Here is a 57,671-nt window from a genome sequence, read left to right on the forward strand (position 1 = left end):
GTCAACCACTATTTTCAAAATTTTTTTCAAGCGCTTAGCTTGGCTAATTTGACCTGCTGATTCGTTTTGGTTTCTTACGAAGCCTTCCCGTTTCAACGAGGTCGCATTATAGAGATTTCGATCACACTGGCAAGCCCTTTTTGAAGTTTTTCTTACTTTTTTGATTGTTCGAGCGTTTTTTGTTCAAAACATGCCATTTTCACTAGTATTCCTCTTAATTAAGGGCTTAATGTGCCTATATAAAGGAGGATTTATGAGTTCAATACGCAGTTATAAAGGTATATCACCTCAGATCGGGAGAGACGTCTATATAGATACAAGTTCGGTACTGGTTGGTGATATCAAAATCGGTGACGACTCTAGCGTGTGGCCTTTGGTTGCAGCTCGAGGAGATGTAAACCACATTCATATTGGAGATAGAACGAATATCCAAGACGGCAGCGTTTTGCACGTCACCCATAAGAATGCAGAAAACCCTGAGGGTTATCCTCTATTAATAGGTAATGATGTCACTATCGGACATAAAGTAATACTGCATGGCTGCACAATTGAAGATCGTGTACTTGTTGGCATGGGAGCTATCGTGTTGGATGGCGTGATTATCAAACAAGAAGTCATGATTGGTGCTGGTAGCTTAGTGCCGCCTAATAAGATACTTGAAAGTGGTTACCTATATGTAGGAAGCCCAGTAAAACAAGCACGCCCATTAAATGATAAAGAGCGTGCCTTTTTACAGAAGTCCGCTGACAACTATGTTCAGAATAAAAACGACTATCTAGACTCTGTACTTCCAGTCTAAAGCGCTTTGATCTGAATCCGATTAGAGGAGTCATACTCCTCTTCTTCTATTAACTCTTCCGCTAGCTCTTCAATATCGAAACGTAACTCAGAAAAGATAACTAAAGCTTGATCGCCCTCTTTTATCTCTTTACCTACCAATCGTGATAATTCTTCAATAGACATGACACATTCAATCAATGCGCCCGACTGTTGTGCAGGGAAGGTGATTGTTTGATTCTCTTCATTCCAATCTTGGATATCTGGAAATAGAATTGATTGATTCATTTTTTTATAAATACCTCATTACATCTCTAGGTTTTTACGTAATTCTCTTAAAATCTGTTTTGTTCCCGGACGAAGACCACGCCAAAGCATAAAGCTTTCTGCTGCCTGCCCCACTAGCATACCCAAACCATCATAAGCAGCATGAACACCATTATCTAATGCCCATTGATTGAATACCGTCGTTCCAGATCCATAAACCATGTCATAAACGGCGCTAGTAGAATTGAAAATCACCTCAGACACTTCAGGAAGCTGCCCGCTTAGACCAGATGAGGTAGAGTTAATAATGACATCAAAGCCTTCATTAACATCACTTAGACCCATCCCCTTGATGTTGCCATGCGACGAAAACATCTCAGCCAGAAGTTCAGCCTTGGAGCTGGTTCGATTAGCGACCACCAGCTGTTGTGGCTTTTGGTCGAGAAGAGGTTGAATCACTCCTCTCGCAGCACCACCAGCGCCAAGAAGAAGAACACGTGCTCCTTTTAGCGTGACTTGATGTTGAAGCAGGTCTTGAACTAAGCCCTCACCATCGGTGTTATCACCAATGATCTCTCCATCATCTAACTTCTTAAGGGTATTTACGGCACCAGCTAGTTCAGCTCTCTCAGTTAGGCGATTGGCTAACTGATAGGCATCTTCTTTAAAAGGCGCTGTGACATTGCACCCTCGACCACCTTCGCTGAAAAAGGTTTTGGCAGCAGTGATAAATTGACCGTGCTCTGGCTGTAATGCTGTATAGGTAAGTTGTTGGCTGGTTTGGCGAGCAAATAATGTGTGAATGAATGGCGATTTGCTTTGCCCAATAGGATTACCGAAAACGGCATAACGATCTACTTGCTGTGTCATATCCTTACCTAACAGAAATAATAAAAAGGGTCATCTATATAGATGACCCTATCACTATCCCTATAAGGAAGGAAGAACTACCAAACTCGAGGTTTGAGGTAGTCACTATAAAGCAGAGCTTCTGGTGAGCCCGCTTGCGGTTCATAGCGATATTCCCAACGAGCCAACGGCGGCATCGACATCAATATAGACTCTGTGCGCCCACCGCTTTGCAGGCCAAATAAGGTACCACGGTCGTAAACTAGGTTGAATTCAACATAGCGGCCACGACGGTATAGTTGGAAGTCACGCTCACGTTCGCCATAAGGTGTATCTTTGCGACGCTCGACAATAGGTAAGTACGCCGCAGCAAAACCTTCACCGACAGCCTGCATATAAGCAAAGCTCTTATCGAAACCCCACTCATTTAAGTCATCAAAGAACAGACCACCAACACCACGTGTTTCGTCTCGGTGAGGAAGATAGAAGTACTTATCACACCACTCTTTGTGTTCTTGATAAACATCATCACCAAACGGCGCACAAAGATCTTTAGCAGTTTGATGCCAAGATTGGCAATCTTCATCGACAGGATAAAATGGCGTTAAGTCAAAACCACCACCAAACCACCAAATCGGGTCTTCCCCTTCTTTTTCCGCAATGAAGAATCGAACGTTCGCGTGTGAGGTTGGGATATATGGGTTTTTAGGGTGGATAACTAATGAAACCCCCATCGCCTCAAACTTACGTCCGGCTAACTCAGGACGGTGAGCGGTTGCAGAGGCAGGCATTGCTTTACCAGCGACGTGAGAGAAGTTAACTCCACCCTGTTCAAATAAAGCACCATTGGTCATCACGCGAGTACGACCACCGCCACCTAGACGATCGCCAGGTTCTCGCTCCCATGCATCTTCTTCAAACAACGCTACACCATCAGCTTGCTCAAGCTGCTGGCAAATCGAATCTTGTAGGCTCAGTAAAAACTGCTTTACTGCTTCTTTATCAATTGCTGACATCTTACTTCCTTTGCAGGGTTTAACCCTGTCTTAATATTTTCGACGTTTTTGCATCTCTAATTTCGCTTGGCTTCTCACGGCCACCCGTTTGGCCTTCTAGAATCGCGACTAAGTGTTGACCCAGTTGCTGTTGAACTTCTTCAGTCGTCATACAAGGCGGCTCGCCAGTCAGGTTGGCACTGGTAGAGGTTAACGGCTTGCCGAACTCATTACACATTCTTTGAACCAAAGGGTGATCCGTCACTCGTACCGCGATGGAATCAAACTGGCCGCTGACCCAGTCAGTAACTTTGCTGCTGGTTGGCATAATCCAAGTGACCGGACCTGGCCATGTCGCTTTCACTGTTACCAACTGTTCTTCCGTCAACTGGCTTTCATCAATATAAGGAAGCAGCTGCTCGTAACTTGCAGCAATCAAGATCAAGCCCTTTTCAACTGGACGCTGTTTTAACTCGAGTAATTTCTTGATGGCATGTGGATTATCAGGATCACAACCAACCCCAAAAACGCCTTCGGTCGGGTAAGCAATGACTTCACCTTGTTGTAATGCCTGCAATGTATGTTGAAAGTTATCCACGGGTTGCCTCATTAAGTCAGTTATCGAACTCGCTAAGTGTACAAATTATCATTCACTGTGACTAAAGCTATTTGTTTATAAAATGTATCAATTAACAACTTAGACTGACGCAAACGTTTTCCTTAAGTAATTTTACCCGTATAATGCGCGCAAAATATCTAATCACTAATTAAATCGTACCTGAAGGAGTTTGAGATGACTGTCGGTATTATCATGGGTTCTAAATCTGATTGGCCAACAATGAAGCTAGCTGCAGAAATGTTGGATCAGTTTGGCGTGGCGTACGAAACAAAAGTGGTTTCTGCTCACCGCACACCTCAGTTGCTTGCAGACTACGCAACCAGTGCGAAAGAGCGCGGTATTAAAGTAATTATTGCTGGTGCTGGCGGTGCAGCGCACCTTCCGGGCATGGCTGCTGCTTTCACAAGCGTACCAGTTCTGGGTGTTCCAGTTCAGTCTAAAGCACTGAAAGGCATGGACTCTCTGCTTTCTATCGTGCAGATGCCAAAAGGTATCGCGGTAGGTACTTTGGCTATCGGTGAAGCTGGCGCTGCCAATGCAGGCATCCTAGCGGCTCAAATCATTGGTACACACAATGAAGAAGTAATGGCAAAAGTAGAAGCATTCCGTTCTGAGCAAACAGAAACGGTTTTGGCTAATCCAAACCCTGCAGAGGACTAATTTCCATGCATGTTCTTGTGTTAGGCGCGGGCCAACTTGCTCGCATGATGTCCCTAGCTGGGGCACCGCTGAATATTGAAATTTCTGCTTTTGATGTTGGCAGCAAAAATATTGTTCACCCATTAACGCAAGCGATTCTAGGTAACGGCTTAGAAAATGCGATTGAGCGTGCGGACGTCATTACTGCTGAATTCGAACATATTCCTCACGATGTACTTGAGGTGTGTGAGCGCAGCGGTAAGTTCTTACCGACAACAGAAGCAATCAAAGCTGGCGGTGACCGTCGTCTTGAAAAAGCCCTGTTAGACGAAGCGAACGTGAAGAATGCTAAGTACTACGTGGTTAACTCTCGCGAAGACTTTGACGCTGCAATTGCTTACGTTGGCTTACCAATGGTGTTGAAGAGCACACTTGGCGGCTACGACGGCAAGGGCCAATGGCGCTTAAAGACATTAGACAATGTTGACGCGACTTGGGCAGAAATGGCTGAGTGCATTACCGCGACCGACAACCAAGCGATTGTGGCTGAAGAGTTTGTTCCGTTTGACCGCGAAGTATCACTGGTTGGTGCTCGTGATACCAATGGCGAGGTTCAAGTGTATCCACTGGCTGAGAATGTTCACACCGACGGCGTGTTGAGCTTATCGACAGCGATTGATGACATTGAACTGCAAGAGCAAGCTAAAGCCATGTTCACTGCCATTGCTGAGCGTTTAGATTACGTTGGCGTGCTAGCACTTGAGTTCTTTGATGTTCAAGGTTCACTGCTTGTTAATGAGATTGCACCACGTGTTCATAACTCGGGCCACTGGACGCAACAAGGCGCAGAGACTTGTCAGTTTGAAAACCACCTACGTGCAGTGTGTGGCATGCCACTAGGTAGCACTAAACTGATTCGTCCAACCGCAATGATCAACATTCTTGGCGAAGATACTCTTCCTGAGGCTATTCTTGCTCAAGGTGGTTGTCATGTTCATTGGTATGGCAAAGAAAAGCGTGCAGGTCGCAAGATGGGTCACATTAACGTGAGCGCTGACTACAACGCAGAATTACAAAGAGCTTTGTGCTCATTGGCTGAGATTCTTGATAAGCAAGCCTACCCTGCTGTGCATGAGTTTGCTGAGCAGATGAAGTAAGCCTACATTGGCTTATTGATATAAAAAGTTTATTGGATACAAAAACGGCGCTCAGTGAGCGCCGTTTTTTTGTTTCTGGTCATTCACTTACTGTGATTAACATGACTACTGAGATTGAATGTGATGACACTTGCGATCAGCACATTGCTTCTTAGTGCCACTGGCTGTTTTCTTCTCAAGTAACAACGGGAACTGGCACTCTTCACAACGACCTATAACTGGTGGCTGATTAACGGCGAACTTACACTTAGGGTAGTTATCACACGCATAGAAGGTTTTGCCATAGCGAGATTTACGCTCAACCAAGTGGCCTCGACCACACTCAGGGCAGGCAACAAGTGGCTGCTCTTCAGGTTGTTCTTTCGGTTGGTCCAAAGATTCGATGTGATTACACTCTGGATAACTGCTACAGCCAATGAACATCCCAAAGCGACCTTGCCTTAATACCAATTCGTTTTGGCATTTAGGACACGGAACGCCCAGCTCTTTCACCACATGACCATCATTTTGATGAAGAGGCTTGATGTAATCACAGCTCGGATACTGCTTACAGCCTAAAAATGGGCCGTGCTTACCATGGCGAAGCTGAAGCTCCCCACCACACTGTGGACATGGTTCATGCTCTAACGCATGTTCATGTGCTGAAAAAAGCTGATTATCAATCTTACTACTCATGATAAGCCTGTATTAATGCAAGATACCTTGCTCTTTGGTGTACAACAGCTCTTCCATTTGCGTGTAAGCACTTTCATTACCCGGTACATTGAACAGTACCATTAAGATAATCCACTTCAGATCATCCAACTCAAATTCATTGGTCTCTAACCCCATGACACGATCAATCACCATTTCACGAATCTCTGTCGTGAGGACGTTGATCTGCTCAAGGAACAACAAGAAACCACGACACTCCATATTAATACGTGATATCTCTTTACTTGTGTAAACACGCATCGAGGTATTAGAGCACATAGTAATCGCCGCTTGGTTATCGGTATCTTGCAGTGCAGCAAGGTCTTCTAACCAATGGAGAGCCTTATAAATATCATCTTGGTGAAACCCCGCTCGAAGAAGTTCATCTTCAAGTTCGTCTTGATCCACCTGCAATTCAGAATCGCTATGGATGTAGGTTTCAAACAAGTACATCAGTATGTCCATCATCATAGCTTAGCCTCTCCCCTTTCGAATATAGCCACCGGAAACTGCAACAACATGCCCTGAGAGCTCAAGCTCTAAAAGCTGCATCATGACTTCATGCACAGGTATATGGGTTCTCTGTGCCAAAATATCAACGGGTGTCGCCTCTAATCCTACGTTAGCTAACAGCTGTGGAAATGGCAATTGTTCATTTTCACCCTCATTCGGCGTAGGTTCGAATAAGCTCGGCTGCTGATCTATAGACCAGTTTAACAGACTCTTTATTTCAATCAGAACATCTTGAGCATTTTGTACTAAACATGCTCCAGCTTTAATTAAGCTATTACCTCCGCGACTGGTTGGGCTATGAATTGAACCGGGCAGCGCAAACACCTCTCGGCCTTGCTCCATGGCATAGCGAGCCGTAATCAAAGAACCACTCTTTTCAGCTGCTTCCACCACCAAGGTTCCTAACGACAAGCCACTTATAATACGGTTACGACGGGGGAAATGTTCAGGTCGTGGTTTGGCGCTTGGACGAAACTCTGAAATCAGCGCTCCGTTCTCACAGATCCTCTCAGCTAGATTTCGGTGGCGGGCAGGATAAATGGAGTCCAAGCCAGACCCCAACACTGCAAAAGTTTCCCCTCTTTTATCTAGAGCACCATCATGAGCATAGCCATCGATACCTAAAGCTAAGCCACTGGTGACAATTAAACCGTTTTGGACAAACTCTTTGGCGAAGGACTTGGCGGTCTGCAGTCCTTCAATACTGGCATTGCGGCTGCCGACCATCGCGATTTGAGGCTCGATCAGTTTTTCAACGTGACCTTTAACGAAAAGAACACTGGGCGCAGAGGCAATCTCATTAAGCAGTTTGGGATAACGTGGGCAATTAGGGGTAATGATGTGATGGTTAGGCTGTTTTGCTTGCCATGATAAGCAAGCCTCCACTTCTCTTGGGGCTTGCTCTCTTAGATAAGAAATTTGTTTGCCTGATAAACCCATCACTTGCAGCTGCTGGCTTGAGTAGCCAACAATGTTCGAAGGGGAATCGATACTCAGCAGGCGAGAAAGGCGTTTGCCACCCAATTGAGGAACAAAACTTAGAGTTAGCCAAGCACTCAGTTGTTGCTCATTCACTCGGTGCCCTTAACCTCTTCTGTCAAAGCAAGATCCAAAGGCGATACTGCCAGAATGCCCTTGCTAACAGGCTTAGAGCTCTGAGTGATCAACGCGAGGCTAAAATACTCATAAGGACGAATGACCATCAAGCTACCGAGCGAGGTACTTGGTAGCTGCACTTTATTACTCGCCGCAGACTCTTTATAGCTGTATTCACCCTGCTTACCAAACACCACAGCACCGCTTTCACTGAGGGTAAACATAGAACCTTGGCGAAGGTTATCCTGTGAACCTTTGTTGATCACCACTACCTGATTCTTCGCGCTGTACTGGCTGCCATCTAATGAGCCCAAGATATTAGCAAACTGACCTGCCGCACTAGGTGCAGGATAAAACGTGGTAGAGAGCTTCACCTGATCAACACCAAGTTCTGGTAGCACAAGGTCATTAAGCAGCACCTCTTGCAGCTGAGTGTCTATCTGCAAGCTGCTGAACTCAGCATCCACCTCTTTTAAGCGCGCAGTGGCGACCAGTCGCAAAGAGGTAATACTCGCTTGGGGTTGCTGCCGTTGGTAGGTTTCAACTGCGCGGTAGATACCCCACTTTTGATGTTGTTGGTTACCTGAGATAAACAACCGGTCTGCACCCGATAAGAAACGTTTACCATCACTGGTTCCTAATACTCGTTGTGCCGATTCGATATCTTGCTGCTCTACCAAGCGATCAGACTGTAAATAAGGTAGAACCAGTCCCTCGTTGACGGTAGGTACTGCTTTCTTCTCAGAAACACGAATCTTAGGGCTGAGTTTGATAACAGGCTTGAGGCTCAAGACAGGTTCACCATTAATCCAAACCAACGACAGTTTGTCTCCGGGATAAATAAGGTGAGGATTTTCTATCTCAGGGTTTACCTGCCATAACCTTGGCCACAACCACGGGCTATCAAGATACATCGCAGATATATCCCATAAGGTATCGCCCTTTACCACCACATACGCCTCAGGTGCGCCCTGCTTAATGGTTAAAGGTTGAGCGCTATTTTCAGCCGTAGCGGCGAACGAAAGCGAGGCACAAACAAGAGAAAAAATGGGAGAAAAATGACGCATGACCTAGGTTCCTTGGTCTGAATATATGACATCTGATTTGAGAATTACCTTCAGGATGCTGTCATTTGACCTCTAAAATGTCTAGAATTGAGCCAACAAGGTTTAAGCTGTTTCGGCACAGTTCAATATTTCGAGTGTATATGTCTGTATTACAAGTATTAACATTACCAGATGATCGTCTACGTACCGTGGCGAAACCGGTAAAAGAAGTTACCCCAGAGATTCAAAAGTTCGTTGATGACATGATTGAAACCATGTACGACGAAGAAGGTATCGGCCTTGCGGCAACGCAAGTAGATTTCCACCAACGCATCGTTGTTATCGATATTTCAGAAACACGTGATGAGCCAATGGTGCTTATCAACCCTGAAATTACTGAGAAGCGCGGCGAAGATGGAATCGAAGAAGGCTGCCTATCTGTACCAGGCGCTCGAGCTCTAGTACCTCGCGCTGCAGAAGTAACGGTTAAAGCACTAGACCGTGACGGCAACGAATTCACATTCGACGCTGACGACCTTCTGGCTATCTGTGTTCAGCACGAACTTGACCACCTAGAAGGCAAGTTGTTTGTTGATTACCTATCGCCACTAAAGCGTAAACGTATCCAAGATAAGCTAGCGAAGATTAAACGTTTCAACGAGAAACAAGGTTAATAACCGCTGCTATTACTAAATTAGAAGGAAGCCTACCTTGAGTCAGTCTTTAAGAATTGTCTTTGCAGGTACTCCGGATTTCGCCGCCCGTCACTTGGCGGCGTTGTTGTCTTCGGAGCATGAAGTTGTTGCTGTTTACACACAGCCAGATCGCCCAGCAGGCCGCGGTAAAAAACTCACTGCGAGCCCAGTAAAAAACATCGCACTTGAAAACAATATTCCGGTTTACCAACCAGAAAACTTCAAGTCAGATGAGGCTAAGCAAGAGCTAGCTGAATTGAACGCTGACATCATGGTTGTTGTCGCTTACGGCTTATTGCTTCCGCAAGTTGTATTAGATACACCTCGCTTAGGTTGTATCAACGTACATGGCTCTATCCTACCGCGCTGGCGTGGTGCTGCTCCGATTCAACGCTCTATTTGGGCAGGTGATAAAGAGACAGGCGTGACGATCATGCAGATGGATATCGGCCTAGATACTGGCGACATGCTAAGTATCGCGACGCTGCCTATCGAAGCGACAGATACTAGCGCATCAATGTACGAGAAATTAGCGGGCCTTGGCCCTGATGCGCTTGTTGAATGTCTAGCGGACATCGCTTCTGGCAAAGCAGTTGCAGAAAAGCAAGACGATGAGCTTGCGAACTACGCGAAGAAGCTAAGCAAAGAAGAATCGCGTATCAACTGGAGTGATGAAGCTGCGCATATTGAGCGCTGCGTTCGTGCCTTCAACCCATGGCCAATGAGTCACTTTGAAGCTGCTGAGAACAGCATTAAAGTATGGCAAAGCCGTGTGGCAGAGCAAACTTCTGATAAGCCTGCAGGTACCATTCTGCAAGCGGATAAAACTGGTATCTATGTTGCGACAGGGCAAGGCGTACTTGTTCTTGAACAACTGCAAGTTCCAGGTAAAAAAGCCATGTCAGTTCAGGATATCTTGAACTCACGTGCAAGCTGGTTTGAAGTTGGTACACAACTTTCTTAATCCGCTTTTAAAGCTGCTAATTACGCAGCTTAGAAAACCTTTACGAGGGCAGAGATGCCCTCATGTATTCAAATAAATATTCGGTACCCCTCATGAATGTTCGCGCTGCTGCTGCAAATGTCCTATTCCAAGTTGTCGATAAAGGCCACTCTCTGTCACACGCTCTCCCTGCGGCTCAAAAAACGATCCGTCCACGAGACCATGCTCTACTGCAAGAGATTTGCTACGGCGCACTTCGTTACCTGCCTCGTTTAGAGTCAATCGCTAACGAACTGATGGAAAACCCGCTTAAAGGTAAAAAGCGTGTATTCCACCACCTAATCTTGGTGGGCATTTACCAACTAAGCTTCATGCGTATCCCTTCGCATGCCGCGGTTGCTGAAACGGTTGAGGGCACTAAAACACTGCGTGGTCCAAGCCTGAGTGGTTTGATCAACGCTGTGCTACGTAGCTACCTACGTGACCAAGAAGAACTGGACGAGAAAGCCGTTAGTCACAATGCAGGCAAATACGGCCACCCAAGCTGGATTCTAAAAATGCTTCAAGAGAGCTACCCAGATCAATGGGAGCAACTGGTTGAAGCAAACAACAGTAAGGCACCAATGTGGCTGCGCGTTAACCGCCAACACCACACTCGTGACGAGTATGTTGAACTGCTTAAAAACGAAAACATTGAATACACATTGCACCCTGAAGCTGCTGATGCCATAAAATTAGCTGCACCTTGTGATGTTACTTTGCTTCCTGGCTTCGACAGAGGTTGGGTATCAGTGCAAGACGCTGCCGCTCAGCTTTCGGTTGATTACCTAACACCAAAAGATGGTGAGCTGATCTTAGATTGTTGTGCTGCACCAGGTGGTAAAACGGCACACATTCTTGAGCACACTCAAGATACTGAAGTGGTTGCGATTGACTGCGACATCAAACGTCTAGACCGCGTTTACGATAACCTTGAGCGCCTGCAACTGCGTGCCGACGTAATTTGTGGTGATGCTCGCTACCCTGAAGAGTGGTGGATGGGTGATAAGTTCGACCGTATTCTGCTTGATGCACCTTGTTCAGCGACTGGCGTCATTCGCCGTCACCCTGACATCAAGTGGCTACGTCGTGCGTCTGACATTGATGCGCTGGCTGAACTGCAAAGCGAGATTATGGATGCAATGTGGCGTCAGCTGAAAGAAGGCGGCACCATGGTTTATGCGACTTGTTCTATCACGCCGCAAGAAAACGTGCTGCAAGTGAAAGCATTCCTAGCACGCACTGAGAACGCTACGTTGGTTGGGTCTGATATCGAAAATCCGGGTCGTCAAATACTACCTGGAGAAGAAGATATGGATGGCTTCTACTACGCAGTTCTAGTAAAACAGGCATAATAACTAACAGCGGCTAAGAATTTATTTCTTAGCCGCTGTTTCTTTCTAGTGCATTATCAAAATAAAGTTAGATAACTAGAATTACCACGGTAAAGAAAAGAGAAAGGCTATGAAGATCATTATCCTGGGTGCTGGACAAGTTGGCGGTACCCTTGCTGAAAACCTAGTTGGTGAAAACAACGACATCACCATTGTCGACCGTAATGCTGACCGACTTCGTGAACTTCAGGATAAGTACGACCTTAGGGTTGTAAACGGTTATGCCAGCCACCCAAACACACTACGTGAAGCGGGTGCGCAAGATGCCGACATGTTGGTTGCCGTAACCAACATGGATGAAACCAACATGGCTGCGTGTCAGGTTGCTTTCTCTCTTTTCAATACGCCGAACCGAATTGCTCGTATTCGCTCTCCTCAATACCTAGAAGAGAAAGAAGCGTTATTCAAATCAGGTGCCATCCCAGTCGATCACCTGATCGCACCCGAAGAGCTAGTGACCAGCTACATCGAGCGCCTGATTCAATACCCAGGCGCACTGCAGGTTGTGAGCTTTGCTGAACAGAAGGTTAGCCTAGTAGCAGTAAAAGCCTACTACGGTGGTCCACTGGTTGGTAACGCATTGTCTGCTTTGCGTGAGCACATGCCGCACATTGATACCCGTGTTGCCGCTATTTTCCGTCAAGGTCGCCCTATTCGTCCACAAGGCACCACCATCATTGAAGCCGATGATGAAGTGTTCTTCGTCGCAGCGAGTAACCACATCCGCTCAGTAATGAGTGAGCTACAGCGCCTAGAGAAACCGTACCGCCGCATCATGATTGTCGGTGGTGGTAACATTGGTGCAAGCTTGGCAAAACGCCTTGAGCAGAGCTACAGTATCAAGCTTATCGAGCGCAGCTACACTCGCGCCGAGAAGCTGTCTGAAGAATTAGAAAACACCATCGTATTCTGTGGTGATGCCGCCGATCAAGAGCTGCTGACCGAGGAGAACATCGATCAAGTGGACGTGTTCATCGCCCTAACCAATGAAGATGAAACCAACATCATGTCAGCCATGCTGGCGAAGCGAATGGGTGCCAAGAAGGTAATGGTACTGATTCAGCGTGGTGCTTACGTAGACCTTGTTCAGGGTGGTGTGATTGATATTGCTATCTCGCCACAGCAAGCGACCATTTCTGCGCTGCTTACTCACGTTCGTCGTGCTGATATCGTAAACGTATCCTCTCTACGTCGCGGCGCTGCAGAGGCGATCGAAGCGATTGCTCACGGTGACGAAACCACCTCTAAAGTGGTTGGCCGAGCGATTGGCGACATCAAGTTACCACCGGGCACCACTATTGGTGCGATTGTTCGCGGAGAAGAAGTACTTATCGCGCACGATAGAACCGTAATCGAACAGGATGACCACGTAGTGATGTTCCTAGTGGACAAGAAATACGTACCGGATGTTGAGTCTCTATTCCAACCGAGCCCGTTCTTCTTATAGCCTTGTTCTCGTGAGCTTCTTCTCGCAACTTTCTTTTGTGAGAACGGCGCTCCGGCACAAAGCTGTAATCAATTAAAGCTATGGTCTATTAAGCTATGGTCAACTTTCGTCCGATATTATTAGTGATAGGGTTAGTGTTATCAAAACTCGCCCTTTTCATGTACATCCCTACATTGGTTGCCTTTTTCACAGGCACCGGTGGCTTCCTCGAGTTTGGTCAGTCGGTAGTGATCACGCACATTGTGGCGTTCATCTGCTTGAGCTTAGGCCGTTCAGCTAAGTTCCGACTTGGGGTACGGGACATGTTCCTGATCACCTCTCTGGTATGGACGATAGCCAGTGCCTTTGCTGCACTGCCGTTTGTCTTCATCAACCACATCAGCTTCATTGACGCCTATTTTGAAACCATGTCTGGTATCACCACGACAGGCTCAACCGTATTAAGCGGCTTAGACAGCATGGCTCCAAGTATTCTGTTGTGGCGTTCTATACTGCAATGGTTAGGTGGCATCGGCTTCATCGTTATGGCGGTAGCGGTTCTGCCAATGCTCAACGTCGGTGGTATGCGCCTGTTCCAAACCGAATCATCCGATTGGTCAGATAAAAGCAGCCCACGAGCGAAAACGGTCGCCAAGAACATCGTGGCGGTTTATCTGGTTCTGACTGGGTTGTGCATCATTAGCTACCTGTTTGCAGGCATGGGTATCTTTGACGCAATCAATCATGCCTTCACAACACTGTCTACGGGTGGTTACTCAACATCAGATGGCTCAATGAACCACTTCTCTAACAGTGCTCACTGGGTAGGAACCCTGTTCATGTTCCTTGGTGGTCTGCCGTTCCTACTGTTTGTTAGCGCACTGCGTGGTAGAAAACTCTCTATCCTCTACAAAGACGCGCAAGTGAGAGGTTTCACCTATCTATTCTTGGTCACCAGTGCCGTGATATCGACATGGTTGGTGGTTAGAGATGGCTACACAGTCATGGATGCGATGCGTGTTTCGATGTTCAACATTGTGTCAGTCGTAACCACAACCGGTTTTGGCTTAGAAGATTTCACCGCGTGGGGCGCTTTGCCTACCACGCTGTTTGCCTTTTTAATGATGGCGGGCGCGTGCTCAGGTTCAACCTCTGGTGGTATCAAGATCTTCCGCTTCCAGATCGCGATGACCATGCTTCATAAGCAGATGATGAAACTGATTCACCCGTCGGGCGTGTTTGTTCAACGCTACAATCAGCGACCGGTGAATGACGATATTGTGCGTTCACTAGTCGCATTTGGTTTGATGTTCTTTATTACGATTATCTTAATTGCAGGTGGCTTGAGCGCGATGGGGCTTGATCCCGTGACCAGTATATCTGGCGCTATCACAGCCGTTGCCAACGTTGGTCCTGGTATGGGCAGCGTTATCGGTCCAACCGGGAACTTTGCTCCACTGCCCGACGCCGCTAAATGGTTGCTAAGCTTAGGAATGCTGATGGGGCGACTCGAGATATTGACGCTCATTGTTCTATTTTTCCCAGCCTTTTGGCGACGTTAACCAAGCACAAAATCAAGGAAACACAGATGAAATCATACGTACTTCTCGCTAGCGCATTGCTCGCAAACTCAGTATTCGTAAGTTCTGCCTTTGCTGATCAAATGGTCACCTTGCCTGATGGCAAGCAAGTGTTACTCAAAGATGATTTTACTTGGCAATACGTGGCACCAAAGCAAACGGAAGCAGCAACGACAACATCAGAGACTGCAGTGCCTGTCGTAGCCGTACCTGTCGCAACGAACACGCGTGGCACTACGATTGTGGTTAATAGTAAAAAGCCAAGCTTACAGCTGTCTCAGTCAGGAGTGGATGTTGTACTGGGTGCAAGTCGCTATGAAGATGGTGAGCTTATCATTCCGACAGCCATCACTAACCAAGGCACTCAAGCGGTCATTTTGGTATCACTTAACATCAGCGTATTTACTGCAGAAGGTGAGTTGTTGGCAGAAGAAGAAGTTGCTGTGTGGAAATCAATCAAACGAATGGCCGACACATACCTACGACCAAAGACGGGTGAAGAAGGCAAGCTCATCAAGCTCGACCTAGAACAACACCCTGAATATCAGATTAAAGCTGAGATTACTGAGGTACTGGCTCGCTAAACCGGAGTCACGTACAAATAAATAGCGAAGAAATGGCAAGCGCAGCCCGCCAACACAAACAAATGCCAGATGGCATGATTGTAAGGGATGCGTTTTGCCACATAGAAAATCACACCCAACGAGTAAATCACGCCACCGAGTGCTAGTAGCACCAAACCACCCATCTCGATATTCATCGCCAGTTGATAAACCACAATCAGCGATAACCAACCCATCGCCAAGTAAGTCACCAATGACAAACGCTTAAATCGGTAGACGAAGGCAATCTTCATAATGATTCCGACTAGCGCGATACCCCAAATCACTGCCATCAAACCCATCGCCAATGGTGTTCTTAAACTCACCAATAAAAATGGCGTGTAACTGCCCGCGATCAATAAGTAGATCGCACAGTGATCGAGAGTTTTCAGTAATCGCTTGGTCTTTTCTGTGGTGATCGAGTGATAAAGCGTGGAAGCGAGAAAGAGTAGGATAATACTGCTGCCATATACCGCCATACTCGCAATAGTCAGTATGTCGGCTTGATGGTCAAACGCACGAATCAGCAGCAGGATTAAACCAACCACGCCAAGCACAACACCCAAGCCATGGGTTATCGCATTGGCGCGTTCTTCGATGTCACTGTATTCGCTCGCCGATGATGCAGACATGATTATCCTACTAGAGTAAATGTTCGATTTGCCTAGTATTGCACATTAAGCTTACACGTGTAAGCTTAAATTTTTATGACATCTTTTATGACATTAATAACGCCTAAACGGTGTGATGAAGCTAAGGTCTCTAAAGCTACAGAACCAAAGAGCTAACTAAGATGCGTTGTCTAGATACTCAAGTACCATCTTGCCCGCATCTTGTGGTGACGTATCCAATGGCACACTCAATTGACGCTGCAGTTGGCCAATGCCTAACAAGCTCGCCAACATGCCTTTTGCACCATCGCGATTACGGTCTATCTCAAACCACAACTTAAGCTCGGTTTCATCACGATGAGCAACCACTTCCAGTTCACGCCAGCGGCCATGATATGGACCAGTGGTAGGGACAAACTCAAACTCTTGAACAAATGGCAGTTCAAAGCCCTCTACTGCTTCGCACTCAACTTGGCGAATGCGTAAACCTTGAGCTTCAAGCTCGTTAAAAATACCATCGAGGAGTGCGTCAGGGCGCACCGTTAAGATGTCTTTATCCGATGGATCAATCGCCATCGCAATATCGAGCCCGGTTTCTAGCCACACCTTTGAATCACCAATCGTGACAGGTGTGTTCAGCGGGACATCAAACTCACATTCAAAATCACGGGTTTCACCCGGCTGAATAACAAAGGCATACGGCAGGCTCCATTTGGCCAACGAGTATGTCTGGTGCATTCGACGTGTTTGACCGCCCTCTTGCCTTTGCGAATTCATAGTAATTTCTTTGACGTAACGACAGCACAAGTTGAGATCGATATTGTCGATCTCTTGTGGCTGAGCGCCACCATAGACATGCACAATAATGCTCGCCTTCTTGCCTGGATAAAGCACTTCCTGTTGCAATACAGAATCCACCTTGGCAGATCCAATTCCAAAACTTGCTAACGTTTTCTTTAAGAACGACATATGCACCTCCTTTAAAGCATCATCTTAAGCCTGAAAGAGGTTCAAACTCAAATATACTGCTCACACTATTTTAGCTCTAATATCGTCTATTTATCACTCAGGCGTCGATCGATAACTTAGATAGTGATAATCTAAGCCTTGATATGCATGCATATCATTATCCTGATTTATTCTTCGGATTGGCGAAAGCCAGACGAGTGACGCTTCAAGCAATTGAGGTGGAGCTCATGGTAAATCAGGCCATTAGATTGGCAATGGATATGCCTGACCGTTAGGTAAATTAATGCGCCCAACAGCTGTCAGGTTCTCGCACACCAACCGTAGTGCGATGCGTCGTCGTAGTGGCTTTGTTGCTGCTCCAACGGCTAAGAAATTGGCTCCGACAATGACTCTAGTTGAGAAGACTGCTTTATTAGCACCGACTACAACAAAAGTGATTAAAGCCGCTTAACAAAAAGCGCAGTTTTTACTGCGCTTTTTTCTTGCCCGCTCCCATCTTGAAATGTGTTTACACATTGGTATTCCCTACCCGATTTGATACCTTAGCCACAAATCATTATAAAATTTGTGGAGAAATAAAGTATGAAGTGTCACCGCATTGAAGAACTGCTTGAACTGATGGAGCCTGAGTGGCAGAAAGATCAAGAGCTTAACCTATTAGAGTTCATCATTAAGCTATCAAAAGAAGCGGGCTACCAAGGCAAGCTTGAAGAACTGACTGACGATGTTCTTATCTACCACCTAAAAATGCGCAACAGCGAAAAAGATGAAATGATCCCGGGCCTGAAAAAAGACCAAGAAGATGATTTCAAAACCGCAATTCTAAAAGCACGTGGCCTTCTTTAGTCGCCCGTTTGTTTAGAACTCAATTGCCGCATAGATAAAATACTCAATTTTAAAAAGCGACCACCAGGTCGCTTTTTTGTTTCTGTTCGCTATTTTTTCGTCACAACTGTTATGACTTTTGTTGTTAAAGGTTGATAGCGTTAAAGAAATGAGAACAAGATTGTCGCTATAATCGCCATCCATAAGAATCTTCTAAAATAATAAGAGTGAGTGCGATAACAACAAATGCACCAAGCTCAATTTCAACGGGTTCTCTAAACCATACTTTCAAGTAATGTCGTCATGCCCGACTTAACCGGGCAAACAAGCCACAAAAAGGATAGTCCATGAGTCAGGATAAAATCGATATCAAAGATGTGACTCCTAAAACCTTTAACCCGAAAACACATAAAGGTAATGGAGATCGATTTAACCCAAGTAACCGAATCTATGTTCGAGAAAGCAAAGGTAAATTCCAACAACTGCGTCGCTATGGCGGTTGGTTCTTACTTTTACTTTTTGCGCTTATCCCATGGATTCCCTTTGGTGAACGTCAAGCGATCTTGCTCGATATCGGCAGCCAACAGTTCAACTTCTTTGGCACCACCTTATACCCGCAAGATCTGACCCTACTCGCGATCCTATTTATGATTGCCGCGTTTGGCCTGTTTTTCATAACCACCTTCTTAGGCCGCGTCTGGTGTGGCTATTTATGCCCGCAAACCGTCTGGACCTTCATGTATATCTGGTTCGAAGAGAAGCTAGAAGGCGCTGCCAATAAGCGAAGAAAACAAGACTCGGGCAAACTGACGAGCAATTTAATCCTCAGAAAAACCCTCAAACACATTGCGTGGTGGGCGATTGCCATTGCGACGGGCTTAACCTTTGTTGGTTACTTCATCCCAATCAAAGAGTTAGTGGTTGGCTTCTTTACCTTTAACTCGTCTTTCTGGCCGGTGTTTTGGGTACTGTTCTTTGCTGGATGTACTTATGCCAATGCGGGTTGGATGCGTTCAATTGTTTGTCTGCACATGTGTCCTTACGCGCGTTTCCAGTCGGCAATGTTCGATAAAGACACCTTCATCGTTGGTTACAACACAGAACGTGGTGAAAGCCGTGGCCCTCGCTCTCGTAAAGCCGATCCAAAAGAGCTTGGTCTAGGCGACTGTATTGACTGTAATCTGTGTGTACAAGTGTGCCCTACGGGTATCGATATCCGTGACGGCCTGCAATACGAGTGTATTAACTGCGGCGCGTGTATTGATGCCTGTGACAACACGATGGAGCGTATGGGCTATGAGAAAGGCCTGATCAATTACACCACCGAGCACAGACTTGAAGGTCACTCGACCAAGGTAATGCGTCCCAAGCTGTTGGGCTATGGCGCTATCTTGATCGTGATGCTGGGCTTGTTCTTCGCCCAAATCGCGAGCGTTGATCCTGCCGGCCTAAGTGTTCTGCGTGACCGAAACCAACTGTTTAGAGTCAATAACCAAGGGTTGGTTGAAAACACCTACACCTTGAAAGTGATCAACAAGACTCAACAAGAGCAAGAGTACAAACTCGATGTTAGCGGACTGCCCGATTCTATCTGGTATGGTAAACAGACGATTACTGTCAATCCAGGCGAGGTTTTGAACCTACCTATCAGTTTGGGCGCCGACCCAGAAAAACTGAGCTCACCAGTTTCGACAATTCAGTTTATACTCTCGGATAATGAAGAGTTTACGATGGAAGTCGAAAGCCGCTTTATCAAGAAGCTCTGATACCCGCACCTTAGTGCTTGGTATAACAACCCAATAAATGGAAAAAGGCTCAGTAATGAGCCTTTTTTATTCTATGACGATGCAAGCCTTTAACTTTGATAACCTGACTCCTGACTTCATGTGGTACGCACTGGAGAGCATCGGAGTTCGCGCTGAATCCGGGCTTCTCGCTCTCAACAGTTACGAAAACCGTGTCTATCAGTTCACCGATGAAGACCGTAAGCGCTACGTCGTTAAGTTTTACCGTCCACAACGCTGGAACAAGGCACAGATCCAAGAAGAGCATGACTTCGCACTCGAGCTTATCGAACAAGAGATGCCGGTTGCGCCTCCAATGCGAATCAACGGTGCAACCTTACATGAATACCAAGGCTACCTATTTGCACTATTTGAAAGTGTTGGCGGCAGACAGTATGAAGTTGACAATCTAGATCAATTGGAAGGCGTAGGACGCTTTCTTGGTCGTATTCATAAAGCCAGCGCGGGAAGAACATTCCAGCATCGCCCGACCATCAGCTTAGATGAATACCTTTATCAGCCACGTAAGATTCTAGAGAACTCTCAGTTTATCCCGACGCACCTAGAAAATGCCTTCTTCAATGACGTTGACCTTCTGATCAAAGAGCTAGAGAGCCAGTGGCCGAGCAGCATTGAGAATATCCGCCTGCACGGTGACTGCCACCCTGGCAATATTTTGTGGCGCGATGGGCCAATGTTCGTCGATCTTGATGACGCACGTAACGGCCCTGCGATACAAGATCTGTGGATGCTGCTCAATGGCGAGCGCCAAGATAAGCTGATGCAACTGGATATTTTGCTAGAGAGTTACCAAGAGTTTTGCGATTTTAATACCGCACAACTGAAACTAATCGAACCACTACGCGGTCTACGTATGGTGCATTACATGGCATGGTTGGCGAAACGATGGCACGATCCTGCGTTTCCTCTGGCCTTCCCGTGGTTTAATGATCCGAAATATTGGGAGCAACAAGTACTTGCTTGTAAAGAGCAAATTGCTACCCTGCAAGAGCCACCACTTTCGTTAATGCCTCAGTGGTAACAGCAATCACAACATACAACTAGATAAAAATTCAAACATAATGGAGATTGGATAAATGAAAAAGCTATTCGCATTTTTCTCATTGATCATGTTGAGCCTTACCGCTCACGCTGCGAAATTTAACGAAGGTGAACACTACAAAGTTCTCGACCTAGAAGCATCAAAAAAACCAATGGTGACAGAGTTCTTCTCTTTTTACTGCCCACACTGTAATAGCTTTGAGCCAATCATCCAGCAGCTAAAACAACAGCTACCTAAAGACGCTAAGCTACAGAAGAACCATGTTTCATTCATGGGTGGCAACATGGGTCTGCCAATGAGCAAAGCTTACGCGACAATGATTGCACTGAAAGTTGAAGATAAAATGGTGCCAGTGATGTTTAACCGCATCCACACAATGAACAAGCCACCACGTGATGAAGAAGAACTGCGTCAAATCTTCCTAGACGAAGGCGTTGATGCGAAGAAATTCGATGCTGCGTATAATGGCTTTGCTGTAGATTCTATGGTTCGTCGCTTCGACAAAGCATTCAAAGACAGCGGCCTTTCAGGTGTACCCGCTGTTGTGGTTAACAACCGCTACCTAGTAGAAGCTCAAGGTATCAACTCTCTTGATGAGTACTTCGAGCTCGTGAACTTCTTATTAAAGAAGTAAGCCATTGATGAAAGGAAGCTTCGGCTTCCTTTTTTTTTGCTAGTTCAAAAATCATTATTGATAAATAATTAACCTGGAAGTTTAAAGCTTTACTGCTATTAATAACCCGTCCTAAGAACCGGTGGGCAAGGAGCCCTTGAATGAAAATAAAAATAACTCTCTTGGCATTGAGCGTTGCGGCTTCTCCCGCTTTTGCCAAGCTTGCAGACCAACAAGGTTTCAGTGGTGAAATCTCTCTCAATACCGGGGTTACCTCTTCCACCTCGAACTTTAATACCGATGCTGATAGCAATCTTTCATCCACAGATCAGAAGGCTTCTTCGGAAAGCTCTTTTCTGGTTGCTCCTTTAGGTAGTGTTGCTTATACCTTTGGTGAAAAGCTAAACCATCAGGTATACACAGGTACCGCGCGAGATGATGTAGCAACAGGTACTGTAGTTCTCGAAGTCGGTTACAAATACCAACTTGAGTCAGGCATGGTGATCGACGCTTCACTGCTGCCAACCATTATGTCTGGTGAAACTTGGGCTGATCCATACAACACCACATCAGCTCGCACCAAGACCGATGAAACTGGCAATGCGTTTCGTTTGAAGCTAAGCAACATTGCGGGCTCAGCTTTCTCGCTAGACATGGCCTATGCGACCAAAGATGTCGACAAGGATGATATTCAAGATCAAGAGCTCAAACGAGATGCCAATACTCTCTACTTGAAAGGTCAATATCGCCTGCCACTCAGTCGTACCATGATGCTTATTCCATCCGTCATCTATCAAACACGTGATGCTGATGGTAAAGCTGAATCTTACGACCAATTCGGTGGTGAGGTAAGCTTGTTTGGTGGCATGGGGCGTCACCAGTACGCACTAACAGCGGGTTACAACCAACGCTCTTACGATGCGAGCAACCCGATCTACGACAAGAAACGCAGCGACGACAATATCAACCTATTCGCCGCCTATGAGTATGATCAATTCATGGATTGGGAAAACTGGTCGTTTATTTCACTGGCAGGCTACGGCACCAGCGACTCGAACATTACCTTCTACGACGAGTCTCAATATATCGTTTCAGTTGGCTTGAACTACAAGTTCTAACCTTAGCGAGTATGAACTGCAATCCAACGAAAGCCTGCATCTAAGCAGGCTTTTTCTGCTTGCTAGACAGCTTGAGCCGTGAGTTGTTTCAGCAAGCGATCCATCGCGCGATAGCCTAGCGCTTCTGATAGATGTTTCTTTTCGATCTGCTCGTTACCGTCAAGGTCGGCAATGGTTCGTGCCACCTTAATAATTCGATGATAAGCACGAATCGATAAACCCAAGCGATGTAGTGCTGTCTCAAGAAACTCTGCATCTTCGCGTCGCAGTGGGCAATACTTCTCAATTTCTCGGCTACCTAACAGTGCATTCGATTTATGGTTGCGAGATAGCATTAACTCTCGCGCCTGCCTAACCCTTTGCTTAACTACTTGAGTGGTTTCACCGCGATCACCGCCTTCGGCCAACATTCCTTTTGGCAACAGAGGTATCTCCAATGACATATCGAACCTATCCAGCAAGGGCCCAGATAAGCGATTGAGGTAACGCAGGATGATCTGTGGGTTGGCGCGCGCCTGGTTACCTTCGTAATAACCCGTTGGACTTGGGTTAAGTGCACCGACCAATTGAAAACGCGCAGGAAAACGAGTCTTGCCCGCAGCACGGGAGATAATGATCTCGCCCGACTCTAGTGGCTCTCGTAATGAATCAAGCACCTTGCGCTCAAACTCCGGCATCTCATCTAAGAACAATAAGCCGTTATGCGCTAAAGAGATCTCTCCGGGGCGAGGCACCGAACCACCACCCACTAATGCCGCCATTGAACTGGAATGGTGAGGAGAGCGAAAAGGTCGTTGCTTCCAGTTGTATTGATTGATTTCTTGTTGCGTTAACGAGGCCACCGACGCGGTTTCCATCGCTTCGTCATCACTCATTTCAGGTAATAGGTCACGCAGTCGAGAAGCGAGCATAGTTTTTCCGGTTCCGGGTGGGCCAAGAAACAATAAGTTATGATTCCCAGCAGCGGCTATCTCTAGAGCTCGCTTTCCTTGTTGTTGGCCGATAATATCTTGTAGGTCGCGAAGCACTGAAACATCAGCCTGATGATGTTCCGTTCTATATAGCCCAAGCTGAGCCTGTCCACACATGTCAGCACAAACCTCCAACAAGGTTTGTGCAGATTTATGCGCTCCCTTGCCCACCAGCGCAGCCTGATCACCGTTATGATGTGGGACAACTAAGCATCGCTCTACACTGTCGGCGGCTAACGTCGCAGGCAAAACGCCCTTTACCGAGCGAAGTTCTCCTGACAATGCCAACTCACCGATAAATTCATGTTGATCTATTTTTGATGTCGGAAGCTGATCTGACGCCACCAAAATCCCAAGCGCGATGGGCAGGTCAAAACGGCCACCTTCTTTGGGCAAATCGGCTGGGGCGAGATTGACCGTGATTCTTTTCGATGGAAACTCAAAGCGAGAATTGATGATCGCGCTTCTCACTCGGTCTTTAGATTCCTTGACCGTTGTTTCAGGTAGACCCACCAGCGTGAAGCCAGGCATTCCGTTGCTTATATGCACCTCAACGGTCACTTCTGGCGCCTCTACACCCACACTAGCTCGGCTATGAATTATCGCGAGTCCCATAACTTTCCTTTGTCTTTGATTTAAAAGTATTCGCTCTGGATATTCGTTGCTCACCAAAGCGATAAGGTTGTTATATAGCTTGGTGGAATGGTATTTTAATGTGAAAAAAGAATGACATTTCCCTTGTCATGCGGCAGATTTGTGTGATAACACTAGAGATGTAGACATTTACTGAAGACAATAAACGAGAAAACTCGAATATTATGATTTTTAACGCTCGCATTTACGCACTGATTAACCTGATTATCGTAGTCATTATTAAGACTGCGCGGGGGCGAGTGGGAAGAAAGTAACCACGAATTAGAAAAAACCCCCGCACTGACAAGTCCGGGGGTTTTTTCTAATTTAAACATTCGATTTTTATATTTTTGAGCATTTTCGGCTTTGCCGATTTACAGGAAGAATGGGAGCACAAGATGTGCAGAGACAAAGGAAACAGTTACCAAAATAAAGGTAATACGGGAGAATTCCGATGAAAGGCGCAGAACTAGTCGTATCCGCACTCAAGCAACAAGGAATTGAGACCGTATTTGGTTACCCCGGTGGTGCCATCATGCCAATCTACGATGCACTCTATGACGGCGGGGTTGAACATATCCTATGTCGCCATGAGCAAGGCGCCGCTATGGCCGCGATCGGCATGGCTAGAGCAACACAAGATGTCGCTGTTTGTATGGCAACCTCGGGACCAGGTGCAACCAACCTAGTCACTGGCCTTGCTGATGCCTTTATGGATTCAATCCCATTGGTTGCTATCACAGGTCAGGTTGCAAGTTCCCACATTGGTACCGATGCATTTCAAGAAATGGATGTGATTGGTATGTCTCTGTCATGTACTAAACACAGCTACCTAGTAACTGATATTGAAGAGCTAGCTCCAACCCTCGCTGAAGCGTTTGTGGTAGCAAAGTCTGGCCGCCCTGGCCCGGTTATCGTCGATATCGCTAAAGACGTTCAACTAGCAGAAGCACCTGTTAACGCTCTTCCTGAATTTACTCCACCCGCAATTCCTGTTGCGACAACTGATGCCATTGAACAGGCACAGTACTTTTTGTCTCAAGCGACCCGTCCTGTTTTATACGTAGGTGGTGGTGTTCAACTTGCTAAAGCAACCGATGCGGTTCGTGAGTTTTTACGCCTAAACCCAATGCCAGCAGTAAGCACACTGAAAGGCTTGGGCACTATCGAACGTGACGACCCACACTACCTTGGCATGCTGGGTATGCACGGCACTAAAGCCGCTAACCTTGTGGTTCAAGAGAGTGACCTGTTGATTGTTGTCGGTGCTCGTTTTGATGACCGAGTAACTGGCAAACTCGATACCTTTGCGCCGCATGCTAAGGTTATCCATATCGATATCGATGCCGCTGAGTTCAGCAAACTGCGTCTTGCCAATGCGCCAATTCGCGGTGACATCAACAAGATCATGCCTCAACTAGAGCTAAGCCAAGACATCTCCTCTTGGGTTCATCACTCTGAAGGTCTTCGTAGCTCATTCAAATGGCGTTACGACCACCCTGGTGATCTGATTTTTGCTCCACTGCTGTTGAAGCAACTGTCAGACATGATGCCAGCAAGCTCTATCGTATCGACTGATGTGGGCCAACACCAAATGTGGGCAGCTCAGCACATTCAGCCTCGCGATCCACAGAACTTCATTACCTCTGCCGGTTTAGGCACCATGGGCTTTGGCTTGCCAGCTGCAATGGGTGCATCGGTTGGGCGTCCTGACGACCAATCTATACTTATCTCTGGTGACGGCTCGTTCATGATGAACATTCAAGAGCTTGGCACATTGAAGCGTCGTCAGATCCCAGTGAAGATGGTACTGCTTAATAACTCTCGTTTGGGCATGGTTCGCCAATGGCAATCGCTGTTCTTTGATGGCCGCCATAGTGAAACTATCCTAGATGACAACCCAGACTTCGTAATGCTAGCGAAAGCGTTCGATATCCCGGGTAAAACCATCACGCGTAAAGAAGAAGTAGAGCCAGCACTAAAAGAGATGCTAGAGAGCAAAACCGCCTACCTACTTCATGTTCTTATCGATGAAGAAGAGAACGTATGGCCACTAGTACCGCCAGGTGCTTCAAACAGTGAGATGTTGGAGAACACATAACATGAAAAGATACCTATTAGACATCAAAGCCGATGATAAGCCTGTACTACTAGAGCGTGTTCTTCGTGTTATCCGCCACCGTGGCTTTATTGTTAAGCAAGTAGCGGGCACTCAAAACCACGAAAGCAAAGTGGCGAGTGTTGAGATCATTGTAGACAGTGACCGTCCGATCTCTTTCTTAGTCAATCAAATCGAAAAGCTGTGGGATGTGCGTACCGTTGACGTTATCTCTATCAGTCGTAATGAATTGCCAAACAACAACTTACAACAAAAGATAAACGCATAAGGAACCACAAACATGACAGCTAAAACGGCAGACTATATTTGGTTTAACGGTGAGATGGTTCCTTGGGCAGAGGCGAACGTTCACGTCCTGACTCACGCAATGCACTACGGTACTTCTGTGTTTGAAGGTGTTCGTTGTTACAACACACCAAAAGGGCCGGTTATCTTCCGTCACCCTGAACATGCTAAGCGCCTAAAAGACTCAGCAAAAATCTATCGCTTCCCTATTCCTTACACTGAGGAAGAAATTATGGAAGCGACTCGCGAAACGCTACGCCAAAATAAGCTAGAGTCAGCGTACATCCGCCCTCTAGGTTTCGTAGGTAACGTTGGTTTGGGTGTCTGCCCGCCAGAAAATACTGAGATGGAACTGATCATCGCTGCTTTCCCTTGGGGGTCTTACCTAGGCGAAGAAGCACTAGAAAACGGCGTTGATGCAATGATTTCTAGCTGGAACCGTGCCGCTCCAAACACGATCCCAACCGCAGCAAAAGCCGGTGGTAACTACCTATCTTCACTATTAGTTGGTGGCGAAGCTCGCCGTCATGGTTACGATGAAGGCATCGCACTGAGTGTTGATGGTTACCTTTCTGAAGGGGCTGGTGAGAACATCTTTGTGGTACGTAACGGCCTGCTATCCACACCACCAGCGACCAGTGCGATTCTGCCGGGTATCACGCGTGATTCGATCATGACACTAGCAAAAGACATGGGTTATGAGATCCGTGAAGAGAACATTGCTCGTGAAGCGCTATACCTTGCCGATGAAGTATTCATGACAGGCACAGCGGCGGAAATCGTTCCGGTTCGCAGCGTAGACAAAATTACAGTAGGTGAAGGCAAACGCGGTCCTATCACTGAAAAAGTTCAAGCGGCTTACTTTGGTCTATTCAATGGAACCACTGAAGATAAGTGGGGCTGGTTAGACTACGTTTACCCAGCAGACCAAACTTCAGAAAACCAAACGCAAACAACTAAGTAAGCAACAGCCAAATATTTTATAAGGATTTAAGCAATGCCAATCTATCGTTCAGCAACGACTACCCACGGACGCAACATGGCTGGTGCGCGCGCTTTATGGCGTGCAACTGGCGTTAAAGATGATGACTTCGGTAAGCCAATCATCGCAGTTGTAAACTCTTTCACTCAATTCGTACCAGGCCACGTTCACCTTAAAGATATGGGTCAATTGGTAGCAGGTGAAATCGAGAAAGCGGGCGGTATCGCTAAAGAATTCAACACCATCGCAGTTGATGATGGTATCGCAATGGGTCACGGTGGCATGCTGTACTCACTGCCATCACGTGAGCTTATCGCAGACTCAGTAGAGTACATGGTGAATGCTCACTGTGCGGATGCGATGGTATGTATCTCTAACTGTGACAAAATCACTCCGGGAATGATGATGGCTGCAATGCGCCTTAACATCCCAGTGATCTTTGTATCAGGCGGCCCAATGGAAGCAGGTAAAACCAAGCTTTCCGATCAAATCATCAAGTTAGACCTTGTTGATGCAATGATTCAAGGTGCCGATCCAACGATTTCTGATGAGCAAAGTGAGCAAGTAGAACGTTCTGCGTGTCCGACATGTGGTTCTTGTTCAGGTATGTTCACGGCTAACTCAATGAACTGTCTAACTGAAGCGCTAGGCCTATCTCAGCCTGGTAACGGTTCTATGCTAGCAACGCACGCAGACCGTGAAGAGCTATTCATCAATGCTGGTAAGCGCATCGTTGACCTAACCAAGCGTTACTACGAGCAAGATGACGAATCAGCACTGCCTCGTAACATCGCAAACCGCGCAGCATTTGAAAACGCGATGGCACTGGATATCGCAATGGGCGGTTCTAGTAACACCGTTCTTCACCTATTGGCTTCTGCTCAAGAAGGTGAGATTGATTTTGATATGGGCGATATCGACGAGATGTCTCGCCGCGTTCCACACCTATGTAAGGTTGCACCTTCAACGCCTAAATACCACATGGAAGACGTTCACCGCGCTGGTGGTGTAATGGCTATCCTAGGTGAATTAGATCGTGCTGGCCTACTGAACAACCAGACTCGCACAGTGCTTGGTCTAAGCATGCAAGAGCAGCTAGCTCAATACGACATCATGCAGACAGAAGACGAAGCAGTGCTTAAGTTCTTCCGTGCTGGCCCTGCAGGCATTCGTACTACCAAAGCATTTTCACAAGATTGCCGTTGGGATCGTCTTGATGACGACCGTAAAGAAGGTTGTATCCGTACTAAAGAGAACGCATTCAGCCAAGAAGGCGGCCTGGCGGTTCTTTCGGGCAACATCGCGGTTGATGGCTGTATCGTTAAGACAGCAGGCGTTGATGAAGAAAACCTGAAATTCCAAGGCCCAGCTATCGTATTTGAAAGCCAAGATAGTGCTGTTGATGGCATCTTAGGTGGCAAAGTGAAAGCGGGCGAAGTGGTTGTTATTCGTTACGAAGGTCCTAAAGGTGGTCCGGGCATGCAAGAAATGCTTTACCCAACCACTTACCTAAAATCAATGGGTCTAGGCAAGTCTTGTGCTCTATTAACAGATGGTCGTTTCTCGGGTGGTACATCGGGTCTGTCTATCGGTCACGCTTCTCCAGAAGCAGCAAGTGGCGGTGTGATTGGTCTAGTAAACACTGGCGATATCATCACTATCGACATCCCTAGCCGTTCGATCACACTTGATGTGCCTGAAGCTGAACTAGAAGCGCGTCGTGTTAAGCAAGACGCACTAGGCTGGAAACCAGAAAACCGTCAGCGTGAAGTGTCTTTCGCACTGAAAGCTTACGCAAGCATGGCGACCAGTGCCGACAAAGGCGCAGTACGTGATAAGTCTAAGCTTGAGGGCTAACTATGAGTGACGGCACCTCCAGTCCCAAAAAACAAAGTGGCGCAGATTACCTGCGTCAGATCCTGAGAGCGCCGGTTTACGAAGCGGCAATCGTAACACCTCTACAGGATATGCCGCGTCTAAGCGCGCGCATTGGTAATCAGGTTCAGCTTAAACGAGAAGACCGTCAGCCGGTGCACTCGTTCAAGCTACGTGGTGCCTACAACATGGTATCAAGCCTTTCTGAGCAGCAAAAAGCCGCAGGTGTGATTGCTGCATCGGCGGGTAATCATGCTCAAGGTATGGCTCTGTCTGGCTCTAAGCTGGGCATTCAGACTACGATTGTGATGCCAAAAACCACGCCAGACATCAAGGTTGATGCGGTACGTGGCTTTGGCGGTAACGTGGTTCTGCACGGCAGCAACTTTGATGAGGCCAAGGCAGAAGCCGAGCGTCTTTCTGCTGAACATGGCTTTACCTTTGTACCGCCTTTCGATCACCCACTGGTGATTGCAGGACAAGGCACCATGGGTATGGAAATGCTTCAGCAAAATGGTCACATGGATTACATCTTTGTGCCTGTCGGTGGTGGTGGTTTGGCTGCGGGTGTTGCCGTGCTAGTTAAGCAATTGATGCCGGAAATAAAAGTCATCGCGGTTGAACCTGAAGATTCATCTTGCTTGAAAGCAGCACTGGATGCCGGTGAGCCAGTAGTACTGGATCAAGTCAGCATGTTTGCCGATGGCGTTGCGGTTAAGCGCATTGGTGAAGAGACATTCCGTCTTTGCCAACAGTACATTGACGGTCACATTGCAGTCTCTAGTGATGAGATCTGCTCGGCGGTGAAAGACATCTTTGAAGACACTCGTGCGATTGCTGAACCTTCAGGAGCACTTGCTCTGGCTGGCTTGAAGAAATTTGCAGAACAAAACCAACTGCAAGACAAGCAATTGGCAACGGTACTGTCTGGTGCTAACACCAACTTCCACGGCCTGCGATATGTCTCTGAACGTTGTGAACTAGGTGAGAAGCGAGAAGGTCTACTTGCGGTTACGATTCCAGAGCGACAAGGAGCATTCCTAGAGTTCTGTAATATTATTGGTGGTCGAGCGGTAACTGAGTTTAACTACCGCCACAACGACGAAAGCCTAGCGAATATCTTCGTTGGTGTACGCCTACAAGGTGGTCAAGAAGAACTCGAACACATCATCAATGACTTACGTGAGGGCGGCTACCCGGTTGTCGATCTCTCTGATGATGAGATGGCAAAACTGCACATTCGTTACATGATTGGTGGCAAACCATCAAAACCATTGAAAGAGCGCCTATACAGCTTCGAGTTTCCTGAATACCCAGGAGCATTGATTAAGTTCCTTGATACCTTAGGTACCCATTGGAATATCAGCCTGTTCAACTACCGTAACCACGGCGCTGATTACGGCCGTGTATTGTGTGGATTCGAACTGGATGATGATGATTTAGCTCAGTTCTCAACACATCTACGAGAGCTTGGCTATCAGTGTAAAGATGAAACCGATAACCCTTCCTACAAGTTCTTCTTGTCATAAGAGTTAACGACCGAATCAAAAAGAGCGAGTATTTACTCGCTCTTTTTATTGGTGCTGATTCAACTCAAACTTGAAAAGGATCTTCTCGCTAAGATCATTAGACCGCCTTGCGATGATCCAACCAATCTTGGTGAAGTTGTTCACTCGATCCTAGGTATTTCACCATCCACTCGATCAACTTATGGTTATCGTCTTTTCGCCACACCAAACAACAATGACTCTGCGGACTCGGTTCAGGCAGTATTTTTTCCACCAGCAAGCCTTGTTCGATAATTGGCGCGGCAATGTGCCTCGGCATATAACCCACCCCTACTCCATTTTTAAGGCATTCAATTGCGCTATACCAATTGGGTAACAACAGGCGTCTTTGACTTGAGTAGTGGCCTGTGTGTCGCTTAGGGAGCACACTGGAGGTATCATCCAAGCAGATGGCTGGATATTGGCTCACGAACTCTTCATTGAGGTTCTGTTCGCGCACACACGGGTGACTTGGCGACATTACAAATGCCCAATCTAATTGCCCCATGTCTTTGACTTCAAAATCGCCACCAACTGGCACAGCTGAGGTGGCGCCAATCACGATATCCGCCCTGCCCTGTGCAATCGCTTCCCATGAGCCGTTGAATACCTCCATGTTGATCTGAAGTTCGGCAAACTCAAAGGTTTGATAGAACTCTTCAATCATCGGCTTCATCTTGTCGAGCTTCACCACATTATCGAGCGTCAGACGCAAGGTTTTCTTCCAACCTCGAGCTGCTCGACGAGTCTGGGCACTGACCTCTTCCATTTGCCTCAGTAGTGCACGCGCCTCTTCAATGAACAGTTCACCTGCCGGAGTGAGCTCAACCTTTCTCGGTAAACGCCTGAAAAGCAGCACATCCAGTTCTTGTTCGACCTGTCTGACACCATAACTGATCGCCGAGGGCACTTTGTGCAACTGCTCAGCCGCCGCGGTAAAACTGCCCAAGCGCGCTACCGTATCGAGCATTTCTAAAGAGGATTTAGAGAACATAAGCCTTCAAATTTTTTGATTGATAACCACATATTTTAGCGTTTTATTTTATCAGGTCTGAAAAATAGAATGTCAGCATAAATAAACAGGGGCTTTCACTTCTGTATATCAAACAATTTTTTTGATGATAAAAACATCATTACCTTTAGCTTAATGGCATCTTATGAATATTTCTAAATTTCAATTGGTCTACCTTGCAGTTCTTTCAATGCTTGGCTTTATTGCGACCGATATGTACCTTCCTGCATTTAAGGCAATGGAAGTTGATTTCGCAACCGGCCCAGAGCAGATTGCCCTGTCTTTAACGGTATTCCTTGGCGGTATGGCAATGGGTCAGCTTCTTTGGGGTCTGGCGAGTGACAAGTATGGTCACCGTAATACGCTGGCGGTTGGTCTTGTTATCTTTACTGCAGCTTCATTCGGCTTAGCATTCAGCACCGAGGTATGGCATCTACTGACACTGCGCTTCATTCAAGCGATCGGCGTATGTGCTCCTGCGGTAATCTGGCAAGCAATGGTTATCAAGCGTTACTCACAAAGCAGTAGCCAACAAATTTTTGCAACCATCATGCCTTTGGTTGCGCTATCTCCTGCATTAGCACCTCAGCTAGGTGTGTTACTGGCGAATAGCTTTGGCTGGCACAGCATCTTCATCACATTAACCTTGATGGGTGCACTGCTAGTGGCGACAACAATGGCTCAACCAAAAGAAGCGCCTGAAGTAAAACAGACATCGATTAAGACAGACATCAAGATGTTGCTTAAATCAAAGCCTTACATGGGTAATGTCTTAATGTTTGCTTCAGCATCTGCAGCGTTCTTCGCTTACCTAACGGGTATGCCAGAGATCATGGCTCAACTAGGTTATGAAGCAAAAGACATCGGTTTGAGCTTTATCCCACAAACAATCGCGTTCATGGCGGGTGGTTACTTCGGTAAGCAAGCAGTGAAGAAATATGGCGATGGCGTTGTACTAAGAAACCTTATCGGTTTGTTCAGTGTAGCGGCGATGCTTATCTTTATCGCATCACAGTGGGAACTGACGTCAATCTGGCCTCTACTTGCGCCTTTCTGTTTGATTGCTGTCGCAAACGGCGCACTTTACCCAATCGTAGTAAACCGTGCTCTATCAAGCGCTAAACAAAGCCCAGCAACAGCTGCTGGTCTACAAAACAGCCTGCAAATCAGTATCAGTGGCCTATCAAGTGCATTGGTCGCGGCAATGGCTAGCCAAGCACTAAGCGCGACGGGTATTGCCGTTGTGATCTGTTTGGGTGCGTTGTGGGTTGGCTATATTGTTTCGAACAAAGAGCTTTCTGAACACTTCGCGACACCTGACAACTCTCGAGTAGTCGCTGACGAGAAACAAGACTAGTTTCTAAGTTAACGAAAACAAAAAAGAGCGAGATTACTCGCTCTTTTTTATATCAAAATTTTACTTCTACTTATTTAGCAGCAACTTCACCATCGACTACTTCTAACGCAGGCGCTTTATGACGGCTGTATTCATCATAGTTAACCACTCGGCTACGGCCCATATCTTTCGCCATGTACAAAGCATTATCGGCCATCTTAACCAGAGATTCAGTATCAGACGCTGGCTTAGGATACGTGGCGACACCTATCGAAACACCCAACTGACCTAATGACAGACCTTTATGTTCAAGGTGCATCGAACGCACAGCATCACACAAGGTTTGACCAAACTCCGTCGCTTCTTGCATTGAATAATGTGGAAGCAATACCGCTAGCTCCTCACCACCGAGTCGGCAAGCAACCTCGTCTTCGCTAACACTTTGTTTAAGTAGTGCACTGATCTCTTTCAATACGAAGTCGCCCGCATCATGACCAAAGTTGTCATTGAAGCGTTTGAAGTGATCCAAATCGAGCATCAATAGCGATAATGGCTGCTCGCTGGTGGCCGAATTCATCGAGTGCTCTTCTAGCTTTTGCTCGAAGAAACGACGGTTGAATAAGCCTGTCAGCGGATCACTTAATGCTTGTGAGCGAAGCTTCTCTTGTAAGCTCAGGTTGGCTAAAGCGAGCCCCAAGTGTTCAGAAACACTAAAAGCCAACTGTTCGATAATCGGATCAATCTTGATATCACCTTGACCAAAATAGAGGTGCATAATGCCAATGGTATTGCCGTGCGCCGTCAGCGGAATACACAAGGTTTGATTGTTGTCCATTTCATGCATGTGACCACAAGTAAGAGAATGAAAATCGTTATTCGATAGATGAGCACGCCCTTTGCGCAGCGACCAGCACTCTTCCGGAGCAAAGCTGACACTGCCTGGCCATGTTTCTCCCCAATCAAGCTGGGTAACCAACTGGTTACGTGAGGCACGCATCAGAGAGACACTGCCATTCACCTGACCAAGAATACGCGGCAAGATATCTGAAACGATCTGCTGCGCCTCAACCATGTTGCTGCACGCGGCCAGCATAGTCGCAAGGCGATGCATCAGCTCAATTTCATGGGTTCTTTGGCGAATCCGTTCATCTTGCTTCTTTTGCTCCTCTTCCACTCGCTGAACGATTTGGCGATTGCTCACGTAAGAGGTGCCAATCAAGAAGCTTAAACTCAGCACGACCATGCCCACCAGTATTCCCATTAATTGGAAGTTCATCTGTTTCAATTGATGCATTGGCGAGGAGATCACGACAACGAAATCTTGTCCGTTAACGCTCTCTTTCATTGAATAATAGATTCGGTCGATGGAGGTCACGGTACTAAAACGGACATCACTGCCAATACCTTGTTGAAGCGCTTGTTGGAATTCGGGGCGGTTAGCGTGGTTTTCCACTCTCGCCAATGCATGCTCAGATAAGTCCGTATCCCCTATCACTACCCCATCGGTATTGATCACTTGAATTCGAAGGCGAGTATTGGCTTGGGTTAACCCTCCAATGTAGTGATCAACATCCACGCCAGCCGTAAATAACTCACTGTCTTCACGAATTTCATAGATAACATCGGACATCAAAGAGACAAGATGATCGCGCTCATTCTCCACCACTAACTTTTCCAAGGTGACATAAAAGCCATAGAGACCTATTAACATTGAAAAAGACAAAATAATGATCGGCAATGTTTGCCATTTCTTTTCAACCAATATCACGATGTATTAACCCAACTTTACCGAACCGTAACCTGAATACTAACAAGCCTCCAACAAAATACAATTGGCAAATCTATTATTTCACTGTCAGTAAATTCTGACAAAAAAGCCAGCAACTGACGTTACTGGCTTTGATTGGAATCCAATTTTAAGTGCTGGAGGCGGAAAGGTTACTTCTTAGTCGGACGTTTCCAATCAGCGATCTTGCGCTCTTTAGCTCGGCTGATAACCAGCTCATTTTCCAACACATCACGCGTCACTGTAGAGCCAGCACCAACCGTCGCACCATTACCAATCGTAACAGGCGCTATTAATTGACTATCTGAACCAACAAACACGTCATCACCAATAATGGTCTTAAACTTATTCGCCCCATCGTAGTTACAAGTAATTGCACCCGCACCCACGTTTACGCGCTGACCAATTTCAGCATCCCCAAGATAAGTCAGGTGGTTGGCTTTAGAGCCTTCGCCAAGGCGAGTGTTCTTCACTTCAACAAAGTTACCGACGTGCGAGTTATTACGCATATCGGCACCCGGACGTAGGCGAGTGAATGGACCAACGGTACAGTCTTCCCCCACCGTTGCCCCTTCAATAACGCTGTATGGACGAACGATGGTGTTGTCGTCAATCTCACAGTCTTTCAGTACACATCCCGTACCAATAACCACATTATCACCAATGCTGACACTGCCTTCAATGATAACGTTAGTATCGATCTCGACATCCATACCGCACTGCAGATCACCGCGTAGATCAAAGCGGCTAGGGTCGCGTAGCATCACGCCTTGCTTCAATAGCTTATCGGCTTGCGTAGCTTGGTAAGCGCGCTCTAGGCGAGCCAGTTGCGAACGATCGTTAACGCCTTCCACTTCAATTGGGCTTACTGGGTGTACCGCTTCAACTGCACGACCTTCGTCGTGAGCCGCAGCGATAACGTCAGTCAGGTAATATTCACCCTGTGCGTTGTCGTTGCTTAGACCTGACAACCAGCGCTTCAGATCGCCACCAGTCGCCACCATAACGCCGGTATTGATCTCTTTGATAAGCTTCTGCTCATCCGTTGCATCTTTCTGTTCAACGATAGCCACAACAGGGCCATTACGACGAATAATACGTCCGTAGCCCATCGGGTTGTCTAACACGACAGTAAGTAGCGCGATACCACCGTTTGGTTGAGCGTCTAATAGGTTTTCAATGGTTTCAGGTGAGATTAGTGGAACATCACCGTAGAGCACCAATACTTTTTCATCATCAGCGAAATGTGCAGATGCTTGATCCACAGCGTGACCTGTGCCGAGCTGTTCAGCTTGCAGTGCCCAGTTTACAGATTCTTCAGCTAAGGTAGCCTTCATCTGATCACCACCGTGGCCGTAAACCAGGTTGATGTTTTGAGCGCCTAGACCATTACATGTATCGATAACATGCTTCACCATTGGCTTACCCGCAAGTGTGTGCAGAACCTTTGGTGTGTTTGAATACATGCGAGTGCCTTTGCCCGCCGCGAGAATTACCGCGCTAAACTTCATTGTAAACCTATCCAACGTTATTTTTATTAAGCCGATATTGTAACCGTTTTTGGGCAAAAAATTAAATCGCAATAACCATTCAACCAGTAGTGATACGTAAAAGAAGCATTTTTGAGAATCTAAAAATGCAAAAAGGCGACCCTTAGGTCGCCTTTATCTCAGAGTCTGTAATCTTAAAAAGATTAACGACGCTGTTTTGTCAGTTCGATAACTCGTAACTGAGCAATGGCTTTAGCCAGTTCACCGGCCGCTTGTGCGAAGTCTATGTCGCCATGCTGATTTTGGATATTCTCCACAGCCTTGCGCTTAGCTTCTTCCGCCTTTGCTGCGTCTAGCTCTTCACCACGGATAGCTGTATCAGCCAGTACAGTTGCTGTACCAGGCTGAACTTCTACCATACCACCAGAAACATAAATGATTTCTTCGTGGCCGTGCTGCTTAACAATACGCACCATGCCAGGCTTTATAGCGGTCAGCAGTGGACAGTGACCATGGAAAATACCAAGTTCACCCTCACTACCGGTCACCTGAAACGTCTCAACAAGACCAGAGAAAAGCTTTTTCTCTGCACTTACTACGTCTAGGTGAAAGGTTATTGCTGCCATATCGCCTCCTAGTTAGCCTTATAGCTTCTTAGCATTCTCAATAGCTTCGTCGATAGTACCGCAGTACATGAACGCTTGCTCTGGAATGTCATCGTATTCACCAGATAGTAGACCTTGGAAGCCACGTAGAGTCTCTTTTAGAGGTACGTAAACACCTGGGTCACCAGTAAATACTTCCGCTACGTGGTAAGGCTGAGTAAGGAACTTCTCAATCTTACGAGCACGAGATACTACTTGCTTATCTTCTTCAGATAGCTCGTCCATACCTAGGATAGCAATGATATCTTTCAGCTCTTTATAGCGCTGAAGTGTAGACTGAACGCCACGAGCGATGTCGTAGTGCTCTTGTCCAACTACCAATGGATCCAGTTGGCGAGATGTAGAATCTAGCGGGTCGATCGCTGGGTATAGACCCATAGCTGCGATGTTACGGTTAAGTACAACCGTTGCATCCAAGTGCGCGAACGTTGTTGCTGGAGACGGGTCAGTCAAGTCATCCGCAGGTACGTATACCGCCTGTACAGACGTGATAGAACCTTGCTTAGTTGACGTGATACGCTCTTGTAGAACACCCATTTCTTCTGCAAGAGTAGGTTGGTAACCTACCGCAGAAGGCATACGGCCTAAAAGTGCTGATACCTCAGTACCTGCAAGCGTGTAACGGTAGATGTTATCTACGAATAGTAGAACGTCACGACCTTCGTCACGGAAACGCTCAGCCATTGTTAGACCAGTCAGTGCAACACGTAGACGGTTACCTGGTGGCTCGTTCATCTGACCGTAAACCATCGCTACTTTAGATTCTTCAGGGTTTTCAACGTTTACAACGCCTGCTTCCTGCATTTCAAAGTAGAAATCGTTACCTTCACGAGTACGCTCACCTACACCTGCAAATACAGATAGGCCAGAGTGTTGAAGTGCGATGTTGTTGATAAGTTCCATCATGTTAACGGTCTTACCTACACCTGCACCACCGAATAGACCGATTTTACCACCCTTAGCGAATGGACAAACCAAGTCGATTACCTTAACACCCGTCTCTAGAAGAGCTGTCTCGTTAGACTGTTCTTCGTAGCTTGGAGCTTCACGGTGAATTGCGTAGTGCTCTTCTGCACCGATTTCACCACACTCATCAATCGCGTCACCTAGAACGTTCATGATACGACCTAAGGTCTTAGTACCTACTGGTACTGAGATTGGAGCGCCAGTATTTTCAACTGTCAAACCACGACGTAAACCATCAGAGCTACCCATTACGATTGCGCGAACTACGCCACCGCCAAGTTGTTGCTGAACTTCAAGAACTAGACGCTCTTTCACTTCATTAACATTCAGAGCATCGTATACACGAGGTACTTCGCCCTGTGGGAACTCTACGTCGACTACCGCACCGATGATCTGTACGATCTTACCTGTAGCCATCGTTAATCCTCTAACTATTTAGTTTTACCTAAGCTTAAAACGAATAAGCGATTAAACCGCTGCTGCGCCTGAAACGATCTCAGAAAGTTCTTGTGTAATAGCCGCTTGACGCGCCTTGTTGTACACAAGCTCTAAATCATCGATTAGGTCGCTAGCGTTGTCGGTTGCAGCTTTCATTGCAATCATTCGAGCCGCTTGCTCACAAGCAAGGTTCTCTACCACACCTTGGTACACTTGAGATTCGACGTAACGAACCAATAGTGCATCTAGTAGTGGTTTTGGCTCAGGCTCATAAATGTAGTCCCAAGCATGATCGCGCTGCATATCTTCGCTATCTGATTTAGGCAAAGGAAGTAATTGATCGATCGTTGGTTCTTGTACCATAGTGTTCTCAAACTTGTTGAACACTACGAACAGGCGATCCAATTCACCTTCATCATATTTCTTTAGCATTACGCTTACAGAGCCGATTAAGTCTTCAAGGCTAGGGCTATCGCCTAGGCCAGAAACTTGAGCTGCTACTTTCGCGCCGCTGTTGTTGAAAAATGCTGTTGCTTTTGAACCGATAATTGCCAGTTCAACGTCAGCACCTTTCTCAGACCAATCTTTCATGTCGTTCATGGCTTTCTTGAACAAGTTAATGTTCAAACCACCACAAAGACCACGGTCTGTAGAAACGATGATGTAACCAACACGTTTGGCTTCACGTTCCTCAAGATAAGGATGCTTATACTCAAGGCTACCGTTAGCCAAATGACCGATCACTTTACGCATTGTTTCTGCATATGGACGAGTAGCTTCCATTGCGTCTTGAGAACGACGCATTTTTGAAGCTGCTACCATTTCCATTGCTTTCGTAATCTTCTGTGTGCTTTTAACACTACCGATTTTATTACGTATCTCTTTTGCGCCGGCCATCGTTACTCTCCGTTAATGGTATGAGGTGACCCGAAGGCCACCCACCAATTACCAGGTCTGGGTTGCTTTGAAATCGTCAACAAGCTTCTTCAGCTCAGCTTCGATATCATTGTTGTAAGCACCCGTTGTGTCGATCTGTGTAGCTAGATCGCCATATTGACCGCGAGCAAACGATAGTAAAGCAGCTTCAAAGTCTAGAAGCTTAGCAAGCTCTACGTCTTGAAGGTAACCACGCTCTGCAGCGAAGATTACAAGTGCTTGGTCAAATACAGACATAGGAGCGTATTGCTTCTGCTTCATTAGCTCTGTAACTTTTTGACCATGGTCTAGCTGCTTCTTAGTCGCTTCATCAAGGTCAGACGAGAACTGTGCGAATGCCGCAAGTTCACGGTACTGTGCTAGAGCTGTACGGATACCGCCAGATAGCTTCTTGATGATTTTAGTCTGCGCTGAACCACCTACACGAGATACTGAGATACCTGGGTCAACAGCTGGACGTACGCCCGCGTTGAATAGCTCAGTTTGTAGGAAGATCTGACCATCGGTAATCGAGATTACGTTCGTCGGTACGAATGCAGATACGTCACCAGCTTGCGTTTCGATGATAGGAAGAGCAGTTAAAGAACCAGTCTTGCCTTTCACTTCACCGTTAGTGAATGTTTCTACGTAGTGTTCGCTTACACGAGCAGCACGCTCTAGTAGACGAGAGTGAAGGTAGAAAACATCACCTGGGAACGCTTCACGACCTGGTGGACGCTTAAGTAGTAGCGAGATCTGACGGTAAGCTACTGCTTGCTTAGATAGATCATCATAAACAATCAGTGCATCTTCACCGCGATCACGGAAGTATTCACCCATCGCACAACCAGCATACGGTGCAAGGTATTGCAGCGCTGCAGATTCAGAAGCTGATGCAACAACAACGATAGTGTTAGCTAGCGCGCCGTGCTCTTCTAGTTTGCGAACTACGTTAGCGATAGTCGATGCTTTCTGACCGATTGCTACGTAGATAGAGAAAATACCTGAATCTTTTTGGTTAATAATCGCATCGATCGCCATCGCTGTTTTACCAGTTTGACGGTCACCGATTACTAGTTCACGTTGACCACGACCGATTGGGATCATTGAGTCAACAGACTTGTAACCAGTTTGTACAGGTTGATCTACCGATTTACGGTCGATTACACCTGGTGCAATTACTTCTACAGGCGAAGTCAGTTTCGCTTCGATAGGACCTTTGCCATCAATTGGCTCACCTAGTGTGTTTACAACACGACCAAGTAGTTCTGGACCTACTGGCACTTCAAGAATGCGGCCCGTACCTGTAACTTTCATGCCTTCCTGTAGGTCAGCATATGGGCCCATTACAACAGCACCAACCGAATCACGGTTCAAGTTAAGTGCTAGCGCGTAACGGCCACCCGGTAGTTCAATCATTTCACCTTGCATCACGTCCGCTAGGCCGTGAATGCTAAGGATGCCATCGCTTACCGAAACGATAGTACCTTCATTGCGAGCTTCACTAACAACGTCGAAAGATTCAATACGTTGTTTAATTAGATCGCTAATTTCAGTGGAATTAAGTTGCATGCTCCAATCCCCATTAAGACTGCAATGCATCGCTCAGGCGGTCTAAACGACTGCGCGCTGAGTTATCGATGACTAGGTCTCCGGCTCGAATAATAACTCCACTAAGTAGAGTCTCATCTATACTGCAATTCAGCTGAACTTTGCGCGCTAAGCGCTGTTCCAATTTGCTGCTGATCTCTGCGCGTTGTTCTTTAGAAAGTTCAACCGCTGAAGTGACTTCAACGTCGATCTCTTTCTCGTGCTCTTGTTTGAGCAATAAGAACTCTTTGCAAACATCAGGAAAAGCCATTAAGCGGCCATTCTCTGCCATTACTTTTATCAAGTTCTGGCCGAATTCATCAAATTGTTCGCCACAAATTACAATGAATACTTCAGCTAATTTTTCAGCAGTTTGAGAGCTGCTTAAGAAATTGTGAACATCATCATTTTGTGCCACTTCGGCAGCAAAAGTAAGCATCTGACCCCATTGGTCTAGCTCACCTTTCTCTACCGCAAAGTCAAACGCTGCTTTAGCATAGGGGCGTGCGATTGTAGTCAAATCAGACATATACAGCCCCTTGCTTTAAAGTTTTGCAGTAATGTTGTTAAGAAGATCATCGTGTACATCTTTATCGATTGTACGCTCAAGGATTTTCTCAGCACCAGCAATTGCCAGAGTTGCGACTTGTTTGCGCAGGTCATCACGGGCACGTGTGCGCTCAGCTTCGATTTCGGCTTCCGCTTGCGCTAAGATTTTCTGGCGTTCTGCCTGAGCCTCTTCGCGAGCTTCATCAATAATTTGAGCCTTGCGTTTATTTGCCTGTTCAATAACCTCAGTTGCGGTGCGCTTCGCTTCTTTCAATTGGTCAGAAGCGTTGGCTTGTGCTAGATCCAAGTTTTTAGCAGCGCGTTCAGCGGCTACTAGACCGTCAGCAATTTTTTTCTGACGCTCTTCAATTGCTTGCATGATTGGTGGCCATACATATTTCATGCAGAACCAAACAAACATAGAAAAAGCAATTGCTTGACCTAACAGAGTTGCGTTCATATTCACAACAGCTACCCCTCGTTAAGAATCAACTACAAAAATTTAATTAACTAATTAACAGTTAATTAGCCTGCTAGTTGACCAACAAATGGGTTAGCAAACGTGAATAGTAGTGCGATTACGATACCGATCATTGGAACAGCATCCAGTAGACCAGCGATGATGAACATCTTAACTTGTAGCATTGGAGCCATTTCAGGTTGACGCGCAGCGCCTTCTAGGAATTTACCACCAAGAATAGCAAAACCAATTGCAGTACCTACGGCACAAAGACCAACAATAATAGCAACAGCGATTGCTGAAAAACTTAGTACAGTTTCCATTTACGTTCTCCGATTAACATTAATAGTTAGAATAAAACTTAAAAATTTTTAGTGATCGCCATCTTCATGGGCCATTGATAAATAAACAATTGTTAACATCATGAAAACAAATGCTTGAATCAAAATAACCAAGATATGGAAGATAGCCCAAGGTAGAGAGCCTACCCATTGTAAATACCACGGTAGCATTGCCGCACAAAGAATGAATACAACCTCACCTGCGAACATGTTACCGAATAGACGCATACCAAGTGATAGAGGCTTCGCGAGTAGCGATACCACTTCAATCAGTAGGTTAAACGGGATCATGATTGGGTGATTAAATGGATGTAAAGCAAGTTCTTTGGCGAATCCACCTAAGCCTTTTACTTTGATGCTGTAGTAGATCATCAGAGCAAAAACACCTAAGGCCATTGACATGGTTATATTAACATCAGCTGAAGGAACCACTTTCAAATAAGGGATACCTAGCCAATGCTCCGCAGGATATGGTAAGAAATCGATAGGCACTAAGTCCATCAAGTTCATTAAAATAATCCAGCAGAATATAGTCAGTGCTAATGGAGCAATCAGAGGGTTGCGGCCATGGAAAGTGTCTTTAACGTTGCCATCAACGAATTCAACTACCATTTCAACAAAACACTGAAGCTTACCAGGTACACCTACTGTTGCTTTCTTAGCGACTGAGCGAAAAACCCAAAGGAATAACATCCCTGTCAACACCGAAAAAAACAGACTGTCTATATGTACGTTCCAGAAACTTGTCTCCTCTACAAGACCAAACTTAGCTAAAGAAAGGTTTTGTAAGTGGTGCTCAATGTATCCGGATGCTGTTGGCGCAGCCATAACTCATCCTATTTTTTATTGTTAATGAAAAGCACTGGCGCAAAGATATTAATACCTAGAACCAGTAAATAGGTCAGTTTGAGGGGAACTAATTCCACCTGCATATACATGTAGACAATAGAGAATAGTAGAACTGTGATAAGGATTTTTAGCGCTTCGCCTGCATAGAACGACGCCGCAACTAACTTAGTTGCGCGAGCTCCACTAAATAGGAAAGCACACACACAAAAAACTGCATTTGCGATGACAAAAATACCGCCACCGATTAATGCAGCAAAACCCCAATCAGGATTAACAGCTAAACCTAACCCTATCGCCACTAATATAACCGCGCTAAGCTCGATCAATAACATTTGCTTTGCAAGCACTCGTCCTGGTCTTGCTAACGCCGCTACCATGTATTCGTTCCTCTTTTAAGCCTTCTTTACTACTCGCTTAAAAGCGTGCTGAGAAATTGGCGAAAATTATACGTTCAGCCAAATTGATTGCAATAACAATGCAGCAATCATTTACATTTTTGCATACAAACCTACAACTTTTGTACGAAATTACTTGTTTATTACATAATTGACCTAAATCAATTATCTCATTTAGTACTCTAGTTTAGCAATAAGTTGCTCTAATTTGTGAGGCTCATCAAGAGTAATTGTCACTTTTGACTTACCGCTAACAGAACGAGTAACTGAAACGTTTGCTTGCAATTTTTCCGTGAGTCTTCGTGAAAGTTCGATAGCTTCTGTGTCTTCAGGCTTCGATTCACCTTCAACGTCTGGTTTTAAGCACTTTTTGACAAGTTGCTCAGTTTGACGCACGGTCATTTTTTTGGTTGCCGCAGTGTTTGCTGCTTCAACCTGGGTATCACCTTCAAGCGCAAGCAGTGCTCGAGCATGCCCCATTTCCAGTTGTTTATTGGAAACTAAACCTTTTACTTCATTTTCGAGCTGATTTAGACGTAATAAGTTACTCACCGTAGCTCTCGATTTACCGATTACATCAGCGACTTGTTGGTGTGTCAGCTCAAATTCGTTCTGTAGTCGCTCTAGCGCTTGTGCTTCTTCGATAACATTCAGATCTTCACGCTGAATATTCTCAATCAACGCCATCGCGATAGCGGCTTTGTCTTCGACTCTCTTGACCAAACATGGCACTTGTTTAAGGCCAGCTTGACGAGCCGCTCTCCAACGACGTTCACCAGCAATAATCTCGAACTGGTCGTGCGCCAATGGGCGAACTACGATCGGTTGGATAATGCCTTGAGATTGAATTGATGCTGCCAGCTCTTCTAGCGCTTCAGGCGCAATATCCTTACGCGGTTGATATACACCAGGCTTCAAGCAACCAACAGCCAGTTCAATAAGCTCACCATCAGCCGACAACGCCTGACTATGAGAAGCAACTTGCTGTTTTTCACGAGCCAATGAGCTAGTTGCAAGCAATGCATCTAGCCCTTTTCCTAAACCACGCTTAGACATTGAGCGAATTCCTTTGGTTGGACCTATACTGGGACTTCTTCACGACGCAACATTTCGCCAGCAAGAGCAAGGTAAGCCTTAGCTCCTGCGGAATATTTGTCGTAGTACATTGCTGGCTTGCCGTGACTCGGGGCTTCTGCCAGACGCACATTTCTAGGGATCACAGTTCGGTAGACTTTGCTACCAAAGTGTTTTTTGAGTTGATCAGATACTTCGTTCGATAAGCGGTTGCGAGGATCGTACATAGTACGCAGAAGACCTTCGATCTTCAGGTTCTCGTTTACAACAGCCGCTAGCTTACTGATGGTATCCATCAATGCAGTCAAACCTTCCAAAGCAAAGTATTCACATTGCATAGGAACCAATACGGAGTCGGCCGCAGCCATCGCGTTGATTGTAAGAAGGTTCAATGAGGGCGGGCAATCAATAAAGATGAAATCATAGTTATTGCGAATGGGTTCGAGTGCATTTTTTAAACGAACTTCACGAGCAAACACTTCCATCAGCTTGATTTCTGCCGCAGTAACATCACCGTTCGCGGCGATGAGGTCATAATTGCCAGATGTACTCCGGCAAACCACCTCATCAAATGGGGTGTCTTCAACCAACAAATCGTAAGCTGTTGCTTCAACTTGATACTTGTCGACACCGCTCGCCATAGTGGCATTACCTTGAGGATCGAGGTCAACAACCAATATCTTGCGTTTTGTTGCCGCCATTGATGCTGCTAAATTAATGCAAGTTGTTGTTTTTCCTACGCCACCCTTCTGGTTGGCAATTGCTACGATTCTACCCACTATGGCCTCGCTGATTATCCCTGACGCGATAAAGTAACTAGATGACGCTCTCCATCAAGCTCTGGCACTTGCAAAGCTTTAATGTCTGTCACTGAACACCATTCAGGTAACAGGTCGATTTCGTCTCTAGGATGTTGTCCCTTAAGAGCCAAAAATACACCGGATTGCTCTTTAGGTAAATGGTGACACCACTCTACCATGTCTGTCATTGACGCAAATGCACGACTGAGCACTGCATCAAACTTTTCTTCTGGTTGAAATTCTTCAACGCGACTTTGAACCGGTACCACGTTGTCGATACCCAGCTCATGAATCACCTGTTTGATAAAACGAATACGCTTACCTAGGCTGTCTAGCAAGTAAAACTCGCAGTCTGGATTCATGATTGAGAGCGGAATCCCAGGAAGACCAGGTCCCGTACCCACATCGATAAAGCGCTTACCTTGTAAGTGAGTGCTAACAATGATGCTATCTAAGATATGTTTCACCATCATTTCTTGTGGGTCACGAACTGATGTTAGGTTATAAGCTTTGTTCCACTTGTTCAGTAACTCAACGTAGCCAACCAACTGGCCACGTTGTTTTTCAGATACTTCAAGTTCAGTCTGGCCAATAAGGTGATCCAGTTTTTCGCGTAATGCGCTCATTATGCTTCCTCACCTTTTTTCAACAGGCCGTGTTTTTTCAAGTAAACCAACAGAATTGAGATTGCTGCAGGTGTGATACCTGAAATTCGCGAAGCAATACCAATTGAGTCAGGCTTAGCTGTCGTTAGTTTAAGAACCACTTCGTTAGAAAGTCCTTTTACCTTGCTGTAATCGATATCAGCAGGCAGTTTGGTGTTTTCATGACGCAGTGATTTTTCAATTTCGTCTTGTTGACGCTGAATGTAACCATCGTACTTCACTTGGATCTCAACTTGCTCAGACGCTTGTTGATCTTCCAGTGCAGGACCAAAACGATCCAATGCGGTTAACTGTGAATAAGTCATTTCAGGGCGACGAAGAAGATCTTCACCGCTCGCTTCACGAGACATTGGTGTTTTCAGAATTTGGTTCAGTTGATCAATATCTTCAGATTTTGGATTAATCCAAGTCTCTTTCAGACGTTGACGCTCCTTCTCCATGTTTTCCATCTTCTCGTTGAAACGAGCCCAACGAGCGTCATCAACAAGGCCAAGTTCACGCGACTTTTCAGTCAAACGGATATCGGCGTTGTCTTCACGAAGCAGCAGACGGTATTCCGCGCGAGACGTAAACATGCGGTAAGGTTCTTTGGTACCCATGGTAGATAGGTCGTCGATAAGCACGCCCATGTAAGCTTGGTCACGACGTGGACTCCAGCCTTCTTTGCCTTGAGTAAACAAACTTGCATTCAGACCGGCCATCAAGCCTTGTGCAGCCGCTTCTTCATAGCCAGTGGTACCGTTGATTTGACCCGCAAAGAATAGACCTTTGATAAACTTAGTTTCGTAAGTCAGCTTAAGGTCGCGAGGATCAAAGAAATCGTACTCAATCGCATAGCCAGGGCGAACGATATGAGCATTTTCAAAGCCCTTCATCGAACGAACAATTTGAACCTGTACATCAAACGGCAGACTGGTAGAGATACCATTCGGGTATAGCTCGTGAGTCGTTAGACCTTCTGGCTCAATAAAAATTTGGTGACTGTTCTTGTCAGCAAAACGCATTACTTTGTCTTCAATCGAAGGGCAGTAACGAGGGCCAATGCCTTCAATCACACCCGCGTACATAGGGCTGCGATCAAGGTTGGCACGAATTACGTCATGCGTATTTTCATTGGTATGCGTGATGTAACATGGAATTTGACGAGGTTGTTGAGCTCGGCTGCCCATGAACGAGAAAACAGGCGTCGGGTTATCACCGTGCTGAACCTCAAGCTCAGAAAAATCAACGCTACGCGCATCGATACGAGGAGGAGTACCTGTTTTCAGGCGATCAACTCGGAATGGAAGATCACGAAGACGGTCAGCCAGTGCGATCGATGGTGGATCACCAGCACGGCCACCTGAAGAACTTTCCATACCAATATGGATCTTGCCGCCTAGGAATGTGCCCACAGTCAGAACCACAGCGCTTGCGCGGAACTTAAGGCCCATCTGCGTTACCACACCTACCACTTGATCCTGTTCAACGATCAAGTCATCAACCGACTGTTGGAACAAAGTCAGGTTTGGCGTGTTTTCAAGAACGTTACGAACAAAGGCTTTGTACAGTGCGCGGTCAGCTTGTGCACGAGTAGCACGAACCGCAGGGCCTTTTGATGCGTTCAATGTTCTGAACTGAATACCTGCATGATCAATAGCTTGCGCCATTAATCCACCCATTGCATCGACCTCTTTTACCAAGTGGCCCTTACCGATCCCGCCAATGGCTGGGTTACAAGACATTTGTCCTAGTGTATCGATATTATGAGTAAGTAATAACGTACTTTGACCAGTACGTGCAGATGCGAGTGCGGCTTCCGTTCCTGCATGGCCACCACCAACAACGATGACGTCAAATTTTTCGTGATAAAGCATGAACCGACCTCAGGTATTCAAACGTTTTCTAGATTGATAAAAAGGAGCGATATTCTACCTGTTTTCATAGCCTGAGAAAACGTTTTTGGGATTTTTCGAAAAAGCTGTTTTTAATTAATATAGATAAGATCTTTAAGGAGATCTTTTATTAGATCTATTATTAGGATCGAGGGTGTCTGTGGATAAGTCGGAAATGATCAACGAGATCATGGATCTTTTTTGGATCAAATGATGTGATCTAACTTTGATCAGGATGAGGATTAGCTGGGATCAAAATGGCTACTTATTCACAGGAGGAAATTAGCCTAAAACTTGTTATTTGGATAACTATAGGTTAATAACCGTATATGTATGATCTTATCCACAGCAGAAATTGAAAATAGATCGCTAATTTTCGATGTTTTTGAAAAAAAGTTATTCACAATCACGATGTTCAGAGACAAAAAAAGCGGCATAAGCCGCTTTTTGAGAGAGGAGAGAGGTTAAAACTGGTCGCTATGATCGTTGAACCAAGCTTCTGCTGCGTCTTCTGGTACCGGAGTTTCCAATACATCGATGGTAAAACAGTCAGAAATAGGCTGAGCACCGAGCTCTTTCATCTGGCTGTGGACTGATTTTCCCGCCAAACAGAAGGTATCGTAACTCGAATCACCAAGCGCCACGACAGCAAAGCGAACCGGGCTTAAATCTGGAGATTGCTTGGTCAATGCGTCGATAAACGGCTTAATATTATCTGGAAATTCACCCGCACCATGAGTTGAAGTCACCAGCAACCAAAAGCCTTGTTGGGGAATATCATCGAATTCAGGCTGATTATGAAGGGTGATCTCTTGGCCTTGCTCTTCAAGAAGATCATTAAGGTGATCGCCAACGTACTCTGCACCACCTAAGGTGCTGCCTGTAATAATGTGGATCATTAAGCTGTCCTTACTAAAGAAAAAGGCCAGCATGAGCCGGCCTTTAAAGGTTATTTACCAATACAGAAAGAGGTGAAGATACGGCCGAGTAGGTCATCGGAACTGAATTCACCAGTAATCTCGTTAAGGTGTTGCTGCGTTATACGCAGTTCTTCTGCCAAGATTTCCCCTGCCATATAGCCTTCGAGCTGTTGCTGGCCAATATCTAGATGCTCAGATGCGCGTTCTAGGGCATCTAAGTGGCGACGACGTGCCATGAAGCCACCTTCATTGCCACCAGCAAAGCCCATGCAATCTTTTAAGTGATTACGTAGTGCATCAACGCCTTGTCCCGTCTTTGCTGATAGTCGAATCAGAGTTGGATCATTAACATGGCAAATCCCGAGATCTTCACCGGTTTGATCGGCTTTGTTACGAATCACGGTCATTCCGATGTTATTCGGCAGACGATCAACGAAATCTGGCCAGATATCTTTCGGGTCGGTTGCATCGGTAGTGGTGCCATCGACCATAAATAAAACGCGATCGGCTTGAGCAATTTCTTCCCAAGCGCGTTCAATACCGATTTTTTCGACTTCATCCGAGGCTTCACGCAGGCCTGCGGTATCAATAATGTGCAGTGGCATACCATCAATATGGATATGTTCACGAAGTACATCACGGGTTGTACCTGCAATATCAGTCACAATCGCGGAGTCTTTACCCGATAATGCATTCAGTAAGCTCGACTTACCGGCATTAGGACGACCTGCAATCACCACCTTCATACCTTCACGCATGATGGCACCTTGATTGGCTTCTTGGCGAACCGCTTCGAGGTTGTCGATGATAGCTTGTAAGTCAGCACTTACTTTACCGTCAGCAAGGAAATCAATCTCTTCTTCTGGGAAGTCGATAGCGGCTTCAACATAGATGCGTAAGTGAATCAGAGAATCCACCAGTGTATTAATGCGTTTTGAAAACTCGCCTTGTAACGATTGCAGAGCTGATTTCGCCGCTTCTTCTGAACTGGCATCAATGAGGTCAGCAATCGCTTCTGCTTGGGTTAAATCCATTTTGTCGTTCAAGAAGGCACGTTCCGAGAACTCACCAGGGCGTGCTGCGCGTAGCCCTGGAATCGCGAGGATGCGCTTGATGAGCATATCCATTACCACAGGACCGCCGTGGCCTTGTAGCTCTAATACGTCTTCACCGGTAAACGAGTGCGGGTTAGGAAAGTAAAGCGCGATGCCTTGGTCTAGCTCTAAACCATCGTGAGATTTAAAAGGGGTGTACTCAGCGTAACGTGGTTTCAGTACTTTGCCGGTAACTTCAAGCGCAACTTGGGCTGCTTGTGGGCCTGAAACGCGAATAATACCGACGCCGCCACGGCCGGGTGCAGTCGCTTGAGCAACAATCGTATCTGTAGTCATAGTTGTGCCTGCTAGCATGTGAAAGCCAAAAAGGGGCGCTCACGATTAATCAATTAGCTGAATTGTAATCAGCTAAAAACAAAAAGGCGACCTTTTGGTCGCCTTTCTTTGTCTCTTTCTATTATCGAACTTACTTAGAATGTAAGCCTTTCTTTTCCAGCGCGCGGTAGATAAGCGTTTGCTGAATCAGAGTTACGATGTTCGATACTAGCCAGTATAGAACCAGACCTGAAGGGAAGAACAGGAAGAAGAATGTGAACATAACCGGCATAAAGGTCATGATCTTCTGCTGCATTGGATCCGTTACAGTTGTCGGGCTCATCTTCTGGATTAGGAACATTGAAGCACCCATCAGAAGTGGCAAGATGTAGTATGGGTCTTGTGCTGAAAGGTCAGTAATCCAACCGAAGAACGGTGAGTGACGCAGTTCAACAGACTCCATTAGTGCCCAGTATAGCGAAATGAAGATAGGCATTTGCAGAAGGATAGGTAAACAGCCACCTAGTGGGTTTACTTTCTCTTTCTTGTAAAGCTCCATCATTTCTTGGCTCATGCGTTGACGGTCGTCGCCGATACGCTCACGCATTGCAGTCAGCTTAGGCTGAAGCATACGCATTTTCGCCATAGACGTGTACTGAGCTTTCGTTAGTGGGTACATAGCACCACGAACGATGAAAGTTAGACAGATGATTGCCAGACCCCAGTTCACAACGATGCCTTGAATGAACGAAAGCAGAGTATGAAGTGGTTTAGCAATGAACCATAACCAACCGTAGTCAACTACTAGGTCTAGGTTAGGTGCAGTTTCAGCCATTTGGTCTTGAAGTTTAGGACCAACCCAAAGCGTTGCTTTGAAGCTCGCTTCGTCGCCATTAGCGATAGTCTTGTTCGGCATACGAACACCGATGTCGCCTAGGTTACCGATTACACGAGTGTAAAGGTTGCTGCCTGCTTCGTCGCGTGGGATCCAAGCACTTGCAAAGTAGTGCTGAATCATCGCTGCCCAACCTTGACCGTTTGCTAGGTTAAGAGACAGGTTGCGATCTTGCATGTCGTCGAAGCTGTATTTTTTGTAACGCGTATCTTCCGTAGAGTAAGCACCACCACGGTAAGTTGGCATTGTTAGGCTACCGCCGTCATCCATTACGTTCTGACGCAGGTGAGCGTACATGCCGAATGTCGCGTTGTTACCAGAGTTGTTGACTACATCGTATTCAACATCCATTGCGTAGCTGCCACGCTTAAGGATGAATGTTTTCGTGTAATCAAGGCCGTTCGCTTGGTAAGTCATCGGGATGCGTAGTTCATCCTGACCATCAGCAAGCGTGAAGCTGTCTGCTGAAACTGTGTAGCTTGGGCGGTTTGTGCTGCTTAAATCGATACCTTGAGGACCCACTAGACCGCTTTGTGCGATAAATTGGTGACCTGGTTCGTTTTTAAGAAGAACAAACGTATCTTCAGAATCGAACTCAGCAGAGTAATCGTTTAGGTTTGCTTTAACGACATCACCACCAACCGTATCAATTGACAGAGTCAGTACATCAGTTGTTACTGTGATAGTTTTAGCAGAAGAAGCAACTTGACCAGGAGCCGGGTCTAGATCATCTGCATAAGATGGCGCTGGTAGGGTGCTGCCAGATTGTGCCTGCTCAACCGCTTGTGGTGCTGGATTCTGAGCTACGTTCCATTGTTGGAACAGTAGGAAAGAAACCAAAGCCAATGCGATTAACAGAATATTACGTTGAGAATCCATCGTTATTTATCTCTGTCTTGTTTTTGGACTGGTGGAACGGGGTCAAAGCCCCCTTCGTTCAAAGGATGGCATTTTAATAGACGTTTGCCTGATAACCAACACCCTTTTACAAAACCGTGAGCTTTCAATGCTTCTATCGCATATAAAGAGCAGGTTGGAGTAAATCGGCAGCGTGGGCCGATGAGTGGACTAATAAACCATCTATAAAAATAGATGGGTATTAGCGCTATCCACGCGAAGGGCGAGACAGGCGAAGCCATAATTTGTCGAGTAGCTTGAACATTTCTTCATTGCTTAAATCTTGCGCGCTCTTCTTAGCGATTACAACAAAATCTTTGTTAGGAAGTTTGTGTTGAGTGTTACGAAAGCTTTCACGAGTAAGACGCTTGAATCGGTTACGACCCACGGCGGTTTTAATCTGCTTTTTCGGAACGGCTAATCCAAGACGAGGATTTGAAAGAGAGTTATTTCGGGCAATGATGGTGAAATGAGGGGAGCCAGCTCGATGAGCTTGCTTGAAGACATTTTGATAATGTTCGGGAGTTAACAAGCGTAACTCCCGACCGAAGGCTAGCTTATTCAAAATAATCAAAGATTACTTAGAAAGACGCTTACGGCCTTTTGCACGACGTGCATTGATTGTTGCGCGACCGTTCTTAGTAGCCATGCGAGCACGGAAACCGTGAGTACGCTTACGCTTTAGAACTGTAGGTTGAAAAGTGCGTTTCATTGTAATTACCTTACTGATCAGTAGTTTTAGGTTTTTGTTAAACCCGGCGTGGGCATTTTTTCTCTTCTTTATATAAGAAAGGAAAACCGACGCCTCTCAACAAAGAGGCGGAATTGTAATCACTGTCACAAAAAGTGTCAATGATTGGGTTAACTAAAATTCCGGTCGGGGGATTATACGTAGAATAACTAAAATCACAAGGATCCTTAGTCGATCCCAACCTTATTTAAGAATTTTTTTAATTTAGGATCCTGTGGATTACCAAAAATATCCTGTGGAGATCCCTGCTCGATAATATGACCGTCAGCCATGAAGATCACTCGGTCTGCGACCTCTCTCGCGAACTGCATTTCATGGGTAACCACCAGCATGGTTTGATGCTGATTTGCCAGTTTTTTCATTAGGTTAAGCACTTCGCCAACCCACTCAGGATCGAGCGCTGAAGTCGGCTCATCAAACAGTAAAAGCTCGGGTTGTAGTGCCATTGCACGGCCAATACCCACCCGTTGTTGCTGGCCACCAGAGAGCGCGGCTGGGTAGCTATCACCTTTGTCACCTAAGCCAATATCATCAAGTATTTGTTGTGCTTTTTCATGGGCTTGCTGTTTTTTCCAACCACGAACGGTAATTAAACCTTCAGCAATATTCTGTCTCGCGGTTTGGTGAGCGAACAGTGCATAGTTTTGGAACACAAAACCGGTCTTACGACGCAGTGCAAGCACCTCTGCCTTAGTGTGTTTCTGAGTATCAACCTTGATATCATCAATCGAAATCGTGCCTTGATCGGCTTGCTCTAGAAAATTCACACAACGCAGTAGGGTAGATTTACCCGTACCACTTGAACCTATGATGACAATTATCTCACCTTGTTTGATTTCTAGGTCGATCCCTTTCAAAACTTCGGTGTCACCAAACTGCTTGTGGATACTTTGTAATTTGATCATCGTACATACGCCTTATTCAGTTTCACTTCGGCCCAAATTTGAATACGAGTGAGGATAACCACCACGCCCCAGTAAATCAGTGCGACTGCTAAGAAAGCCTCGAAGAAGCGGAAACTTGAAGAAGCCTCCATCTGAGCTTTAGCCATGATTTCGGCGACACCTAGGGTGAAGGCAAGTGAAGTCGACTTGATCATATCGATGAAGTAGTTCATCAACGACGGCAGTGCCACGCGAGTTGCTTGCGGTAAGATCACTCGGCGCATCGCTTGGCTGGTTGTCATACCGACCGAAAGGCTGGCTTCCATCTGGCTGCGATCAATACCGATAATCGCGGCACGAATACTTTCTGCCATATACGCGGCAAAGTGCAGGGTTAAGCCAATCACAGCGGCGCTGAAGGCATCCAACCCAACCATCCACGGGAAGACTTGTGGTAAGCCGTAATAAAGGAGGAACAGCTGCACCAACAGTGGTGTGCCTCGGAAGAAGCTAATGTACAGCTGGCTCAGTTGGTCGAGCACTGGGATTTTGAATACACGAATATTCGCCAGTATCAGAGACAGGATCAGAGCAAAGAACAAGCCCCAGGTCGCCATCTCCATCGTGGTGCCTAAATACTTCAGTAGTATTGGCAACAGCTCTAGCATGTAATTAAAGTCAAATCCCATAATCTATCTCGTATTTTTATTGGCAGTGTTGTTCTATATGTAAGTACTGTTGTATCAGGTTTTTTAATCAGTGCACAAAAGCAAAAAGCCCACCGCTGTATAAAGCAGTGGGCCTTGAATGGAGAAAGTGAGTAATTACTTCTGAGTAATGTCCGCACCAAACCATTTCTGAGAGATACTTTCTAGCGTACCATCTGCGCGCATTGCTGCTAATGCTTCATTTACTTCTGCTTGCAGTTTTTTGCCGTTATCGTTGTCGACGAAAGGCCAAGCGTTTTCAATTGTTTCGAATGGCTGACCTGCTAGTTGTAATGGTAGACCAGTCTTCTTGATAAGCTCTAGTGCTGATAGGCGATCCATTACGAATGCATCGGCACGACCCAGTGCCACGTCATGTTCAATACCTGTATCGTAGGTTTTTACATTGATCTTGCCATCTTTGTCGTAGCTGCGAAGCAGTTGTTCAAAGTTTGAGCCTAGGTTTACCGCAACCGTCTTGCCATCAAGGTCTTCGATGCCTTTAATGCTGTCATTACCTTTACGAACGGTAATTTGTGCGCCGTCTACTACGTATGGGTCTGCGAATAGGTATTTCGCTTTACGTGCATCCGTCATTGTAATTTGGTTTGAAATGGTATCGATGCGACCCGTTTCAAGAAGACCAAACAGACCAGAGAAGTTTGCCGTTACGTATTCAACCTTGTAATCGTTACGCTTACCGATCTCATCCCATAAATCCACTTCAAAACCCTGTAGCTGGTCTTGTTTAACGAACGTAAACGGGAAATAGCGACCAGACATGCCGACTTTAACTTCAGTCGCAGCTTGAACAGTAGCAGCAGAGAGTGCGATAGCCGCAATTGCAGCCTTAATCCAGTTATTCATTTGGTAACTCCTTATATTTATGGGTTTGGATGTTACTGGGAAAATGCTCACTAGAATAAATAACCAGATGTTATTAACCATAACCAGATTGAATTCCCGATTTGGGGATAACTAGCAAGGATCCGGGCATAAGTGGATCATTGTGTGAGTAAATTAGGGGCAAGATGTGTGGATCCACCGATAAATTACAAATTTATTGTGAATAACTTGGATCTTATTCACTGGATCTGTGATCAATTGCTGGTGATCTGACTTATCAACAGGTAAAATTAGCGGTCATTTCATATTACTTTAAATAGAGTGAGGGCACCGTGTCATCTTCGCTTTGGTTGCAGTGTTTGCAACAGCTTCAAGAAGAGTTACCAGCTACAGAATTCAGTATGTGGGTTCGTCCGTTACAAGCGGAACTCAATGACAATACTCTAACTCTATTTGCACCGAACCGTTTCGTACTCGATTGGGTTCGTGATAAGTATCTAAATAGCATTAACCGTCTGCTGCAAGAATATTGCGGTAACGATATCCCACATCTTCATTTTGAAGTGGGAAGCAAGCGTGTGATTGCACCAAAGCCTGCGACACCGACACCAACTCAGACTCGCACTGCAGCTGATGTGGCCGCTGAGTCATCAGCACCTGCGCAATTACAAGCTCGCAAACCTGTCCATAATATCTGGCGTGATGAAGAGCCTGTCGCGGTTGACTTGAATCACCGCTCAAACGTGAACCCAAAACATAAGTTCAATAACTTTGTTGAAGGTAAGTCGAACCAACTCGGTTTGGCTGCGGCACGTCAGGTTTCTGATAACCCAGGTACAGCCTACAACCCGTTGTTCCTATACGGCGGCACTGGTTTAGGTAAAACGCACTTGTTGCATGCGGTGGGTAACGCCATTGTTGATAATAAGCCGAATGCGAAAGTGGTTTACATGCACTCAGAGCGTTTTGTTCAGGATATGGTAAAGGCTCTGCAAAACAACGCGATCGAAGAATTTAAGCGCTACTACCGTAGTGTTGATGCATTGCTTATCGATGACATCCAATTCTTTGCTAATAAAGAGCGTTCTCAAGAAGAGTTCTTCCATACCTTTAACGCGCTGCTTGAAGGCAATCAACAGATCATCCTAACGTCTGACCGTTATCCAAAAGAGATCAACGGGGTAGAAGATCGTCTTAAATCTCGCTTCGGCTGGGGTTTGACGGTAGCAATTGAGCCACCAGAGCTTGAGACGCGTGTTGCGATCTTGATGAAGAAAGCTGAAGACCACCAAATTCACCTTGCGGATGAAGTGGCGTTCTTTATTGCCAAGCGTCTGCGCTCTAACGTTCGTGAGCTGGAAGGTGCATTGAACCGTGTTATCGCTAACGCAAACTTCACTGGCCGCCCGATTACGATCGACTTCGTGCGTGAAGCACTGCGTGACTTACTTGCCCTGCAAGAAAAACTGGTCACTATTGATAACATTCAAAAGACAGTCGCTGAGTACTACAAAATCAAAGTCGCTGATCTATTGTCTAAGCGTCGTTCTCGTTCTGTTGCTCGTCCACGTCAATTGGCGATGGCACTGGCGAAAGAGCTAACAAACCACAGCTTGCCTGAGATTGGCGATGCATTCGGTGGTCGTGACCACACGACGGTACTGCATGCTTGTCGTAAGATTGCTCAGCTGCGTGAAGAGAGCCACGACATTAAAGAAGATTATTCGAACTTGATTCGTACCCTTTCTTCTTAATACACAGTATTCTTAACCTTAATAAGCAGAATCTTGGCCACGTACTATTACGCAGTGCCATTTAGACCGTAAGAGCAAGATATGAAATTTACCATTGAACGTAGTCACCTGATTAAGCCATTACAACAAGTATCTGGCGCACTCGGTGGCAGGCCAACGCTTCCAATTCTAGGAAACCTACTGATTAAAGTAGAAGATAACGTGTTGTCGATGACAGCGACGGATCTAGAAGTTGAACTGATCAGCCGTGTAACGCTTGAAGGTGATTTCGAAGCGGGTAGCATTACCGTACCTTCACGTAAATTCCTAGATATCTGCCGTGGATTGCCAGATAACTCAGTGATCACGGTGGTATTGGATGGTGACCGTATTCAGGTTCGCTCTGGTCGTAGCCGCTTCTCTTTAGCAACATTACCTGCGGCAGATTTTCCAAATATTGAAGACTGGAGCAGTGAAGTTGAAGTGTCAGTGACACAAGCTGAACTTCGCGGTCTTATCGAGAAAACACAATTCTCAATGGCGAACCAAGATGTTCGTTACTACCTCAACGGTATGTTGTTTGAGATTGAAGGCTCTATCCTGCGCAGCGTGGCGACCGATGGTCACCGTATGGCAGTATCTCAAGCACAACTGGGTGCGGATTTTGCTCAGAAGCAGATCATTGTTCCTCGTAAAGGTGTGCAAGAGCTAGTGAAGCTATTGGATGCACCTGAACAGC

The 57,671-nt window shown here is 46.1% G+C and carries 59 protein-coding genes (1 of these 59 running past the window's edge); 23 read left to right on the forward strand and 36 right to left on the reverse strand.

Features of this window, described 5'->3' with window-relative positions:
- Positions 1–253: 253 nt before the first annotated feature.
- A complete protein-coding gene (locus tag AB4375_RS14120; RefSeq protein WP_017069582.1) occupies positions 254–799 on the forward strand; it encodes a gamma carbonic anhydrase family protein in 546 nt (181 codons plus the stop codon).
- On the opposite strand, the gene AB4375_RS14125 is transcribed toward AB4375_RS14120, so the two are convergent.
- The 4 genes from AB4375_RS14125 to AB4375_RS14140 all read right to left on the reverse strand — a co-directional run bounded on the left by AB4375_RS14125 (position 796) and on the right by AB4375_RS14140 (position 3,486).
- Entirely contained in the window at positions 796–1,065 is a 270-nt protein-coding gene (locus tag AB4375_RS14125) for a DUF1488 domain-containing protein (RefSeq protein WP_017069581.1), read from the reverse strand. The two genes, AB4375_RS14120 and AB4375_RS14125, sit on opposite strands and share 4 nt — an antisense overlap.
- A gap of 18 nt (positions 1,066–1,083) precedes the next feature.
- Positions 1,084–1,914, reverse strand: coding sequence for a shikimate dehydrogenase (aroE, locus tag AB4375_RS14130; protein ID WP_017067739.1), 831 nt, complete (start codon positions 1,912–1,914; stop codon positions 1,084–1,086).
- 77 nt (positions 1,915–1,991) lie between these two features.
- Positions 1,992–2,909, reverse strand: coding sequence for an oxygen-dependent coproporphyrinogen oxidase (hemF, locus tag AB4375_RS14135; RefSeq protein ID WP_017069580.1), 918 nt, complete (start codon positions 2,907–2,909; stop codon positions 1,992–1,994).
- Between the two features lie 19 nt (positions 2,910–2,928).
- On the reverse strand, positions 2,929–3,486 hold the full coding sequence (locus tag AB4375_RS14140) for an L-threonylcarbamoyladenylate synthase (RefSeq protein WP_017058767.1): 558 nt from the start codon (positions 3,484–3,486) through the stop codon (positions 2,929–2,931).
- Positions 3,487–3,681: 195 nt separating this feature from the next.
- On the opposite strand from AB4375_RS14140, the gene purE reads away from it, so the two are divergent.
- Positions 3,682–4,167: a 5-(carboxyamino)imidazole ribonucleotide mutase gene (gene purE, locus AB4375_RS14145; RefSeq protein ID WP_004735777.1), complete on the forward strand. Its 486-nt coding sequence runs from the start codon at positions 3,682–3,684 to the stop codon at positions 4,165–4,167.
- Positions 4,168–4,172: 5 nt separating this feature from the next.
- The gene (locus tag AB4375_RS14150) at positions 4,173–5,303 is read left to right on the forward strand and encodes a 5-(carboxyamino)imidazole ribonucleotide synthase (RefSeq protein WP_017069579.1); all 1,131 of its coding nucleotides are present in this window, start codon (positions 4,173–4,175) and stop codon (positions 5,301–5,303) included.
- Positions 5,304–5,408: 105 nt separating this feature from the next.
- Here the strand turns inward: AB4375_RS14150 and AB4375_RS14155 are convergent, their stop codons facing one another.
- From AB4375_RS14155 to AB4375_RS14170, 4 genes are read right to left on the reverse strand one after another with little or no spacing between them, the layout of a single operon-like run.
- Positions 5,409–5,978 carry a type I DNA topoisomerase gene (locus tag AB4375_RS14155; RefSeq protein ID WP_017069578.1) on the reverse strand — a complete coding sequence of 190 codons (570 nt, stop codon included), beginning with the start codon at positions 5,976–5,978 and terminating at the stop codon, positions 5,409–5,411.
- Between the two features lie 12 nt (positions 5,979–5,990).
- Entirely contained in the window at positions 5,991–6,467 is a 477-nt protein-coding gene (locus tag AB4375_RS14160) for a DUF494 family protein (protein ID WP_029235095.1), read from the reverse strand.
- Positions 6,468–6,470: 3 nt separating this feature from the next.
- Complete coding sequence (gene dprA / locus AB4375_RS14165; RefSeq protein WP_372051836.1) at positions 6,471–7,583, reverse strand: DNA-processing protein DprA; 1,113 nt, start codon at positions 7,581–7,583, stop codon at positions 6,471–6,473.
- A complete protein-coding gene (locus AB4375_RS14170) occupies positions 7,580–8,671 on the reverse strand; it encodes a LysM peptidoglycan-binding domain-containing protein (protein WP_372051837.1) in 1,092 nt (363 codons plus the stop codon). Before AB4375_RS14170 ends, dprA begins: the two co-directional genes overlap by 4 nt.
- Before the next feature lie 140 nt (positions 8,672–8,811).
- Between AB4375_RS14170 and def the strand changes: the two genes are divergently transcribed.
- The 6 genes from def (at position 8,812) to AB4375_RS14200 (ending at position 15,311) form a co-directional block, all read left to right on the forward strand.
- Positions 8,812–9,324, forward strand: coding sequence for a peptide deformylase (gene def, locus AB4375_RS14175; RefSeq protein ID WP_017058772.1), 513 nt, complete (start codon positions 8,812–8,814; stop codon positions 9,322–9,324).
- 37 nt (positions 9,325–9,361) lie between these two features.
- Entirely contained in the window at positions 9,362–10,309 is a 948-nt protein-coding gene (fmt, locus tag AB4375_RS14180; protein WP_372051838.1) for a methionyl-tRNA formyltransferase, read from the forward strand.
- Between the two features lie 92 nt (positions 10,310–10,401).
- Positions 10,402–11,682, forward strand: coding sequence for a 16S rRNA (cytosine(967)-C(5))-methyltransferase RsmB (gene rsmB / locus AB4375_RS14185; protein ID WP_017058774.1), 1,281 nt, complete (start codon positions 10,402–10,404; stop codon positions 11,680–11,682).
- A 109-nt stretch (positions 11,683–11,791) separates the two neighbouring features.
- The gene (gene trkA, locus AB4375_RS14190; protein ID WP_004735766.1) at positions 11,792–13,168 is read left to right on the forward strand and encodes a Trk system potassium transporter TrkA; all 1,377 of its coding nucleotides are present in this window, start codon (positions 11,792–11,794) and stop codon (positions 13,166–13,168) included.
- A gap of 95 nt (positions 13,169–13,263) precedes the next feature.
- The gene (locus tag AB4375_RS14195) at positions 13,264–14,709 is read left to right on the forward strand and encodes a TrkH family potassium uptake protein (RefSeq protein ID WP_029235459.1); all 1,446 of its coding nucleotides are present in this window, start codon (positions 13,264–13,266) and stop codon (positions 14,707–14,709) included.
- A 26-nt stretch (positions 14,710–14,735) separates the two neighbouring features.
- A complete protein-coding gene (locus tag AB4375_RS14200) occupies positions 14,736–15,311 on the forward strand; it encodes a DUF3157 family protein (RefSeq protein WP_017065828.1) in 576 nt (191 codons plus the stop codon).
- Here the strand turns inward: AB4375_RS14200 and AB4375_RS14205 are convergent.
- Entirely contained in the window at positions 15,308–15,961 is a 654-nt protein-coding gene (locus AB4375_RS14205; RefSeq protein WP_017063010.1) for a hemolysin III family protein, read from the reverse strand. The two genes, AB4375_RS14200 and AB4375_RS14205, sit on opposite strands and share 4 nt — an antisense overlap.
- Positions 15,962–16,117: 156 nt before the next feature.
- Positions 16,118–16,909, reverse strand: coding sequence for a sporulation protein (locus tag AB4375_RS14210; RefSeq protein ID WP_017058778.1), 792 nt, complete (start codon positions 16,907–16,909; stop codon positions 16,118–16,120).
- Positions 16,910–17,192: 283 nt separating this feature from the next.
- Between AB4375_RS14210 and AB4375_RS14215 the strand changes: the two genes are divergently transcribed.
- The 6 genes from AB4375_RS14215 to AB4375_RS14240 all read left to right on the forward strand — a co-directional run bounded on the left by AB4375_RS14215 (position 17,193) and on the right by AB4375_RS14240 (position 22,312).
- A complete protein-coding gene (locus AB4375_RS14215) occupies positions 17,193–17,360 on the forward strand; it encodes a hypothetical protein (protein ID WP_004739323.1) in 168 nt (55 codons plus the stop codon).
- 131 nt (positions 17,361–17,491) lie between these two features.
- Positions 17,492–17,755 (forward strand): YihD family protein, encoded by a 264-nt coding sequence (locus tag AB4375_RS14220; RefSeq protein ID WP_009848104.1) that lies wholly within the window; start codon positions 17,492–17,494, stop codon positions 17,753–17,755.
- A 326-nt stretch (positions 17,756–18,081) separates the two neighbouring features.
- Positions 18,082–19,500: a cytochrome c oxidase accessory protein CcoG gene (ccoG, locus tag AB4375_RS14225; protein WP_017069573.1), complete on the forward strand. Its 1,419-nt coding sequence runs from the start codon at positions 18,082–18,084 to the stop codon at positions 19,498–19,500.
- Between the two features lie 73 nt (positions 19,501–19,573).
- Positions 19,574–20,560 (forward strand): serine/threonine protein kinase, encoded by a 987-nt coding sequence (locus AB4375_RS14230; protein WP_017071765.1) that lies wholly within the window; start codon positions 19,574–19,576, stop codon positions 20,558–20,560.
- Positions 20,561–20,615: 55 nt separating this feature from the next.
- Positions 20,616–21,215, forward strand: coding sequence for a thiol:disulfide interchange protein DsbA/DsbL (locus AB4375_RS14235; protein ID WP_017063015.1), 600 nt, complete (start codon positions 20,616–20,618; stop codon positions 21,213–21,215).
- 140 nt (positions 21,216–21,355) lie between these two features.
- On the forward strand, positions 21,356–22,312 hold the full coding sequence (locus AB4375_RS14240; protein ID WP_017069572.1) for a DUF2860 domain-containing protein: 957 nt from the start codon (positions 21,356–21,358) through the stop codon (positions 22,310–22,312).
- Positions 22,313–22,374: 62 nt separating this feature from the next.
- On the opposite strand, the gene AB4375_RS14245 is transcribed toward AB4375_RS14240, so the two are convergent.
- A complete protein-coding gene (locus AB4375_RS14245; protein ID WP_372051839.1) occupies positions 22,375–23,898 on the reverse strand; it encodes a YifB family Mg chelatase-like AAA ATPase in 1,524 nt (507 codons plus the stop codon).
- Between the two features lie 472 nt (positions 23,899–24,370).
- Here AB4375_RS14245 and ilvG point away from each other — a divergent pair, with 472 nt between their 5' ends.
- From ilvG to ilvA, 5 genes are read left to right on the forward strand one after another with little or no spacing between them, the layout of a single operon-like run.
- Entirely contained in the window at positions 24,371–26,017 is a 1,647-nt protein-coding gene (gene ilvG / locus AB4375_RS14250; RefSeq protein WP_102321080.1) for an acetolactate synthase 2 catalytic subunit, read from the forward strand.
- A 1-nt stretch (position 26,018) separates the two neighbouring features.
- On the forward strand, positions 26,019–26,303 hold the full coding sequence (ilvM, locus tag AB4375_RS14255; RefSeq protein ID WP_017055442.1) for an acetolactate synthase 2 small subunit: 285 nt from the start codon (positions 26,019–26,021) through the stop codon (positions 26,301–26,303).
- A 12-nt stretch (positions 26,304–26,315) separates the two neighbouring features.
- Positions 26,316–27,284, forward strand: coding sequence for a branched-chain amino acid transaminase (locus tag AB4375_RS14260; protein ID WP_372051841.1), 969 nt, complete (start codon positions 26,316–26,318; stop codon positions 27,282–27,284).
- Between the two features lie 33 nt (positions 27,285–27,317).
- Positions 27,318–29,159: a dihydroxy-acid dehydratase gene (gene ilvD, locus AB4375_RS14265; RefSeq protein WP_017066753.1), complete on the forward strand. Its 1,842-nt coding sequence runs from the start codon at positions 27,318–27,320 to the stop codon at positions 29,157–29,159.
- Between the two features lie 2 nt (positions 29,160–29,161).
- Positions 29,162–30,706, forward strand: coding sequence for a threonine ammonia-lyase, biosynthetic (gene ilvA / locus AB4375_RS14270; protein WP_372051842.1), 1,545 nt, complete (start codon positions 29,162–29,164; stop codon positions 30,704–30,706).
- Positions 30,707–30,803: 97 nt separating this feature from the next.
- Here the strand turns inward: ilvA and punR are convergent, their stop codons facing one another.
- Positions 30,804–31,718, reverse strand: coding sequence for a DNA-binding transcriptional activator PunR (gene punR / locus AB4375_RS14275; protein WP_136974240.1), 915 nt, complete (start codon positions 31,716–31,718; stop codon positions 30,804–30,806).
- Between the two features lie 163 nt (positions 31,719–31,881).
- On the opposite strand from punR, the gene punC reads away from it, so the two are divergent.
- Complete coding sequence (gene punC / locus AB4375_RS14280; RefSeq protein ID WP_372051844.1) at positions 31,882–33,093, forward strand: purine nucleoside transporter PunC; 1,212 nt, start codon at positions 31,882–31,884, stop codon at positions 33,091–33,093.
- Positions 33,094–33,163: 70 nt separating this feature from the next.
- On the opposite strand, the gene AB4375_RS14285 is transcribed toward punC, so the two are convergent.
- From AB4375_RS14285 to AB4375_RS14400, 24 genes are all read right to left on the reverse strand, one after another.
- Positions 33,164–34,783, reverse strand: coding sequence for a sensor domain-containing diguanylate cyclase (locus tag AB4375_RS14285; RefSeq protein WP_050546940.1), 1,620 nt, complete (start codon positions 34,781–34,783; stop codon positions 33,164–33,166).
- A 227-nt stretch (positions 34,784–35,010) separates the two neighbouring features.
- Complete coding sequence (glmU, locus tag AB4375_RS14290; protein WP_136978679.1) at positions 35,011–36,369, reverse strand: bifunctional UDP-N-acetylglucosamine diphosphorylase/glucosamine-1-phosphate N-acetyltransferase GlmU; 1,359 nt, start codon at positions 36,367–36,369, stop codon at positions 35,011–35,013.
- 182 nt (positions 36,370–36,551) lie between these two features.
- On the reverse strand, positions 36,552–36,974 hold the full coding sequence (locus AB4375_RS14295) for a F0F1 ATP synthase subunit epsilon (RefSeq protein ID WP_017069564.1): 423 nt from the start codon (positions 36,972–36,974) through the stop codon (positions 36,552–36,554).
- Between the two features lie 18 nt (positions 36,975–36,992).
- Entirely contained in the window at positions 36,993–38,396 is a 1,404-nt protein-coding gene (gene atpD / locus AB4375_RS14300; RefSeq protein WP_008221380.1) for a F0F1 ATP synthase subunit beta, read from the reverse strand.
- Positions 38,397–38,447: 51 nt separating this feature from the next.
- A complete protein-coding gene (atpG, locus tag AB4375_RS14305; RefSeq protein ID WP_008221382.1) occupies positions 38,448–39,314 on the reverse strand; it encodes a F0F1 ATP synthase subunit gamma in 867 nt (288 codons plus the stop codon).
- Between the two features lie 48 nt (positions 39,315–39,362).
- Positions 39,363–40,904 (reverse strand): F0F1 ATP synthase subunit alpha, encoded by a 1,542-nt coding sequence (atpA, locus tag AB4375_RS14310; protein WP_008221384.1) that lies wholly within the window; start codon positions 40,902–40,904, stop codon positions 39,363–39,365.
- Positions 40,905–40,917: 13 nt separating this feature from the next.
- Positions 40,918–41,451, reverse strand: a complete 534-nt coding sequence (atpH, locus tag AB4375_RS14315; RefSeq protein WP_017058795.1) for a F0F1 ATP synthase subunit delta — start codon at positions 41,449–41,451, stop codon at positions 40,918–40,920.
- Positions 41,452–41,466: 15 nt separating this feature from the next.
- The gene (atpF, locus tag AB4375_RS14320; protein ID WP_032545592.1) at positions 41,467–41,937 is read right to left on the reverse strand and encodes a F0F1 ATP synthase subunit B; all 471 of its coding nucleotides are present in this window, start codon (positions 41,935–41,937) and stop codon (positions 41,467–41,469) included.
- 59 nt (positions 41,938–41,996) lie between these two features.
- A complete protein-coding gene (atpE, locus tag AB4375_RS14325) occupies positions 41,997–42,254 on the reverse strand; it encodes a F0F1 ATP synthase subunit C (protein WP_004411110.1) in 258 nt (85 codons plus the stop codon).
- A 48-nt stretch (positions 42,255–42,302) separates the two neighbouring features.
- Positions 42,303–43,100 (reverse strand): F0F1 ATP synthase subunit A, encoded by a 798-nt coding sequence (atpB, locus tag AB4375_RS14330; RefSeq protein ID WP_017058797.1) that lies wholly within the window; start codon positions 43,098–43,100, stop codon positions 42,303–42,305.
- Positions 43,101–43,108: 8 nt separating this feature from the next.
- Complete coding sequence (locus AB4375_RS14335) at positions 43,109–43,498, reverse strand: F0F1 ATP synthase subunit I (protein WP_017058798.1); 390 nt, start codon at positions 43,496–43,498, stop codon at positions 43,109–43,111.
- A gap of 192 nt (positions 43,499–43,690) precedes the next feature.
- A complete protein-coding gene (locus AB4375_RS14340) occupies positions 43,691–44,572 on the reverse strand; it encodes a ParB/RepB/Spo0J family partition protein (protein ID WP_017058799.1) in 882 nt (293 codons plus the stop codon).
- Positions 44,573–44,595: 23 nt separating this feature from the next.
- The gene (locus tag AB4375_RS14345) at positions 44,596–45,369 is read right to left on the reverse strand and encodes a ParA family protein (protein WP_029235097.1); all 774 of its coding nucleotides are present in this window, start codon (positions 45,367–45,369) and stop codon (positions 44,596–44,598) included.
- 14 nt (positions 45,370–45,383) lie between these two features.
- Positions 45,384–46,016, reverse strand: a complete 633-nt coding sequence (gene rsmG / locus AB4375_RS14350) for a 16S rRNA (guanine(527)-N(7))-methyltransferase RsmG (protein ID WP_017058801.1) — start codon at positions 46,014–46,016, stop codon at positions 45,384–45,386.
- Positions 46,016–47,911 carry a tRNA uridine-5-carboxymethylaminomethyl(34) synthesis enzyme MnmG gene (gene mnmG / locus AB4375_RS14355; RefSeq protein ID WP_017058802.1) on the reverse strand — a complete coding sequence of 632 codons (1,896 nt, stop codon included), beginning with the start codon at positions 47,909–47,911 and terminating at the stop codon, positions 46,016–46,018. The genes rsmG and mnmG overlap by 1 nt, the downstream gene beginning before the upstream one ends.
- Positions 47,912–48,393: 482 nt before the next feature.
- A complete protein-coding gene (gene mioC, locus AB4375_RS14360) occupies positions 48,394–48,828 on the reverse strand; it encodes an FMN-binding protein MioC (protein WP_372051848.1) in 435 nt (144 codons plus the stop codon).
- A gap of 50 nt (positions 48,829–48,878) precedes the next feature.
- A complete protein-coding gene (gene mnmE, locus AB4375_RS14365) occupies positions 48,879–50,240 on the reverse strand; it encodes a tRNA uridine-5-carboxymethylaminomethyl(34) synthesis GTPase MnmE (protein ID WP_029235098.1) in 1,362 nt (453 codons plus the stop codon).
- 130 nt (positions 50,241–50,370) lie between these two features.
- A complete protein-coding gene (gene yidC / locus AB4375_RS14370) occupies positions 50,371–51,993 on the reverse strand; it encodes a membrane protein insertase YidC (RefSeq protein WP_017069558.1) in 1,623 nt (540 codons plus the stop codon).
- A 2-nt stretch (positions 51,994–51,995) separates the two neighbouring features.
- The gene (gene yidD / locus AB4375_RS14375) at positions 51,996–52,253 is read right to left on the reverse strand and encodes a membrane protein insertion efficiency factor YidD (RefSeq protein ID WP_004735802.1); all 258 of its coding nucleotides are present in this window, start codon (positions 52,251–52,253) and stop codon (positions 51,996–51,998) included.
- On the reverse strand, positions 52,220–52,543 hold the full coding sequence (gene rnpA, locus AB4375_RS14380) for a ribonuclease P protein component (RefSeq protein ID WP_017055478.1): 324 nt from the start codon (positions 52,541–52,543) through the stop codon (positions 52,220–52,222). The genes yidD and rnpA overlap by 34 nt, the downstream gene beginning before the upstream one ends.
- A gap of 45 nt (positions 52,544–52,588) precedes the next feature.
- Positions 52,589–52,723, reverse strand: coding sequence for a 50S ribosomal protein L34 (gene rpmH, locus AB4375_RS14385; protein WP_004735800.1), 135 nt, complete (start codon positions 52,721–52,723; stop codon positions 52,589–52,591).
- A gap of 206 nt (positions 52,724–52,929) precedes the next feature.
- Positions 52,930–53,667 (reverse strand): amino acid ABC transporter ATP-binding protein, encoded by a 738-nt coding sequence (locus AB4375_RS14390; RefSeq protein ID WP_017063027.1) that lies wholly within the window; start codon positions 53,665–53,667, stop codon positions 52,930–52,932.
- Positions 53,664–54,335 carry an amino acid ABC transporter permease gene (locus AB4375_RS14395; protein ID WP_009848134.1) on the reverse strand — a complete coding sequence of 224 codons (672 nt, stop codon included), beginning with the start codon at positions 54,333–54,335 and terminating at the stop codon, positions 53,664–53,666. Before AB4375_RS14395 ends, AB4375_RS14390 begins: the two co-directional genes overlap by 4 nt.
- A gap of 135 nt (positions 54,336–54,470) precedes the next feature.
- On the reverse strand, positions 54,471–55,220 hold the full coding sequence (locus AB4375_RS14400; protein WP_009848135.1) for an amino acid ABC transporter substrate-binding protein: 750 nt from the start codon (positions 55,218–55,220) through the stop codon (positions 54,471–54,473).
- A 311-nt stretch (positions 55,221–55,531) separates the two neighbouring features.
- On the opposite strand from AB4375_RS14400, the gene dnaA reads away from it, so the two are divergent.
- Entirely contained in the window at positions 55,532–56,953 is a 1,422-nt protein-coding gene (dnaA, locus tag AB4375_RS14405) for a chromosomal replication initiator protein DnaA (RefSeq protein WP_017058808.1), read from the forward strand.
- An 81-nt stretch (positions 56,954–57,034) separates the two neighbouring features.
- A protein-coding gene (gene dnaN / locus AB4375_RS14410; protein WP_017058809.1) for a DNA polymerase III subunit beta crosses the window boundary here: on the forward strand, positions 57,035–57,671 show its 5' portion. The gene runs 464 nt beyond the window's last position; only the first 637 of its 1,101 coding nucleotides appear in the window; the start codon lies at positions 57,035–57,037; its stop codon lies beyond the right edge, outside the window.

The organism is Vibrio sp. 10N.261.51.C6, assembly GCF_041471785.1.
Lineage (GTDB): Bacteria > Pseudomonadota > Gammaproteobacteria > Enterobacterales > Vibrionaceae > Vibrio > Vibrio crassostreae_C.

Coding starts and splice junctions, on each gene's coding strand:
- AB4375_RS14120 (WP_017069582.1), top strand. CDS start 254: ATGAGTTCAATACGCAGTTATAAAGGTATATCACCTCAGATCGGGAGA.
- AB4375_RS14125 (WP_017069581.1), bottom strand. CDS start 1,065: ATGAATCAATCAATTCTATTTCCAGATATCCAAGATTGGAATGAAGAG.
- aroE (WP_017067739.1), bottom strand. CDS start 1,914: ATGACACAGCAAGTAGATCGTTATGCCGTTTTCGGTAATCCTATTGGG.
- hemF (WP_017069580.1), bottom strand. CDS start 2,909: ATGTCAGCAATTGATAAAGAAGCAGTAAAGCAGTTTTTACTGAGCCTA.
- purE (WP_004735777.1), top strand. CDS start 3,682: ATGACTGTCGGTATTATCATGGGTTCTAAATCTGATTGGCCAACAATG.
- AB4375_RS14150 (WP_017069579.1), top strand. CDS start 4,173: ATGCATGTTCTTGTGTTAGGCGCGGGCCAACTTGCTCGCATGATGTCC.
- AB4375_RS14155 (WP_017069578.1), bottom strand. CDS start 5,978: ATGAGTAGTAAGATTGATAATCAGCTTTTTTCAGCACATGAACATGCG.
- AB4375_RS14160 (WP_029235095.1), bottom strand. CDS start 6,467: ATGATGATGGACATACTGATGTACTTGTTTGAAACCTACATCCATAGC.
- AB4375_RS14170 (WP_372051837.1), bottom strand. CDS start 8,671: ATGCGTCATTTTTCTCCCATTTTTTCTCTTGTTTGTGCCTCGCTTTCG.
- def (WP_017058772.1), top strand. CDS start 8,812: ATGTCTGTATTACAAGTATTAACATTACCAGATGATCGTCTACGTACC.
- rsmB (WP_017058774.1), top strand. CDS start 10,402: ATGAATGTTCGCGCTGCTGCTGCAAATGTCCTATTCCAAGTTGTCGAT.
- trkA (WP_004735766.1), top strand. CDS start 11,792: ATGAAGATCATTATCCTGGGTGCTGGACAAGTTGGCGGTACCCTTGCT.
- AB4375_RS14195 (WP_029235459.1), top strand. CDS start 13,264: ATGGTCAACTTTCGTCCGATATTATTAGTGATAGGGTTAGTGTTATCA.
- AB4375_RS14200 (WP_017065828.1), top strand. CDS start 14,736: ATGAAATCATACGTACTTCTCGCTAGCGCATTGCTCGCAAACTCAGTA.
- AB4375_RS14205 (WP_017063010.1), bottom strand. CDS start 15,961: ATGTCTGCATCATCGGCGAGCGAATACAGTGACATCGAAGAACGCGCC.
- AB4375_RS14210 (WP_017058778.1), bottom strand. CDS start 16,909: ATGTCGTTCTTAAAGAAAACGTTAGCAAGTTTTGGAATTGGATCTGCC.
- AB4375_RS14215 (WP_004739323.1), top strand. CDS start 17,193: ATGCGCCCAACAGCTGTCAGGTTCTCGCACACCAACCGTAGTGCGATG.
- AB4375_RS14220 (WP_009848104.1), top strand. CDS start 17,492: ATGAAGTGTCACCGCATTGAAGAACTGCTTGAACTGATGGAGCCTGAG.
- ccoG (WP_017069573.1), top strand. CDS start 18,082: ATGAGTCAGGATAAAATCGATATCAAAGATGTGACTCCTAAAACCTTT.
- AB4375_RS14230 (WP_017071765.1), top strand. CDS start 19,574: ATGACGATGCAAGCCTTTAACTTTGATAACCTGACTCCTGACTTCATG.
- AB4375_RS14235 (WP_017063015.1), top strand. CDS start 20,616: ATGAAAAAGCTATTCGCATTTTTCTCATTGATCATGTTGAGCCTTACC.
- AB4375_RS14240 (WP_017069572.1), top strand. CDS start 21,356: ATGAAAATAAAAATAACTCTCTTGGCATTGAGCGTTGCGGCTTCTCCC.
- AB4375_RS14245 (WP_372051839.1), bottom strand. CDS start 23,898: ATGGGACTCGCGATAATTCATAGCCGAGCTAGTGTGGGTGTAGAGGCG.
- ilvG (WP_102321080.1), top strand. CDS start 24,371: ATGAAAGGCGCAGAACTAGTCGTATCCGCACTCAAGCAACAAGGAATT.
- ilvM (WP_017055442.1), top strand. CDS start 26,019: ATGAAAAGATACCTATTAGACATCAAAGCCGATGATAAGCCTGTACTA.
- AB4375_RS14260 (WP_372051841.1), top strand. CDS start 26,316: ATGACAGCTAAAACGGCAGACTATATTTGGTTTAACGGTGAGATGGTT.
- ilvD (WP_017066753.1), top strand. CDS start 27,318: ATGCCAATCTATCGTTCAGCAACGACTACCCACGGACGCAACATGGCT.
- ilvA (WP_372051842.1), top strand. CDS start 29,162: ATGAGTGACGGCACCTCCAGTCCCAAAAAACAAAGTGGCGCAGATTAC.
- punR (WP_136974240.1), bottom strand. CDS start 31,718: ATGTTCTCTAAATCCTCTTTAGAAATGCTCGATACGGTAGCGCGCTTG.
- punC (WP_372051844.1), top strand. CDS start 31,882: ATGAATATTTCTAAATTTCAATTGGTCTACCTTGCAGTTCTTTCAATG.
- AB4375_RS14285 (WP_050546940.1), bottom strand. CDS start 34,783: ATGTTAATAGGTCTCTATGGCTTTTATGTCACCTTGGAAAAGTTAGTG.
- glmU (WP_136978679.1), bottom strand. CDS start 36,369: ATGAAGTTTAGCGCGGTAATTCTCGCGGCGGGCAAAGGCACTCGCATG.
- AB4375_RS14295 (WP_017069564.1), bottom strand. CDS start 36,974: ATGGCAGCAATAACCTTTCACCTAGACGTAGTAAGTGCAGAGAAAAAG.
- atpD (WP_008221380.1), bottom strand. CDS start 38,396: ATGGCTACAGGTAAGATCGTACAGATCATCGGTGCGGTAGTCGACGTA.
- atpG (WP_008221382.1), bottom strand. CDS start 39,314: ATGGCCGGCGCAAAAGAGATACGTAATAAAATCGGTAGTGTTAAAAGC.
- atpA (WP_008221384.1), bottom strand. CDS start 40,904: ATGCAACTTAATTCCACTGAAATTAGCGATCTAATTAAACAACGTATT.
- atpH (WP_017058795.1), bottom strand. CDS start 41,451: ATGTCTGATTTGACTACAATCGCACGCCCCTATGCTAAAGCAGCGTTT.
- atpE (WP_004411110.1), bottom strand. CDS start 42,254: ATGGAAACTGTACTAAGTTTTTCAGCAATCGCTGTTGCTATTATTGTT.
- atpB (WP_017058797.1), bottom strand. CDS start 43,100: ATGGCTGCGCCAACAGCATCCGGATACATTGAGCACCACTTACAAAAC.
- AB4375_RS14335 (WP_017058798.1), bottom strand. CDS start 43,498: ATGGTAGCGGCGTTAGCAAGACCAGGACGAGTGCTTGCAAAGCAAATG.
- AB4375_RS14340 (WP_017058799.1), bottom strand. CDS start 44,572: ATGTCTAAGCGTGGTTTAGGAAAAGGGCTAGATGCATTGCTTGCAACT.
- rsmG (WP_017058801.1), bottom strand. CDS start 46,016: ATGAGCGCATTACGCGAAAAACTGGATCACCTTATTGGCCAGACTGAA.
- mnmG (WP_017058802.1), bottom strand. CDS start 47,911: ATGCTTTATCACGAAAAATTTGACGTCATCGTTGTTGGTGGTGGCCAT.
- mioC (WP_372051848.1), bottom strand. CDS start 48,828: ATGATCCACATTATTACAGGCAGCACCTTAGGTGGTGCAGAGTACGTT.
- mnmE (WP_029235098.1), bottom strand. CDS start 50,240: ATGACTACAGATACGATTGTTGCTCAAGCGACTGCACCCGGCCGTGGC.
- yidC (WP_017069558.1), bottom strand. CDS start 51,993: ATGGATTCTCAACGTAATATTCTGTTAATCGCATTGGCTTTGGTTTCT.
- yidD (WP_004735802.1), bottom strand. CDS start 52,253: ATGGCTTCGCCTGTCTCGCCCTTCGCGTGGATAGCGCTAATACCCATC.
- rpmH (WP_004735800.1), bottom strand. CDS start 52,723: ATGAAACGCACTTTTCAACCTACAGTTCTAAAGCGTAAGCGTACTCAC.
- AB4375_RS14390 (WP_017063027.1), bottom strand. CDS start 53,667: ATGATCAAATTACAAAGTATCCACAAGCAGTTTGGTGACACCGAAGTT.
- AB4375_RS14395 (WP_009848134.1), bottom strand. CDS start 54,335: ATGGGATTTGACTTTAATTACATGCTAGAGCTGTTGCCAATACTACTG.
- AB4375_RS14400 (WP_009848135.1), bottom strand. CDS start 55,220: ATGAATAACTGGATTAAGGCTGCAATTGCGGCTATCGCACTCTCTGCT.